The sequence below is a fragment of the Micromonospora sp. C41 genome, from assembly GCF_018070485.1.
GTDB classification, from domain to species: domain Bacteria; phylum Actinomycetota; class Actinomycetes; order Mycobacteriales; family Micromonosporaceae; genus Micromonospora; species Micromonospora chalcea.
In genome coordinates this window covers 1-56916 of record NZ_JAGPXP010000012.1, presented here as the reverse complement: position 1 = coordinate 56916, position 56916 = coordinate 1, and the positions used below count along the sequence as shown (strand labels likewise).

53 protein-coding genes (1 of these 53 only partly in view) are annotated in these 56916 nt (G+C 74.0%); 34 read left to right on the top strand and 19 right to left on the bottom strand.

What is annotated here, in order from left to right; all coding sequences use genetic code 11:
* The 4 genes from nth to KBX43_RS15250 all read left to right on the top strand — a co-directional run.
* Window positions 1-167, top strand: the final stretch of a protein-coding gene (gene nth / locus KBX43_RS15265) for an endonuclease III (RefSeq protein ID WP_064446796.1). The gene continues 613 nt to the left of window position 1, outside the view; only the last 167 of its 780 coding nucleotides appear in the window; its start codon lies off the left edge, out of view; it ends in the stop codon at window positions 165-167.
* Entirely contained in the window at window positions 167-769 is a 603-nt protein-coding gene (locus tag KBX43_RS15260) for a TlpA disulfide reductase family protein (RefSeq protein WP_043327874.1), read from the top strand. The genes nth and KBX43_RS15260 overlap by 1 nt, the downstream gene beginning before the upstream one ends.
* Window positions 766-1458, top strand: coding sequence for a CoA pyrophosphatase (locus KBX43_RS15255; RefSeq protein WP_166457505.1), 693 nt, complete (start codon window positions 766-768; stop codon window positions 1456-1458). Before KBX43_RS15260 ends, KBX43_RS15255 begins: the two co-directional genes overlap by 4 nt.
* Window positions 1459-1534: 76 nt before the next feature.
* Complete coding sequence (locus KBX43_RS15250) at window positions 1535-2713, top strand: MarP family serine protease (protein ID WP_043327876.1); 1179 nt, start codon at window positions 1535-1537, stop codon at window positions 2711-2713.
* Between the two features lie 15 nt (window positions 2714-2728).
* Here the strand turns inward: KBX43_RS15250 and KBX43_RS15245 are convergent, their stop codons facing one another.
* The 4 genes from KBX43_RS15245 to eccCa all read right to left on the bottom strand — a co-directional run bounded on the left by KBX43_RS15245 (window position 2729) and on the right by eccCa (window position 9673).
* Window positions 2729-3454, bottom strand: a complete 726-nt coding sequence (locus KBX43_RS15245) for a phosphatase PAP2 family protein (protein WP_210885033.1) — start codon at window positions 3452-3454, stop codon at window positions 2729-2731.
* A 30-nt stretch (window positions 3455-3484) separates the two neighbouring features.
* Window positions 3485-4279, bottom strand: a complete 795-nt coding sequence (locus KBX43_RS15240) for a phosphatase PAP2 family protein (protein WP_104114012.1) — start codon at window positions 4277-4279, stop codon at window positions 3485-3487.
* Window positions 4280-4326: 47 nt separating this feature from the next.
* Window positions 4327-5625 carry a type VII secretion-associated serine protease mycosin gene (gene mycP / locus KBX43_RS15235; RefSeq protein ID WP_247677443.1) on the bottom strand — a complete coding sequence of 433 codons (1299 nt, stop codon included), beginning with the start codon at window positions 5623-5625 and terminating at the stop codon, window positions 4327-4329.
* 109 nt (window positions 5626-5734) lie between these two features.
* Window positions 5735-9673: a type VII secretion protein EccCa gene (gene eccCa / locus KBX43_RS15230; RefSeq protein WP_113973593.1), complete on the bottom strand. Its 3939-nt coding sequence runs from the start codon at window positions 9671-9673 to the stop codon at window positions 5735-5737.
* 105 nt (window positions 9674-9778) lie between these two features.
* Between eccCa and eccD the strand changes: the two genes are divergently transcribed.
* Window positions 9779-11161 (top strand): type VII secretion integral membrane protein EccD, encoded by a 1383-nt coding sequence (gene eccD, locus KBX43_RS15225; RefSeq protein ID WP_166457508.1) that lies wholly within the window; start codon window positions 9779-9781, stop codon window positions 11159-11161.
* A gap of 57 nt (window positions 11162-11218) precedes the next feature.
* On the opposite strand, the gene KBX43_RS15220 is transcribed toward eccD, so the two are convergent.
* On the bottom strand, window positions 11219-11725 hold the full coding sequence (locus KBX43_RS15220) for an inorganic diphosphatase (RefSeq protein WP_013288994.1): 507 nt from the start codon (window positions 11723-11725) through the stop codon (window positions 11219-11221).
* 293 nt (window positions 11726-12018) lie between these two features.
* Between KBX43_RS15220 and dacB the strand changes: the two genes are divergently transcribed.
* From dacB to tilS, 3 genes are all read left to right on the top strand, one after another.
* Window positions 12019-13524, top strand: coding sequence for a D-alanyl-D-alanine carboxypeptidase/D-alanyl-D-alanine-endopeptidase (gene dacB / locus KBX43_RS15215; protein ID WP_374226006.1), 1506 nt, complete (start codon window positions 12019-12021; stop codon window positions 13522-13524).
* A 66-nt stretch (window positions 13525-13590) separates the two neighbouring features.
* The gene (locus KBX43_RS15210; protein ID WP_043330860.1) at window positions 13591-14658 is read left to right on the top strand and encodes a zinc-dependent metalloprotease; all 1068 of its coding nucleotides are present in this window, start codon (window positions 13591-13593) and stop codon (window positions 14656-14658) included.
* A 178-nt stretch (window positions 14659-14836) separates the two neighbouring features.
* The gene (gene tilS, locus KBX43_RS15205; protein WP_210885028.1) at window positions 14837-15787 is read left to right on the top strand and encodes a tRNA lysidine(34) synthetase TilS; all 951 of its coding nucleotides are present in this window, start codon (window positions 14837-14839) and stop codon (window positions 15785-15787) included.
* Between the two features lie 290 nt (window positions 15788-16077).
* Here tilS and KBX43_RS15200 read toward each other — a convergent pair whose 3' ends face one another.
* On the bottom strand, window positions 16078-17037 hold the full coding sequence (locus KBX43_RS15200) for a GlxA family transcriptional regulator (RefSeq protein WP_064446790.1): 960 nt from the start codon (window positions 17035-17037) through the stop codon (window positions 16078-16080).
* Window positions 17038-17187: 150 nt separating this feature from the next.
* On the opposite strand from KBX43_RS15200, the gene KBX43_RS15195 reads away from it, so the two are divergent.
* The 4 genes from KBX43_RS15195 (at window position 17188) to folE (ending at window position 21112) form a co-directional block, all read left to right on the top strand.
* Window positions 17188-17325, top strand: a complete 138-nt coding sequence (locus KBX43_RS15195) for a hypothetical protein (RefSeq protein ID WP_166457512.1) — start codon at window positions 17188-17190, stop codon at window positions 17323-17325.
* A gap of 99 nt (window positions 17326-17424) precedes the next feature.
* A complete protein-coding gene (gene hpt / locus KBX43_RS15190; RefSeq protein ID WP_013288988.1) occupies window positions 17425-18000 on the top strand; it encodes a hypoxanthine phosphoribosyltransferase in 576 nt (191 codons plus the stop codon).
* A 377-nt stretch (window positions 18001-18377) separates the two neighbouring features.
* Window positions 18378-20408 carry an ATP-dependent zinc metalloprotease FtsH gene (gene ftsH / locus KBX43_RS15185; protein ID WP_043327886.1) on the top strand — a complete coding sequence of 677 codons (2031 nt, stop codon included), beginning with the start codon at window positions 18378-18380 and terminating at the stop codon, window positions 20406-20408.
* An 86-nt stretch (window positions 20409-20494) separates the two neighbouring features.
* The gene (gene folE, locus KBX43_RS15180) at window positions 20495-21112 is read left to right on the top strand and encodes a GTP cyclohydrolase I FolE (protein ID WP_013288986.1); all 618 of its coding nucleotides are present in this window, start codon (window positions 20495-20497) and stop codon (window positions 21110-21112) included.
* Between the two features lie 53 nt (window positions 21113-21165).
* Here the strand turns inward: folE and KBX43_RS15175 are convergent, their stop codons facing one another.
* On the bottom strand, window positions 21166-21867 hold the full coding sequence (locus tag KBX43_RS15175) for a hypothetical protein (RefSeq protein WP_064446789.1): 702 nt from the start codon (window positions 21865-21867) through the stop codon (window positions 21166-21168).
* Window positions 21864-24392 carry an FtsK/SpoIIIE domain-containing protein gene (locus tag KBX43_RS15170; RefSeq protein ID WP_210885020.1) on the bottom strand — a complete coding sequence of 843 codons (2529 nt, stop codon included), beginning with the start codon at window positions 24390-24392 and terminating at the stop codon, window positions 21864-21866. The genes KBX43_RS15175 and KBX43_RS15170 overlap by 4 nt, the downstream gene beginning before the upstream one ends.
* A 213-nt stretch (window positions 24393-24605) precedes the next feature.
* Between KBX43_RS15170 and KBX43_RS15165 the strand changes: the two genes are divergently transcribed.
* Window positions 24606-25163 carry a hypothetical protein gene (locus tag KBX43_RS15165; protein WP_043327889.1) on the top strand — a complete coding sequence of 186 codons (558 nt, stop codon included), beginning with the start codon at window positions 24606-24608 and terminating at the stop codon, window positions 25161-25163.
* Window positions 25164-25168: 5 nt separating this feature from the next.
* Here the strand turns inward: KBX43_RS15165 and KBX43_RS15160 are convergent, their stop codons facing one another.
* Genes KBX43_RS15160 through KBX43_RS15130 form a run of 7 tightly spaced genes read right to left on the bottom strand, consistent with a single transcriptional unit; the run spans window position 25169 to window position 33565 of the window.
* Window positions 25169-25768 carry a hypothetical protein gene (locus KBX43_RS15160; RefSeq protein ID WP_064446787.1) on the bottom strand — a complete coding sequence of 200 codons (600 nt, stop codon included), beginning with the start codon at window positions 25766-25768 and terminating at the stop codon, window positions 25169-25171.
* Between the two features lie 10 nt (window positions 25769-25778).
* Window positions 25779-26954 (bottom strand): M23 family metallopeptidase, encoded by a 1176-nt coding sequence (locus KBX43_RS15155; protein WP_064446786.1) that lies wholly within the window; start codon window positions 26952-26954, stop codon window positions 25779-25781.
* Window positions 26951-27511: a hypothetical protein gene (locus KBX43_RS15150; protein ID WP_064446785.1), complete on the bottom strand. Its 561-nt coding sequence runs from the start codon at window positions 27509-27511 to the stop codon at window positions 26951-26953. The genes KBX43_RS15155 and KBX43_RS15150 overlap by 4 nt, the downstream gene beginning before the upstream one ends.
* Window positions 27508-29445 carry a hypothetical protein gene (locus tag KBX43_RS15145; RefSeq protein ID WP_064446784.1) on the bottom strand — a complete coding sequence of 646 codons (1938 nt, stop codon included), beginning with the start codon at window positions 29443-29445 and terminating at the stop codon, window positions 27508-27510. Before KBX43_RS15145 ends, KBX43_RS15150 begins: the two co-directional genes overlap by 4 nt.
* Before the next feature lies 1 nt (window position 29446).
* Window positions 29447-32824, bottom strand: a complete 3378-nt coding sequence (locus KBX43_RS15140) for an ATP-binding protein (RefSeq protein WP_113973583.1) — start codon at window positions 32822-32824, stop codon at window positions 29447-29449.
* A 49-nt stretch (window positions 32825-32873) separates the two neighbouring features.
* A complete protein-coding gene (locus KBX43_RS15135; protein ID WP_013288977.1) occupies window positions 32874-33236 on the bottom strand; it encodes a hypothetical protein in 363 nt (120 codons plus the stop codon).
* A 14-nt stretch (window positions 33237-33250) separates the two neighbouring features.
* Complete coding sequence (locus KBX43_RS15130) at window positions 33251-33565, bottom strand: hypothetical protein (protein WP_113973582.1); 315 nt, start codon at window positions 33563-33565, stop codon at window positions 33251-33253.
* A gap of 359 nt (window positions 33566-33924) precedes the next feature.
* Here KBX43_RS15130 and folP point away from each other — a divergent pair, with 359 nt between their 5' ends.
* From folP to KBX43_RS15095, 7 genes are all read left to right on the top strand, one after another.
* Window positions 33925-34842: a dihydropteroate synthase gene (gene folP / locus KBX43_RS15125; RefSeq protein WP_166457517.1), complete on the top strand. Its 918-nt coding sequence runs from the start codon at window positions 33925-33927 to the stop codon at window positions 34840-34842.
* The gene (gene folB, locus KBX43_RS15120; RefSeq protein ID WP_043327897.1) at window positions 34839-35198 is read left to right on the top strand and encodes a dihydroneopterin aldolase; all 360 of its coding nucleotides are present in this window, start codon (window positions 34839-34841) and stop codon (window positions 35196-35198) included. Before folP ends, folB begins: the two co-directional genes overlap by 4 nt.
* The gene (gene folK, locus KBX43_RS15115) at window positions 35195-35722 is read left to right on the top strand and encodes a 2-amino-4-hydroxy-6-hydroxymethyldihydropteridine diphosphokinase (protein WP_043327898.1); all 528 of its coding nucleotides are present in this window, start codon (window positions 35195-35197) and stop codon (window positions 35720-35722) included. The genes folB and folK overlap by 4 nt, the downstream gene beginning before the upstream one ends.
* Before the next feature lie 85 nt (window positions 35723-35807).
* Window positions 35808-36296 carry a DUF3180 domain-containing protein gene (locus tag KBX43_RS15110; RefSeq protein WP_104114026.1) on the top strand — a complete coding sequence of 163 codons (489 nt, stop codon included), beginning with the start codon at window positions 35808-35810 and terminating at the stop codon, window positions 36294-36296.
* A 115-nt stretch (window positions 36297-36411) separates the two neighbouring features.
* A complete protein-coding gene (locus KBX43_RS15105) occupies window positions 36412-37644 on the top strand; it encodes an ABC transporter permease (RefSeq protein WP_043327900.1) in 1233 nt (410 codons plus the stop codon).
* Between the two features lie 60 nt (window positions 37645-37704).
* Window positions 37705-38007, top strand: coding sequence for a hypothetical protein (locus KBX43_RS15100; RefSeq protein ID WP_030502043.1), 303 nt, complete (start codon window positions 37705-37707; stop codon window positions 38005-38007).
* A gap of 83 nt (window positions 38008-38090) precedes the next feature.
* Entirely contained in the window at window positions 38091-38582 is a 492-nt protein-coding gene (locus KBX43_RS15095; protein WP_064446780.1) for a hypothetical protein, read from the top strand.
* Between the two features lie 2 nt (window positions 38583-38584).
* Here KBX43_RS15095 and KBX43_RS15090 read toward each other — a convergent pair whose 3' ends face one another.
* On the bottom strand, window positions 38585-39577 hold the full coding sequence (locus KBX43_RS15090; RefSeq protein WP_069088243.1) for an ABC transporter ATP-binding protein: 993 nt from the start codon (window positions 39575-39577) through the stop codon (window positions 38585-38587).
* Window positions 39578-39579: 2 nt separating this feature from the next.
* Between KBX43_RS15090 and KBX43_RS15085 the strand changes: the two genes are divergently transcribed.
* The 4 genes from KBX43_RS15085 (at window position 39580) to KBX43_RS15070 (ending at window position 44165) form a co-directional block, all read left to right on the top strand.
* Complete coding sequence (locus KBX43_RS15085; RefSeq protein WP_064446778.1) at window positions 39580-40269, top strand: ABC transporter permease; 690 nt, start codon at window positions 39580-39582, stop codon at window positions 40267-40269.
* The gene (locus tag KBX43_RS15080) at window positions 40266-40988 is read left to right on the top strand and encodes an ABC transporter permease (protein WP_051611574.1); all 723 of its coding nucleotides are present in this window, start codon (window positions 40266-40268) and stop codon (window positions 40986-40988) included. Before KBX43_RS15085 ends, KBX43_RS15080 begins: the two co-directional genes overlap by 4 nt.
* 152 nt (window positions 40989-41140) lie before the next feature.
* A complete protein-coding gene (locus tag KBX43_RS15075; RefSeq protein ID WP_043327905.1) occupies window positions 41141-42145 on the top strand; it encodes a glycine betaine ABC transporter substrate-binding protein in 1005 nt (334 codons plus the stop codon).
* 133 nt (window positions 42146-42278) lie between these two features.
* Window positions 42279-44165, top strand: a complete 1887-nt coding sequence (locus KBX43_RS15070; RefSeq protein WP_210885018.1) for a hypothetical protein — start codon at window positions 42279-42281, stop codon at window positions 44163-44165.
* 10 nt (window positions 44166-44175) lie between these two features.
* Here the strand turns inward: KBX43_RS15070 and KBX43_RS15065 are convergent, their stop codons facing one another.
* Together KBX43_RS15065 and KBX43_RS15060 are read right to left on the bottom strand one after the other, a co-directional pair.
* Window positions 44176-45345 carry an NADH-quinone oxidoreductase subunit D gene (locus KBX43_RS15065; RefSeq protein ID WP_176722867.1) on the bottom strand — a complete coding sequence of 390 codons (1170 nt, stop codon included), beginning with the start codon at window positions 45343-45345 and terminating at the stop codon, window positions 44176-44178.
* Entirely contained in the window at window positions 45342-46409 is a 1068-nt protein-coding gene (locus KBX43_RS15060; protein ID WP_210885122.1) for an SAM-dependent methyltransferase, read from the bottom strand. The genes KBX43_RS15065 and KBX43_RS15060 overlap by 4 nt, the downstream gene beginning before the upstream one ends.
* Window positions 46410-46601: 192 nt before the next feature.
* On the opposite strand from KBX43_RS15060, the gene KBX43_RS15055 reads away from it, so the two are divergent.
* The 7 genes from KBX43_RS15055 (at window position 46602) to KBX43_RS15025 (ending at window position 53309) form a co-directional block, all read left to right on the top strand.
* The gene (locus KBX43_RS15055; protein WP_210885016.1) at window positions 46602-47531 is read left to right on the top strand and encodes a Rossmann-like and DUF2520 domain-containing protein; all 930 of its coding nucleotides are present in this window, start codon (window positions 46602-46604) and stop codon (window positions 47529-47531) included.
* The gene (gene panC / locus KBX43_RS15050) at window positions 47531-48373 is read left to right on the top strand and encodes a pantoate--beta-alanine ligase (protein ID WP_210885014.1); all 843 of its coding nucleotides are present in this window, start codon (window positions 47531-47533) and stop codon (window positions 48371-48373) included. Before KBX43_RS15055 ends, panC begins: the two co-directional genes overlap by 1 nt.
* Before the next feature lie 29 nt (window positions 48374-48402).
* A complete protein-coding gene (gene panD, locus KBX43_RS15045) occupies window positions 48403-48831 on the top strand; it encodes an aspartate 1-decarboxylase (protein WP_064446774.1) in 429 nt (142 codons plus the stop codon).
* 170 nt (window positions 48832-49001) lie between these two features.
* Entirely contained in the window at window positions 49002-49895 is an 894-nt protein-coding gene (locus KBX43_RS15040; protein WP_210885012.1) for a septum formation family protein, read from the top strand.
* 61 nt (window positions 49896-49956) lie between these two features.
* The gene (locus tag KBX43_RS15035) at window positions 49957-51648 is read left to right on the top strand and encodes an L-aspartate oxidase (protein ID WP_043327912.1); all 1692 of its coding nucleotides are present in this window, start codon (window positions 49957-49959) and stop codon (window positions 51646-51648) included.
* A complete protein-coding gene (gene nadC / locus KBX43_RS15030; protein WP_210885010.1) occupies window positions 51645-52541 on the top strand; it encodes a carboxylating nicotinate-nucleotide diphosphorylase in 897 nt (298 codons plus the stop codon). Before KBX43_RS15035 ends, nadC begins: the two co-directional genes overlap by 4 nt.
* Before the next feature lie 9 nt (window positions 52542-52550).
* A complete protein-coding gene (locus KBX43_RS15025) occupies window positions 52551-53309 on the top strand; it encodes a type III pantothenate kinase (RefSeq protein ID WP_030504826.1) in 759 nt (252 codons plus the stop codon).
* 52 nt (window positions 53310-53361) lie between these two features.
* On the opposite strand, the gene KBX43_RS15020 is transcribed toward KBX43_RS15025, so the two are convergent.
* Complete coding sequence (locus KBX43_RS15020; RefSeq protein ID WP_210885008.1) at window positions 53362-54114, bottom strand: class I SAM-dependent methyltransferase; 753 nt, start codon at window positions 54112-54114, stop codon at window positions 53362-53364.
* Window positions 54115-54207: 93 nt separating this feature from the next.
* Between KBX43_RS15020 and lysS the strand changes: the two genes are divergently transcribed.
* The 3 genes from lysS to KBX43_RS15005 all read left to right on the top strand — a co-directional run.
* Window positions 54208-55716, top strand: coding sequence for a lysine--tRNA ligase (lysS, locus tag KBX43_RS15015; RefSeq protein ID WP_043327915.1), 1509 nt, complete (start codon window positions 54208-54210; stop codon window positions 55714-55716).
* A 122-nt stretch (window positions 55717-55838) separates the two neighbouring features.
* The gene (locus KBX43_RS15010; RefSeq protein ID WP_166457523.1) at window positions 55839-56189 is read left to right on the top strand and encodes an Lsr2 family protein; all 351 of its coding nucleotides are present in this window, start codon (window positions 55839-55841) and stop codon (window positions 56187-56189) included.
* 497 nt (window positions 56190-56686) lie between these two features.
* Window positions 56687-56916: Clp protease N-terminal domain-containing protein (locus KBX43_RS15005; protein ID WP_210885001.1), on the top strand; the 230-nt coding region annotated here is incomplete at its 3' end.

The window sequence follows — 56916 nt, the reverse complement described above, 5'->3', positions numbered from 1 at the left end:
GCGCGTGCACGCTGGCGAAGCTGTGTCCCGCGTACGGCACCGGGCCGACCGAGCCGGCCGCCGCGGCCAAGCTGCTCAAGGGCCCCCGGGCCCGTGACCTGGCGGTGGCCGTCGGCCTCGACCCCGACCTGGTGCCGCAGCAGGCCGCCGCGGCGGACGTGCCGTGATGCGCCGTCTCGCGTACCTGCTCGTCCCGCTGCTGCTCGCGGTGGCGGGCTGCACCGCCACGGCCGACGAGCCGGAACGTCCGGCGCCGGCGACCCGGGCCGAGCGCCCCTCGCCGTTCGCCGACTGTGCTCCGCTGACCGTCGTGCCCGCCGCTGCGGCTCCGACGCCCGCCGGTAAGGCCGGGGACCAGCTCCCCGACCTGACGCTCAACTGCTTCACCGGCGGCGCGCCGGTGAACCTGCGCGACGTCAAGGGCCCGGCGGTGATCAACGTGTGGGCGTCCTGGTGCCCGCCGTGCCGCAAGGAGCTGCCCGCGTTCCAGCGGCTCAGCGAGCGGGCCGACGGCCGGTTCCAGGTCATCGGCGTGAACAGCCGGGACAGCCGCGGCGGCGCACAGTCCATCGGCGAGGACTACGGCGTCGGCTTCCCGATGCTGCTCGACCAGGGCGACGCGTTCCAGCGCGCGCTGGAACGCAACGCGTTCCCGCTCACGGTGCTCGTCGACGCCGACGGGCGGATCCGGCACACCGACGCCACCGGCGCGCTCGACGACGCCCGCCTCGCCGCGCTGCTCCAGCGCCACCTCGGGGTGAAGGTATGACCCGACGGCCGCCGGGGTGGTTCGACCCGCTGCTGGGCCGGCTCGGCACCGCGCGCGCGGAAGACTTCACCCGCATCGTCACGCCGGAGCGCGGCGGCCGGGAGAGCGCCGTGCTGGTGCTGCTCGGTGAGGAGCCCGGCGCCGGGCCGGACGTGCTGGTCCTCCAGCGCGCCGCGACGCTGCGCAACCACGCCGGTCAGCCGGCGTTTCCCGGCGGCGCCGCCGACCCGGAGGACGCCGACGCCCGCGCCACCGCGCTGCGCGAGGCGAACGAGGAGGTCGGGCTCGACCCCGGCAGCGTCACCGTGCTGGCCGAGCTTCCCCGGCTCTGGATCCCGGTCAGCGACTTCGTGGTCACGCCGGTGCTCGCCTGGTGGCACGACCCGCACCCGGTGCACCCGCGCGAGCCGGCCGAGGTCGCGCACGTGGCCCGGCTGCCGGTCACCGAGCTGGTCGACCCGGAGAACCGGATGCGGGTCCGTCATCCGAGCGGCTGGACCGGCCCGGCGTTCTCGGTGCGCGGCATGCTGGTCTGGGGCTTCACCGCCGGCGTGATCGACCGGTTGCTGGAGATGGGCGGCTGGTCCCGGCCCTGGCCGCGCTCACGGATGGTGGAGCTGCCGCCGGTCGACGCCACACCCGCGCCGTCGGCGGGCACCGAACCGGCCGACGAGACACCCGTGCGTTGATCACCGGTACGCATCCTCGGGTCACGTTCCGCGAGCGCTGAGCCGAGCACGGGCCCGGTGCCCGTACCCTTGGGGCGTGTCCGCCGTGGATCTCGTCCTTCTCCTGCTCATGCTCGTGTTCGCGATCAGCGGATACCGTCAGGGTTTCGTCATCGGGGCCCTGTCGTTCTCCGGCTTCTTCCTGGGCGCGCTGCTCGGCCTCCAGGTCGGGCCGCTGATCGCCCAGCAGTTCACGGCGAGCGGCACCCGCGTGCTGGTCTCCCTGGTGGCGATCTTCGGGCTCGCGGTGCTCGGGCAGGCGCTGGCCGGCTGGCTCGGCTCCAACCTGCGGGCGGCCATCACCGGGCCGGCCGGGCGGAAGGTCGACGACGTCGGCGGCGCGTTCATCTCGGTCATCGCGGTCATGCTGGTGGCCTGGCTGGTCGCCGTGCCGCTCGGCTCCTCCTCGGTGCCGTGGCTGGCCTCCTCGGTCCGTAACAGCGCGCTGCTCACAGTCGTCGACCAAGTGCTGCCGGACAAGGCGCAGGACCTGTCCACCGCGCTGCGCGACACCGTCGACACCAACGGCTTCCCGGACGTGTTCGGCGATCTCGCGCCGACCCGGGCTCGGCAGGTCGCCCCGCCCGACCCGGCGCTGGCCAACTCGCAGGTGGTGCAGAACAGCAGGCGGTCGGTGGTGAAGGTGCTGGGCTCCGCGCCGAGTTGCTCGCGCCGCATCGAGGGCTCCGGCTTCGTGTACGCCGACGACCGGGTGATGACGAACGCGCACGTGGTCGCCGGCACCCGCTCGGTTGCGGTGGAGCTGCGCGGCGAGCGGTACGACGGCGAGGTCGTCGTCTACGACCCGGACCGGGACCTCGCCGTGCTCTACGTTCCCGGGCTGCCCGGCCCGTCGCTGCGCTTCGCCGCCGGTCAGGCCGCCACCGGCGCCGACGCGATCGTGCTCGGCTTCCCGCTCGACGGCCCGTACGACGCCCGCCCGGCCCGGATCCGGGACGTCGACCGGATCACCGGTCCGGACATCTACTCGGCCGGGGACGTCACCCGGGAGATCTACACGATCCGGGCGCTGGTCCGCAGCGGCAACTCCGGTGGCCCGCTGGTCTCCTCGAACGGGCTGGTGCTCGGCGTGATCTTCGCGGCGGCGGCGGACGACCCGAACACCGGTTTCGCGGTGACAGCGGCCGAGGCGCGGCCGGTGGCGCTGGCGGGCGCGGAGCGTACCCGGGGAGTGGCCACCGGCGAGTGCACCTGAGCCGGCCGGCGGCGCTCAGCCGCCCGCCGGCGCTCCCGCCGGTGTCGCCTCGTCGCCGGAGCGGGACAGCGGCAGCCGGGCGCGACCCCAGGTGAGCGTGCGGTCGAGCACCGCCCGCGCCATGATCGCCACGCAGGCGCCGCCGTTGAGGAACGAGGCGACCACGTCGCTGGGGTGGTGCATGCCCCGGTACATCCGGGTGAGCGCCACGCCGACCGGCACCAGCACCAGCAGCGTCCACCAGCCCACCTTCACGGGGGTGCTGCGCGCCCGCAGCGCCAGCAGCACCGCGAGACCCACGTAGAGCGCGGTGGCCGCCGACGTGTGCCCGGACGGGAAGCTCGAAGTCGGCGGGGAGGCGTCCATGTGCTCGACGGCCGGACGGTTCCGGTCGATCACCATCGTGGTGAACAGGAAGATCAGTGCCTGCGCGGTCACCGCCGCGCAGAGGAACAGCGGCTCCCGCCAGCGGTGCAGCACCAGCCGCAGCACCAGCGCCGCCAGCACCGTGACCACGACGATCATCTGGGTGCTGGCGAGCGTGCTGAACACCAGCGAGACGTCGTTCCAGCCCGGCGTGCGATCGCCGGCCAGCTCCCGGTTGACCGTGTCCTCCACGGTGAACGGCCAGGTACGCGCCAGCACCCGGGTCACCAGCAGGCCCAGACCCACCATCAGCGCGAAGAGCAGGGCCAGCGGCAGCAGGACACGCCGGGTGGCTCGGATCACGACATCGGACATGGGCTCGCCTGTACCCCGTGGCGGCTCCGGCTACGCCCGGCCGTCCTCCGGCCGCTGATCTGCCAGCTCCGGCTCGACGCCCTCGCGGAGCGGACGGGCGGACGGTCGCCCGGATCCGCTGCGCCAGGTGGCGAACGCGGCCGAGGTCGCGGCCACCACCGCAGCCCCGAGCACCCAGCCACCCACCACGTCGCTGGTCCAGTGCACGCCCAGCGCGATCCGGCTGAGCCCGGTCACCACAGTCACCAGCAGCGCGGCGGCCCACAGCATGATCCGGCCGGCGCGGCTGTCCCGGGCGAACGGCAGGAACACCAGCAACAGCACCCCGGCCGCCAGCGCCGCGTTGAGCGCGTGACCGGACGGGAACGAGTAACCGGCCGCCCGGGCCACCGGTTCGAGCAGGTCCGGCCGGTCCCGCCCGACCAGGAGCTTGAGCAGCGCGCCGAGCAGCCCACCGGCGATCATGGTGACGACCACCCAGGCCGCGAGCCGGGACGCGCCGCGCCGGAACAGCCACACCGCCACCGCTGCCGCGGCCACCCGCAGCGGGCCGGGCCCGAAGACATGCGTCCAGACCGTCATCACCGCGACCCAGGCGGGATGGTCCTGCGCGTACCCGTGGAACGCGTCGGTGATCGAGGCGTCCAGCCGGAGCAGCGGCGACCAGGCGCCGAGCACCAGCAGCGCGAGCAGGGAGAACGGGATCAGCACCAGGAACGCGGCGGCGGTGGCCAGGGAGAGCCGCAGACCCAGTGAGTGGTCCCGGTCGAGGCGGCGGCTCCGCCACGACCGGCGGCGCGTGACAGTCGCCCCGGTGGTGTCCATGGGGGCTTCCCTACCCAGGAACGGGCGCGGTCAGACCACCGCGTCGGTCAGCGACGGATCTGCCGGAACCGGCGCACCATCAGCGCGCTGCCGGTGATCAACGCCACGAACAGCGCCAGGCCGCTCCAGAGCCGCTCCGGGGCGCCCACGACGGTCTGCCCCGCCGGCAGCGCCGACCAGCCCTCCGGCCTACCACCCAGCGGGTCGCCGCCGCGGCCCGCCGCCGCGGCCCGGGTGTCGCGTCCGTCCTCCGGAGCCGGCCCGAAGCCCACCACGCCGGGAGAGTCGTTGTCGTCCAGCGGGTTGTGACCCACCGACGGCACGTCGGCGGTGAGCGCCGCCACCGGGTCCACCAGGCCGTAGCCGAACCGGTCGTCGCGTCCGGTCGGGCCGAGGTCCCGGGCGGTGCTGATCAGCCGGTTGACCACGTCCCCGGCGGACATCTTCGGGTACCGCGAGCGGACCAGCGCGGCGGTCGCGGCCACCAGCGGCGCGGCGAAGCTCGTCCCCTGCACCCGCCAGTAGCCCCCCTCCGGCCGCGCGCCGTAGAGCGCGGTGGCGGGTGCGCTGAGGACCGTCTCGTGGCCGGTGATCGAGCCGGACCAGAGGTTCTCGCCGGAGCGTTCCAGCCCGGCGACGGCCAGCACGCCGGGCTCCCGGGCCGGGTACCAGACCTTGGTGGTCGTCGAGGTGGCCAGGTTGCCGGTGCAGGCGACCACCACCACGTCCCGGGCGAAGGCGTAGTCGAGCGCCGCGGCCAGGGCCGCGCTGTCGCTGCTGCCGCCCAGCGACAGGTTGACCACTCCGGCGCCGTTGTCCACCGCCCAGCGCACCGCCTTGGCGATGATGAGCGCGTCGTCGTAGCGGTTCTCGGCGTCGAGCACCCGGACCGGGAGGATCTTGGCGTCCGGCGCCAGCCCCACCACGCCCCGGTCGTCGTCGGCCCGCCCGGCGATCAGCCCGGCCACGGTGGTGCCGTGCCCCACCGGATCAGGCCCGTCCGAGCCGTCCGGAGTCACCAGGTCGAGGCCGGGCAGGACCTGGCCGGCCAGGTCGGGATGCGATCCGTCCACACCGGAATCGATCACCGCGACCACCACGCCGCGCCCGGTCGAGGTGCGCCAGGCGGTCTTCGCCCGCAGCTTCTCCAACTGCCACTGCTCGTCGCGGACGTGGTCGCCGCGGAGCACCCGGTCGGGAGCCGTCAACTGCCGCTGAGAGGCGGCGACCGGGACGGACGGCGCGGCCTGTGCCGGCGGCGTCAGCGGACCGGCGACGACGACCAGCGCCGACGCGACGGCCAGCAACGCGCGCCGGGCGACGCGCTGGGGCGGCCCACCGGGCAGGCCCTGCCGATCCCTGGTCACATTCCCCAGCCGTTCCGTCGCGTCAGACACATGCCGCTCGGAGATTACCGGTTGTCCCGGCCGTCACGGGCCAACTCGGCACTTCGGATCACCCGGGCGGAAGATGCGCCAACTGCACCAGGCGCACCCCCTCACGACGGGTGACCAGACGGGCCCGGCCCGGCGGCAGCGGCCCGGCCTTCACCTGACCGACGAGCGCGCCCTCCTCCGGGCCGCCCGACATCACCAGCCCGGCCGTGGACAACTCCCGCAGTCGCTGCACGATCGGCTCGTACGCGGTCCGTCCCGCCCCGCCGGTCCGCCGCGCCAGCACCAGATGCAGCCCGACGTCCCGGGCGTGCGGCAGGTGCTCCTCCAGCGCGCGCAGCGGGTTCGTCGGGCCGCCGGCCACCAGGTCGTAGTCGTCCACCAGCACGAACAGCTCCGGCCCCTGCCACCAGGACCGGCTGCGCAGTTGAGCCGGGGTCACCTCCGGTCCGGGCTGCCGCCCCGCGAGGTAGCCGGCGGCCGACTCGATCAGCTCGGCGGTGTGCGGCGCCGCCGTGCCGTACCCGATCAGGTGTGGAGTGTCGATCACGCCCATCAGGCTGCGCCGGTAGTCCACGAGCATCACCCGGGCCTGCTCCGGGGTGAACCGGTTGACGATCGACGTGGCGAGCGCGCGCAGGAACGACGACTTGCCGCACTCGGCGTCGCCGAAGACCATGAAGTTCGGCTCGGTGGCGAAGTCCAGCACCACCGGGGCGAGGTCCGCCTCCGCCACGCCGATCGGGAACGCCAGCCCGGTTGTCGCGCTCTGGTCCAGCTCGGCGTAGGGCAGCACCGGCGGCAGCAGCCGCACCCGGGGCGCGGGCGGACCGGTCCACGCCCCGGCGACCGCCTTCACCAGGTCGGCGGTCTCGCCGCCGAGCGCGTCGACCCGGGGCACGGCGGTGAGGAAGTGCAACCCGCCGGCGGTGATGCCCCGCCCCGGCCGCTCCTCCGGCACCGTCGCCGCCAGCGCCCGCTTGACCACCACCGAGTCGGCCGGGTCGCCCAGGCGCAGCTCCAGCCGGGAGCCGAACAGGTCGCGGATCGCCGGGCGGAAGTCCGACCAGCGCAGCGCGGTCGCCACCACGTGCACCCCGTACGCCAGGCCGCGGGTGGCCAGTTCGGTGACCAGCGGTTCCAGGTCCTCGTACTCGCCGCGCAGGGTGTTCCAGCCGTCCACCACCAGGAACACGTCGCCGAAGGCGTCGGTCGCGCCCGCCGCCCGGCGCTGTCGCCACGCGGCCATCGACTCCACGCCCGCCTCGGCGAAGCGCCGCTCCCGCTCCGCGAGCAGGCCGGCGACCTCGCCGACGGTACGGCGCACCGCGGTGCCGTCGGAGCGCCCGGTGACACCGCCCACGTGTGGCAGGTCGCGCAACGTGCCCAGCGTGCCGCTGCCGAAGTCGAGGCAGTAAACCTGCACCTCGGCCGGGGTGTGGGTGAGCGCCAGCGCGCAGACCAGGGTGCGCAGCAGGCTGGACCGGCCGCTGCGGGTGGTGCCGACCACCGCGACGTGCCCGGCCGCGCCGTCCAGCGCCAGCCAGAGCAGGTCACGCCGCTGCTCGAACGGCTTGTCCACCACCGCCACCGGCACCTGCAGCGCCCCGTGCAGCTCCGGGTTGGCGACGGTGAGCCCGCGTACCGGGTCGGCGCCGACCGGGCCGAGCAGCTCGTCCAGGGCGGGCGAGGCGTCCAGCGGCGGCAGCCACACCTGGTGCGCCGGCGGGCCCTGCCCGGACAGCCGGTCCACCAGCAGGTCCAGCAGCGTCTCGCCGCTGTCGTCCTCGGCGGGGAGAGCGGCGGGCGTGGCCGGCTCGGGCACCGGCACCAGATGGGTGGAGAAGGCGAGCACCCGCGACTCACCGGCGTCGGGCGCGCCCGCCGGCCCGCCGCGCCGGTGGACCGCGCCGGAGACGTACGCGGCCTTGAACCGCACCAGCGGGTCGGTGCCGGAACGCAGGTAGCCGTGCCCCGGGCTGCGCGGCAGTTCGTGCGCGTCCGGCACGCCCAGCACCGTCCGCGACTCCAGCGCCGAGAACGTCCGCAACCCGATCCGGTACGACAGGTGCGTGTCCAGCCCGCGCAACCGCCCCTCCTCCAGCCGCTGGCTGGCCAGCAGCAGGTGCACCCCGAGCGACCGGCCCAGGCGGCCGATCTGCACGAACAGGTCGATGAAGTCGGGCTTGGCGGACAGCAGCTCGGAGAACTCGTCGCAGATCAGCAGCAGTGACGGCAGCGGCGCCAGCGGCGAGCCGGCCGCCCGGGCGCGCTCGTAGTCGCGCACGCTCGCGAAGTTGCCCGCCCGGCGCAGCAGTTCCTGCCGGCGCATCAGCTCACCGTTTATCGCGTCCACCATCCGGTCCACCAGTGGCAGCGCGTCAGCCAGGTTGGTGATCACGGCGGCGGTGTGCGGCAGCCGCTCGAACGGCGCGAACGTGGCGCCGCCCTTGAAGTCGACGAGGACGAAGTTGAGCTGCTCCGAGCTGTGCGTGGCGGCCAGCCCGAGCACGAGCGTGCGCAGCAGCTCCGACTTGCCGGAGCCGGTCGCGCCGATCAGCAGGCCGTGCGGGCCCATGCCGTCCTGCGCCGACTCCTTCAGGTCGAGGTCGATCGCGCCGCCGTCCGCGCCAACCCCGATCGGCACCCGCAGCCGGTCCCGCGCGGCCCGGGGCGCCCAGCCCTGCTCTGCGGTGAAGCCGTCCGGGTCACCGAGCCCGAGCAGCTCGGGCAGGCCGGGTTCGGCGCCGGGCGGCGCGTCCGGCCCGCGTACCGTGCCGGCGAGCCGCAGCGGCGCGAGCCGCCGGGCCACCGCCTCGGCGTCGGCGGTCGCCAGCGCGTCGGCGGCGCCCACCTCGGCGTGCCCCTCGGCGGAGTGCGAGTGCAGCCGGCCGTCGACCAGGTCGAGCAGGAGCGCGTACCGGTCGAGCAGCCGGGGCGGCGGGGTGTCCAGGTCGAGCACGGTGACCGCGTCGATGCCGCCGTCGCCGGCCAGGTCGGTGGCCCCGGTCAGGTCGCCGCCGTCGAGCACCACCACGACGTGCGGCCCGTCCGTGGCCACGCCGTGCGGACTGAACCGCGACCGGGCGCCGAGCACGTCGTGCAGCAGCCGTTCCAGGTCGGCGGCGGAACTGGTGACCAGCCGCACCGGGCCGAGCGCGTCGGTACGGCTCGGGTGGTGGGCGTGCGGCAGCCACTTGACCCACTCCCAGGCGGCCCGGCGTTCCGGCCCGGAGCAGACCGCGATCAGCAGCTCGTCGGGCGCGTGGAAGACGGCGAGCTGGGTGAGCACCGCCCGGGCCAGCGCCTGCGCGGCGGGCGATCCGGCGCCGCGTACCGGGCCGGCCGGCCCGCGCACGAAGACCCGGGCGAAACTGCGCAGCGACAGCGCCACTGGCAGGTCCGGCACCACCGAGTACGCGTCCAGGAAGCGCCGCAGCGCCCCGGCCGTCATCGGCTCCAGCTCCTCCAGCGGGCGGGTGACCGGCGGGACCAGCGGGGTGGCCAGCGTCTGCGGCCCGACACCGACCCGGACCACGGCGAAGTCCCCGTCGCCGGGCCGCCGTTCCCAGACCCGGTGGCTGTCGACGGTGGACCAGAGTCGCCCCGGATCGGGATGGCGGTAGGACAGGCCGGCCCGCTGCGCGCCGGCGGTCTCCCGCACCCGGCGGCGCAGCGTGGCCAGGTGCCGCAGGTACTCCCGGCGGGCGGCCATCAGCTCGGACTTCTTCGGCCCGGCGCTGCCCCAGGTGGTCACGAGCATCGCCAGCGAGGAGAGGCCGAACATGCCGCCCACCACGTACGAGTAGGCACCGCCGCCCCGGCCGAACATCATCGCCATGGCCACCGTCCCGCCGAGCATCGGCAGCACCATCAGCGCCTGCTGCCAGCGCCCGCCGGTCGCCACCGGGATCTCCGGCGGGGCCTCGACCGGCAGCTCGCCGACCGGGATCTCCGGCGCCGGGCGGCGTGGCGGCCGCTTGATGACGACAGTGGACACTCACCCTCCCCGGAAGTGGCTCTGGGTAACCCGAGCCTGGCTCATCGTAGGTAAAGTCCTCTCGTCCGTCAGCCCACTGTTCCCGCTCGATATGGAGGTGCCTCGATGACAAGCGGGCTCGCCCGGGTCACCATCAGCGCGCCCCGGCGGCGGGTCGACGTGGCCCTACCGGAGCAGGTCCCCCTGGCCGAGCTGCTGCCCGAGGTGCTCCGGCACGCAGGTGTCGGGCTGGCCGACGACGGCGAACGGCACGGTGGGTGGGTGCTGCGCCGCACCGACGGCGGGGTGCTCGCCACCGCGCAGGCGCTCCTGCCGCAGGGCGTCCGCGACGGCGAGGTGCTGCACCTGGTGCCGGCCCGTGCCGAGTGGCCCGAGCTGGAGTACGACGACGTGGTCGAGGCGATAGTCGACGGGGCCCGGCGCCGGGGCGCCGCCTGGTCGGTCCGCGCCACAAGGGCCGCCGCGCTCGGCGGCGCCGCCGTACCCCTGGCCGTCGGGCTGGTCGCCGTGGTCGCGGCCGGTCCCGGTGAGCGCGGCTGGCCGGTGGCCGCCGCGATCGCCCTGATCCTGGTGCTCACCGCCACCGCGGCCTCCCGGGCGTACGGCGACGGCGCCGTCGGTGCCACGCTCGGCGGGTACGCGCTGCCCTGGGCGGCGACGGCCGGTGCGCTCGCCGTCGCCTCCGGCGATCCGGTCGGCCCGATTCCCGGCCTGCGCTGGGTGGGCGCTCCGGAACTGCTCGTCGGCTCGGTGGCGCTGCTGCTGGTGGCGGTGCTCGGGCTGCTCGGCGTGGCCAGCCGGTCCCGGGTCTTCGTGGCCGGGGTGACGGCGGGCGTGACCGGCGTGGCGTCCGCGTTCGGCGGGCTGCTGCTCGACCCGGCCGGCGCCGCGGCCGTCCTGCTCGCCGTGCTGGTGTTCGCGCTCGGCGGGCTGCCGTTGCTGGCCATCCGGGTCGGCAAGCTGCCGCTGCCGCCGCTCACCCTGCCCAGCCCGGCCGGCACCCGGGACCTGCCGGACCGGGGCCGGGTGCACGCGGCGGTGGCCCGCGCCGAGGAGGTGCTGACCGGGATGCTGCTCGGCCACGCGCTGCTCGCGGTCGGCGCGGTCGCGGTGCTCGTCGCCACCGGCCGGACCGCCGGGCTGCTGCTCGCCGCCGTCGCCTGCGGGGTGCTGCTGCTGCGCTCCCGGCTGTTCGTGGCGGTCCGCCACCGGGTGCCCGCCGTCGTCGCCGGGCTGGCCGGGTACGCCCTGCTTGGCGCGGTGCTGGCCGAACACGCCGGTCCGGCCGGCCGGTTCGCGCTGGCCGTGGGCGGGCTGGCGCTGGCCCTGGTCGCGGTCACCGCGGGCGCCACGTACGCCCGGCGACCTGTCTCCCCGTACCTCGGCCGGCTGGCCGACCTGACCGACACCGCGCTGGTGGTCGCGGTCGTGCCGGTGGCCTGCGCGGTGCTGGGCCTCTACGACCGGGCCCGCGACCTGCTCGCCTGAACACGCGGAGGCCCGGGTCGCGAAGCGCGACCCGGGCCTCCGGCGAAAGCGTGAGCGTCAGTGCAGCGTCTCGCCGCGCTCCTCGGCCTCCTTGGCCCGCCGGTACGAGGCGGCGATCTCCGCCTCGGCCTCGACCCGGCCGACCCAGGTCGCGCCCTCGACCGACTTGCCCGGCTCCAGGTCCTTGTAGACCTCGAAGAAGTGCTGGATCTCCAGCCGGTCGAACTCGCCCAGGTGGTGGATGTCGCGCAGGTGCTCCTGGCGCGGGTCCTCGTAGGGCACGCAGAGGACCTTGTCGTCGCCGCCCTTCTCGTCCGTCATCCGGAACATGCCGATGGTGCGGCAGCGGATCAGGCAGCCGGGGAAGGTCGGCTCGGGCACCAGCACCAGCGCGTCCAGCGGGTCGCCGTCCTCGCCGAGGGTGCCCTCGATGAAGCCGTAGTCGGCCGGGTACTGCGTGGAGGTGAAGAGGGTACGGTCCAGCCGGATGCGGCCGGTCGCGTGGTCTACCTCGTACTTGTTGCGGTGACCCTTGGGGATCTCAACCGTGACGTCGAAATCCATCTTCCACGCTCCCTCGTTTGCCCACGCTGGCTAACGGAACCAGCGGTTCGCCCCCGGCGCGGGGGAACGCCCCCCGTCGGCCTCGGCCGCCGCATAGTGTTCGGACCGAAGTAGTGTCGCCCAAGGCGATTTCGAGCGGGGAGGAGGGGGCCGTGGGGAGGGAAGATTCACACTACCGCCCCGAGAGGGTTGACGGGTCCGCTTCCGGGGGTTCCGGTTCCGGTGGCGCCACCGGCCGGGTGTCCGTACCGGGTGCGAACGTCCCCCACCGTCCGGCTCCGGGGCCGATCCCGGTGAGCCCGCCGGTCCCGCCGGCCGGCGCCGCGCCGCCCCCGCCCTCCCCGCCTCCGGCCGCGCCGCGTCGCCGCTCCCGGCTGGTCGCGGCGCTCGCGTGCGTACTCGTGCTGGCCCTGGCGGTCGCCGGGCTGGCCGTGTTCCGGCCCGGTCCGGTCGCGGGCTGGCTGGGCGACGACAGTTCTTCGGGTACGGCGGTCGCCGCGCCGCCCGAGCCCACCCCGCCGGCCGTGCTGGCCGGGCCGGACGGCAACGCCCCGCTGCCCACCGAGGCCGGAATCCGCGCCGCCCTGGACCCGCTGGTGCGCGCCGCCGCGCTCGGCGACCGGGTGCACCTGTCGGTGGCCGACGTGAGCACCGGCCAGGCGCTCTACGGCAGCGGCCAGGACACCCCGACGGTGCCCGCCTCGGTGACCAAGCTGGCGACCGGCGTGGCGGTGCTCGCGGCGCGCGGCCCGGCCTACCGGATCCCGACGAGGGCGGTGGCCGGCCCGAACCCGGGCGAGGTGGTCCTGGTCGGCGGCGGTGACCCCACGCTCGCCGTGGACAAGGACGGCTTCTACCCGGGCGCGGCCCGGCTGGACGACCTCGCCGCCCAGGTGCGCAACGCGCTCGGCGGCACCGCGCCGACCAAGGTGATCGTCGACTCGTCGCTGTTCACCGGCCCGGTCTTCGAACCCGGCTGGGACTCCGACATCCCCACCGGCGGGTTCGGCGCGGCGATCACCGCGCTGATGACCGACGGCGCCCGGAAGAACCCGGCGGAGGCGCGCCGCACCGCCGAGCAGACCAACCACGCCGCCGAACGGGTGCCCCAGCCGGACCTGACCGCCGGCCGGCAGTTCGCCAAGCTGCTCGGGCTCACCGGCGGCGCGGCCCAGGTGACCCGGGGCACCGCGCCGACCGCGTCCGGCGCCACCGGTACGGCGCCCGGCGCCGAACTGGGCACCGTCGAGTCCCTGCCGATGATCCGGCTGGTCGACATCATGATCAGCGACAGCGACAACGTGATCGCCGAGGCGATGGCCCGCCAGGTGGCGCTCGCCAAGGGCAAGCCCGGCTCGTTCGCCGGCGGCGCCGCGGCCACCGGCCAGGTGCTCGGCGAACTGGGCCTGCCGGCGGGCGAGATCAGCCTGGCCGACGGCAGCGGGCTGTCCCGCACCAACCGGATCAGCCCCTCGCTGCTCACCGACCTGATCACGCTCGCCGGCAACGGCAGCCACCCCGAACTCGCCGCCATCTTCGGCGGCCTGCCGGTCGGCGGCTGGTCCGGCACGCTCGACGAGCGCTACCGGGCGGCGGCGACGAGCGCCGGCGCGGGCGTGGTGCGTGCCAAGACCGGCACGCTCAGCGGGGTCAACGCCATCGCCGGCACGGTCACCACCGCCGACGGCCGGCTGCTCACGTTCGCCGTGCTCACCGACCGGACGCAGGGCTCGCTGGACGAGACCCGGGCGGCCCTGGACCGGATCACCTCCGCGCTGGCCGGGTGCGGCTGCCGCTGACCGTCGGGCGTCGATCGGCGGGCGCGAGCCCGGGTGGGGGTGTTCCGGCGCGGGTACGGTGGGTTCATGGCGCAGTTCGTGGACTGGGATCTGGCCGCCGCGACAGCGGGGGCGCTGAGCAAGTCGGGCCCCCGGGTGTCGTACGCCGAGGCCACCGACGTGGTCGGCGACCTGCGCCGGCTGACCGAGGAGGCGGCCGGGCACGTCGCCGACTACACCGGCCTGCGTCCGCAGGTCGCCCACCCGCCGGTACGCGTGGTCGACCGCCGGGACTGGGCCGCGGCGAACATCGCCGGGCTGCGTGAGGTGGTGTCCCCGCTCGTGGAGCGCCTCTCCGGCGACAAGCGGCCGGGCGCGCTCACCGAGGCGATCGGCTCCCGCGTGACGGGCGTGCAGGCCGGCACCGTGCTGGCGTACCTCAGCGGCCGTGTGCTCGGCCAGTACGAGGTGTTCGCCGGTGACCCCGGCCAGCTGCTGCTGGTGGCCCCGAACATCCTCGAGGTGGAGCGGAAGCTCGGCGCGAACTCGCGCGACTTCCGGCTCTGGGTGTGCCTGCACGAGGTCACCCACCGCACCCAGTTCACCGCCGTGCCGTGGATGCGCGCGTACTTCCTCGGCGAGGTGCAGGCGTTCGTGGACGCCTCCCAGGGCGGCGAGCACCTGCTGGAACGGCTCCGCCGCGGCGTGGCCACGCTCTCCGACGCGGTCAAGGACCCGGAGAGCCGGGCCAGCGTGCTGGACATCGTGCAGACCCCGGCCCAGCGCGCCGTGCTGGACCGGCTGACCGCGCTGATGACGCTGCTGGAGGGGCACGCCGAGTTCGTGATGGACGGCGTCGGTCCGCAGGTCATCCCCAGCGTCGAGTCGATCCGGGCGGCGTTCAACCGCCGCCGCGAGTCCGGCAACCCGCTGGAGAAGGCGATCCGGCGGCTGCTCGGCATCGAGGTCAAGATGCGCCAGTACGCCGAGGGTCGCAAGTTCGTGCACGGCGTGGTCGACCGGGTGGGGATGCCGGGCTTCAACAAGATCTTCTCGTCGCCGCTGACGCTGCCGCGCCTGGACGAGCTGGGCGACCCGGACGCCTGGGTGAACCGCGTACACGGGCCCGCCGGTGCCACCCCGCCCCTCGGCTGACCCGCCCGGCCCGGGTGGTTCGCCCAGTTCGGTCGGTGCGCTGAGTTCGGCTGGCTCGGTCGTGCCGGGCGGTCCCGCCGGCTCGGCGGATCCGGCTGGCTCGGTGGATCGCCCCGGCCGGGCTGATTCCGGCGCGCGATCGCGCCGCTCTCCGTCGCCCGCTCCCGCCGTCGCCGCCGTGCGGCTCGCCGTACGCCGGACGCTGACCGGCCTGCCCGGCGCCGGACCGGTGCTGGTGGCCTGCTCCGGCGGCGCCGACTCGCTCGCGCTCGCCGCCGCCACCGCGTTCGTGGCTCCCCGCCTCGGCCGCCCGGCGGGCCTGGTGACAGTCGACCACGGCCTGCAGCCCGGCTCCGCCGAGCGGGCCGAGGCGGTCGCCGCCTGGGCACGCTCGGCCGGGCTCGACCCGGTCGAGGTGCTTCCGGTACGGGTGGACGGCCGGCCCGGCGGCCCCGAGGCGGCCGCCCGCGAGGCCCGCTACGAGGCGCTGGCCGCGGCGGCCCACCGGCACCACGCGGCCGGGGTGCTGCTCGGGCACACCCGGGACGACCAGGCCGAGACGGTCCTGCTCGCGCTGGCCCGGAGCGCCGGGCCACGAGGGCTGTCCGGGATGCCGGAAAGTCGTGATCTCGACGGGGTATCCCTGCTGCGCCCACTTCTCGACATCCCACGTGCCGACACCCGGGACGCCTGCGCCGCGCTCGGGCTCGACCCGTGGGCGGACCCGCACAACGCCGACCCCGCGTACGCCCGGGCCCGGGTCCGGTCCGACGCGCTACCGGCACTCGTCGACGCGCTCGGGCCGGGGGTGGTGGCGAACCTGGCCCGTACCGCCCGCCTGCTCGCCGCGGACAACGCCGCGCTCGACGCGCTCGCGGACGCCGCGCTGGCCGACGTCCGGGCCGACGGCCGTGCGCTCTCCGTCGACGGGCTGGCCGGGTTGCCGGCCGCAGTGCGTACCCGGGTGCTGCACACCTGGGCCCGCGAGCTGGGCGCCGCGCCGGCCGCGCTGTCCCACAGTCACGTGGCAGCGCTGGACGCCCTGGTCACCGATTGGCGCGGCCAGGGCCCGGTGCACCTGCCCGGCGGCCACCAGGTACGCCGCCAGGCCGGTCACCTCCTGCCCTGACCGGTGATCCAGCCGGGTTCGCGCCGCCACTCCGGCGGCCTGGCGCCCCGCGGCGTCTCGCCCCTCCCGCCTCGCCTCGCCTGGCGGTGATCAAGGACTTTGTGTCCACTTCACGCCTCCGGCAGCCCGCAAACTCCTTGATCACGGGTGCGGCGCGGGAAGCGGGCCCACCCGGGGGGTGATCATGAGGTTGACGGGGAGGAAACGGACGAAATCCACGGTCAATTCCATGATCGCCGGGGTGGGCCGGGCCGGGGTGGGCCGGGGTGGGCCGGGTGGAGCGGGGAACGTCAGGCGGTGGTGCGTTCGCGGAAGGTGGTGCGGTAGGCGAGCGGGGTGGTGCCGACGCGGCGGGTGAAGTGGTGCCGTAGCGCCGCCGCGTCGCCGAAGCCGGCCTGCTCGGCGACGCCTTCCACGCTCAGCGTGGTGTCCTCCAGCAGGTGCCGGGCCAGCAGCACCCGCTGGTTGGTCAGCCAGTCGTGCGGGGTGGTGCCGGTCTCGGCGCGGAACCGGCGGGCGAACGTGCGCGGGGCCATGCCGGCGCGCGCGGCCAGCTCGTCCACTGTCACCGGGTGGCGGAGGTGCCCCATCAGCCACTCCAGCACCGGTTCCAGGGTGGGCGCCTCGGGGGCCTTCGGGATGGGCGCCTCGACGTACTGGGACTGGCCGCCGTCGCGGTGCGGTGGGACGACCATCCGGCGGGCCAGCCGGGTGGCCACGGCGGAGCCGTGCTCCTGGCGTACCAGGTGCAGGCAGGCGTCGATGCCGGCGGCGGTGCCGGCGCTGGTGAGCAGCCGGTCGTCCTGCACGTAGAGCGAGTCGCACTGCACCTGGGCGGCCGGGAAGCGTCGCTGGAGCTCGTCGGTGTAGCGCCAGTGGGTGGTGCAGGCGCGCCCGTCGAGCACGCCGGCTTCGCCGAGGACGAACGCGCCGGCGCAGACGCTGAGCAGCCAGGCTCCGCGGTCGGCGGCGCGGCGCAGCGCGGCGAGCACCGGTTCGGGCACCGGGGCGCCGTCGGCGTGCGCGGGCACCGCCACCAGGTCGGCGTCCTCGACCACTGTGAGGTCGGCGGTGGGGGCGAGCAGGAATCCGGAGCGGCTGCGGACCGGGCCGCCGTCGGCGGTGCAGACATCGAATCGGTAGCTGGGGAAGCCGTCGGCGGTGCGGTCGGTGCCGAAGACCTCGGCGAGCACGCCGAGCTCGAACGCGGCGACCTGGTCCATGACGATGACGGCGACCGAGCGGAGCATGTGACGAGGGTAACCCGACCGGTGGCAGTAAATCGATGCCCAATGACATTCCTGCCACTGTCCGTATCGGTCGGTGGCTCGCAGAATCAATGGTGTCCGGTGCGCACCGGCGGCGAAAACCGTCTCAACCATGCGAAAGCGAGCGCCGCCATGACCGTTCTGTTGTTCCTGCTCTTCCTGCTTCTCCTCATCGGGGCCAGCGCCTTCGGGCTCACCGCCGACACCCGCGACTCGGCCGACTGGAAGCCGAGCGACGACGGGCAGCGCTGGCGCTCCCGTACCTGCTGAGGTGATTTGTTCAGATCGCGCCGAAAATCCCCGGCGGGACCGCGCCAAAAGGAGCGGCCCCGCCGACGGCCGCCGTGGGGCGTACGGCAGGCTAGGAGCATGGCTGACGGCTCCTGGTACGACGCCGACATCGACCACGTGATCATCTCGGAGGCCCAGATCCGCGACAAGACCGCGGAGCTGGCCAAGCAGGTCTCGGCGGACTACGCGCACGTCGAGGACGGCCTCCTGCTCGTCTGCGTGCTCAAGGGCGCGGTCATGTTCATGGCCGACTTCGCCCGCGCGCTGGGCCGCCAGGGCCCGCCCGCCGAGCTGGAGTTCATGGCCGTCTCCTCCTACGGCCAGGGCACCACCTCGTCCGGCGTGGTCCGCATCCTCAAGGACCTGGACCGGGACATCGCCGGCCGGCACGTGGTGGTGGTCGAGGACATCGTCGACTCCGGTTTGACCCTGTCCTGGCTGCTGCGCTACCTGGAGTCGCGCTCCGCGGCCAGCGTCGAGGTGGTCGCGCTGTTCCGCAAGCCGGACGCGGTCAAGGTGCAGGTTCCGGTCAAGTACGTCGGATTCGACATCCCCACCGAGTTCGTCGTGGGCTACGGCCTCGACTTCGGCGAGCGCTACCGCGAGGTGCCCTACGTCGGGGTGCTCAAGCCCGAGGTGTACGCCCGGGCGTGAGTTCCGCCGAGCCCTTCGTCAGCGGACATTCAGCGGGCTCTCAGCCTTCCGGTCTACGGTAGGGGCCGGTGACGTGGAGGCACCCTCCACGCCCGACCCCTCGAACCGCTGACCGTGCGGTATGGGTGGGCCGGGTGCGGAGCTCCCCGCCACGCCGGCCCAAACCCGGGTTCGCCCTGCGCGTAAGTGACGGGCTCGCAAGCTCGCTCGTCGCGCGTACGGTGTACCGTCGAATGACCGTGGTGCGGCAGTTTGCGTGCCCCGGGGGTCGGGCCGGCCCGCACGGCGGCCCCGGCCGCCGCTCAAGGCGGCGACACCATTCAGACGGTCAGGACGTCGATCAGGAGGATGCGGGCGCCTCGGCACCCGACAACAGCATGGAACGTACGCGTTTCTTCCGCCGACCGGTGGTCTGGATCATCCTGGTCATCCTCGGCGCCGTTGTGCTCAGTCAACTGTTCACCGCTGGTCCCAGCTACCACCGGGTGGACACGTCCGTCGCGCTCGACCAGCTCAACAAGGGCGGCATCGAGAAGGTCGTCTTCCAGGACAAGGAGCAGACGCTCCAGCTCGACCTGAAGGACAAGGCCAAGTTCGGCGACGACACCACCACCGACAAGATCGAGGCGCAGTTCCCGTACGAGGTCGGCGGCCAGGTCTGGAACCAGGTCCGCGAGGCCGAGGCGGCGGACCGGATCACCGGCCCGGTCGACACCAAGGTGTCGTCGGACAGCATCTGGGTCAGCCTGCTGGTCAACCTGCTTCCCATCGCGCTTCTCGTGCTCCTGCTGCTGTTCTTCATGTCGCAGATGCAGGGTGGCGGCTCGCGGGTGCTCAACTTCGGCAAGTCCAAGGCGAAGATGATCACCAAGGACACGCCGAAGACCACCTTCGCGGACGTGGCCGGGGCCGAGGAGGCCGTCGAGGAACTGCACGAGATCAAGGACTTCCTGCAGAACCCGGCGAAGTACCAGGCCCTCGGCGCCAAGATCCCGAAGGGCGTGCTGCTGTTCGGCCCGCCCGGAACCGGCAAGACGCTGCTGGCCCGCGCGGTCGCCGGCGAGGCCGGGGTGCCCTTCTACTCCATCTCCGGCTCCGACTTCGTCGAGATGTTCGTCGGCGTCGGCGCCAGCCGTGTCCGCGACCTGTTCGAGCAGGCCAAGTCGAACGCCCCGGCGATCGTCTTCGTCGACGAGATCGACGCGGTCGGCCGCCACCGTGGCGCCGGCATGGGCGGCGGCCACGACGAGCGGGAGCAGACGCTCAACCAGCTTCTGGTCGAGATGGACGGCTTCGACACCAAGGGCGGCGTGATCCTGATCGCCGCCACCAACCGGCCGGACATCCTCGACCCGGCGCTGCTGCGCCCGGGCCGGTTCGACAGGCAGATCCCGGTCGACGCCCCCGACATGGAGGGCCGCAAGGCCATCCTGCGGGTGCACGCCAAGGGCAAGCCGTTCACGCCCGACGTCGACCTCGACGCGGTCGCCCGGCGTACCCCGGGCTTCAGCGGCGCCGACCTGGCCAACGTGATCAACGAGGCCGCGCTGCTCACCGCCCGTAAGGAGCAGCGGGCGATCACCAACGACTCCCTGGAGGAGTCGATCGACCGGGTGATCGCCGGCCCGCAGCGCCGGACCCGGGTGATGAGCGACCAGGAGAAGAAGATCACCGCGTACCACGAGGGTGGGCACGCGCTGGTCGCCTGGGCGCTGCCGCACGCCGCGCCGGTGCACAAGGTGACCATCCTGTCCCGGGGTCGCTCGCTGGGTCACACGCTCGTCCTCCCGACGGAGGACAAGTACACCCAGACCCGGGCCGAGATGATCGACACCCTGGCGTACGCGCTCGGTGGCCGGGCGGCGGAGGAGCTGGTCTTCCACGAGCCGACCACCGGCGCCGGCAACGACATCGAGAAGGCCACCCAGCTGGCCCGCGCGATGATCACGCAGTACGGCATGAGCTCCAAGCTCGGTGCGATCAAGTACGGCACCAGCGGCGACGAGCCGTTCCTCGGCCGCAACATGGGCCACGAGCGGGACTACTCCGACGCGGTGGCCGCCGAGATCGACGGCGAGATGCGCGCGCTGATCGAGCTGGCCCACGACGAGGCCTGGGAGATCCTGGTGGAATACCGGGACGTCCTGGACAACATGGTCCTGGAGCTGATGGAGAAGGAGACCCTCTCCACCGCCGACATGGCCCGCATCTGCGCCCGGGTGGTCAAGCGCCCGCCGATGGCCCCGTACCACGGCTTCGGCAAGCGTCAGCCCTCCACCGAGCCGCCGGTGCTCACCCCGGCCGAGAAGGAGGCGCTGGCGACGCAGGCCCGCGCCGACGCGGCCGCCTCGATCGGTGGTTCCAGCTCGATCGGTGGTTCCAGCAACAACTCGGACGGTACGCACTGAACAGCGATCCGACGACGGCCGGCTCCCCGCACAGGGAGTCGGCCGTCTCCGCGACCGAGCCCGACGGCGACGACGCGCTCGACTACGTGGCTGCGCGCCTGATCAGCGGAAAGCTGACAGGCGGCCCGGTGGAGGACAGCGTCGACCTCGCCCGGATCGAGAAGGCGGTGCGCGAGATCCTCATCGCGGTCGGCGAGGACCCGGACCGCGACGGCCTGCAGCAGACCCCGGCCCGGGTCGCCCGCGCGTACGCCGAGCTCTTCGCCGGCCTGCGGGTCGACCCGGCGCAGGTGCTGCGCACCACGTTCGAGGCCAACCACGAGGAACTGGTGCTCGTCCGGGACATCGACGTGATGAGCCTCTGCGAGCACCACCTGCTGCCGTTCCGGGGCAGCGCGCACATCGGCTACATCCCCGGCCCGGACGGCCGCATCACCGGCCTGTCCAAGCTGGCCCGGCTGGTCGAGGTGTTCGCCCGGCGGCCGCAGGTGCAGGAGCGGCTCACCTCGCAGATCGCCGACCTGCTGATGTCCAGCCTCGCCCCGCGCGGCGTGATCGTGGTGCTGGAGTGCGAGCACATGTGCATGGCGATGCGCGGCATCCAGAAGTCCGGCGCGAAGACGATCACGTCCGCGGTGCGCGGCGGCCTGCAGAACGACGCGAAGTCGCGGGCCGAGGCGATGGCGCTGATCATGGCGCGCTGACCCTCGACCGACACCGACGGCCGCGTACTCCCGCCCGGGAGACGCGGCCGTCGTCAGCTCGGCAGCATGGCCAGCAGCAGGCCGGCGGCGGTGAGCACGGCCGGGATCAGGCAGACCAGGGCCCCGAACCGGGGCGTGCGGTCCACCCGGTCGGTCGGACGCGGGCGGAAGAGCCGCCCCACCGCGAGCCAGCCCAGCATGAACGCGACGGCCGGCAGCGGCAGCCCCACCAGCAGCGCCAGCACCGTCACCGCCCCCGGCCCGGCCACCGCGTACAGCACGAGCTGGAGCAGCGGCACCACGAGCGCCAGCGGCCCGTACACCAGCAGGTTGCGCGGCCGGGACGGCCACCGCGCCAGCCGGGGCAGGCCCCGCGCGGCTAGCGTGTCGTCCGCCGCGTCCGCCCAGCCCCCGGCGGCGCGCAACGCCGCCAGCACCGCCGACGGCCCACCCGCCATCGACCGGGCCGCCTCGGTCACCTCCGGCGGCGTCGGTACCAGCGACAACGCAGGTACGCCCAGCTCACGCAGCCGGGACTGCTGCGACGCTAGCCGTTCGCGTACCGCTGTCAACTCCTCGCGGGCCGCCGCCACCGACCGCGCCTGCTCCCCGGCGGCGGTGGCCGCCGCCCGGCGTACGCCGTCGAGCGCCCGTGCGGCCGCGACGTACTCCGTCCAGGCCGACTCGGCGGGTTCCGCCACTGTTGTCGGTCCGCCGTTGCGGGGCCCGGGCACGGTCGTGCCGGTCTCGCTCATGCCGACCCCTCCCCGGCGCCGAACGGCACAAAAACGGTGCCCTGCTCGTCCGGGCCGTCCCAGAGCATCGCGCGACCCGGCCGGGGCCGCCACCAGACCGGACGGTCGAAGAGCTGCTCCAGCCGCCCGCCCGGCACGTCGGTGACCGCCACGGCGGTGAGCTTGTCCAACTCACCCTCCGGGCCGAGCAGCCCGGCCAGCGGCGCCGGCGTCCGCCACCAGCCGAGCAGGTGCCGCCCGGCCGGCGGGCCCTCCAGCAGCAGCGACCGCAGCAACTCCGGCGGCAACTCGGTGGCGTCCGGCACGTCCACCCCGAACACCACCAGGTAGCCGGGCTCGTCCGACGCCATCGCGGTCCGCAGCCCGGCCGCGTCGACGGTCTCCACCCGATGCCGCCCGGCCAGTTCGGCGGCCAGCACCCCGGCCGGCTCGGCCGACCCGTTCGCCAGCGGCGCCAGCACGAACCGGGCCGCGCCCGGATGCGCCGCCGCCGCGCTGCGGACCGCCGTCACCAACAGCCGCTCGGCCTCCTCGTCCCGGCCCAGGACGGCCAGGTTGCGCCCGGCGCCCGGCCCGAGCGGCACCGTCACTGTGGAGCGCCGCACGTCCACCCCCCGGCCCAGCAGGGCGGCGGGAGCGTGGGCCCGGCCGGCCAGCGCGGCCCGGTGCCGCGGGTCGTTGGCGAGCAGCGGGCGGGCGTACCCGGCGAACACCACCGGCGGCGTCGCCGACTCGCCCCGCGCCTCCCAGAGGCGTCGCCGCAGGCCGGCCAGGACCTCCGGATCCTCGTACGGGTCCGGGAAGCGGATCATCCGCTCATGCCCGCGGGTCGCGCCGCGCGGACCGCCCAGACCGCCCGCCGTGTTCACCACCGCGCTGCCCACCGGCAGCCCGGCCGCCGAGTCGTTCGCCGGCTCCAGCACCGCCGAGCCGCCGGGCAGTGCCACCCGCACCGGGAACTGGCCGAGCAGCGGATCCCGCGGGCCGCCGATGCCCAGGTCACCCTCGCCCGCGAGGACCAGGTGGATGCCGTACGACCGGCCGGCGCGGGCCAGCGCGTCCAGCCGGGCCAGCAGGTCGGCGGCGAGCCGGTCCCGCTCGCGCAGCACCAGCGGGAAGTTGTCGATCACGCAGACGATCCGGGGCAACGGCTGGTGCTGCCGCAGCTCGGCGTAGCGCTGCCCGCCGGCCCGCCGGGACGCCTCTTCGCGGCGGCGCAACTCCGCCTCCAGCTCGCCGAACAGGTCGGCCACGTACTCCCGGTCGGCCGCCATCGCGGCGGCGCGCACCTGCGGCACCCAGGAACGGTCCCGCTCGGTCTGCAGGAACTCCACGAAGGACTCGCCGTCGGCCAGGTCGGCCAGGTAGAGCGCCAGCTCGTCCGGGCCGTACCGGGCGGCGAGCCCGAACAGCGCGTCGGTCAGGAACGCCGACCGGCCGGCCTGGCCCCGGCCACTGACCAGCCAGTGCGGGGTCAGCTCGGTGAAGCCGAGGCTGACCGGGCGCCCGGCGGCGTCACCCACGGTGGTGCTCAACCCGTCCGCCGAGCCGTCGGTCCAGAAACCGTCCGCCGGGAGCAGGTCACCCAGCGAGAGGCGGGAGCCGTCCTCGATCTGCCGGACCAGCCGCGCGCACACAGCGGCGACCAGTTCGGCGGGCGGGTCGTCGTCCAGGAACACCGGCGAGTTCAGCCCGCCCGGCGGCTCCGCGCCGGGACTGCTGAACCCGGCGCCGGGCGGGTCGCCGACGAGCGCGTACGCGGTGCGGACCGTGATCGCCGTGGCGCGCGGCAGCGGACCGCCGTCCGGCCAGCCGGCGACCACCAGATGCAGCCCGGCCCGCGGCCCGCCCTCGGCCAGGCCGGCGAGCCGGTCCAGGTCGGCAGTGGTAGTACCCTCCGGCAGCGCGGCCACCACGAGCAGCAGCGTCCGGTCGTGCGCCCGCTGCCGGGCCGTGCCGGCGGCCACCCACTGCTCCGCCTCGGCCAGCACCGCGCGCATTCCCGCGAGGTCGGTGGCGGGCGGGGGCAGCAGGCCGGCGTCGGCGAGCGGCGCGTACCCGGCGAAGGTCTCACCGGAACCGCCGTCCACCGCGCGAGCCAGCAGCGCTCCCGCCGGCGTCGCCGCGAACACGCGCAGCAGCAGCGCGCGGAGCAGCCCCGCCACCCGAGGGTCCGAGGCGTCGGCGTCGAGGCTCACGTGACCACTGCCGAACAGGGGCGCGAGCGCGGGGAACCGGGCGTCGTCGAGCGGCGCGGCGGTGCCCATCCGGACCAGTGGCGGCGGGCCGTCACCGGGTGGCGTCGCCGCGGTCAGCGTCTCCAGCGGACCGCCGGCCCAGCCCGGCGCGGCCAGTTCAGCAGCCGCGCGCAGACGCTCGGCCAGCTCGTACTGCCGGTGATGGTCGGCCGGCGCGGGCCGGATCTCGTCGAGGATGCCCGCCGCCGCCGTCGCGGCGGCCTCGGCCCGGCGGTGCAGCGCGGCGGCCCGGCCGGCGCGCGCCTTCGGAGTCGCCACCGCGTCCACCTCTCTTCCCGAGGCCGACATGTCCTCCCCGAGGTGTGACGGTAACCCAGCCGGGGGCCGTCCACCGGGATGTCGGTCGGCGCGGTGAGCTGGTCGGCGGTGAGCAGCCTCACCCCGCCGCCGGGCGGCCTCCGCCCGGCGGTTCGCCACGATCCGCCGGTTCCAGGCATTGGGTACGCGACGCGCAGCCGATAGCCTCAGGAGGTGGAATCAGTGCAGCCCCCCGCCGGTTCCCAGGTGTCCCGAGTACCGGCGCAGCGGACCCCGCCGGAGCAGTTGGCGCCTCCCGCGCCCGCTCCCGCGCCGGTACGCCCCAAGCGGTCGCTGCGGACGGTCGTCGGCGTCGTCGCGGGGGTGCTGGCGCTGCTGTGCACGGGTGGAGCGGTGGCCGGATTCGTGCTGTACGACCGCGCGACAGCGCCGGACCAAGGCTCTCCCGAGGTTGTCGTCGCGAGCTACATCCAGTACCTGGTCGACCAACGCAATGACGTGAAGGCCTCGGAGTTCGAGTGCCGAAACGACACCGACCTTGACGATCTGCGATCGCTCCGCGATGACCTCGTCGCACGGGAGCAGCGGTTCAACACGACGATCTCTGTCAGCTGGGAGAACCTCAGCGTTGAGCAGACGGGGGACAAGGCTCAGGTGCGGGTGGACCTGGTGATCTCAGCGGTTGTGGATGAGATCCGCCAAAGCGATCGCCAGACTTGGGTTTTCGAGACAAGGCGCCAAGGCGGCTGGGGCGTGTGCTCAGCGCAACGCGGCGCCTGATCCAGCTACTCCAGCCAGAGCACGTGCACCGGTATCTCCAGCGTGGTCGGTGCCTGGCCGCGCCAGGCCCACCGGTACCACTCCAGTTCCGGCGTGACCCGCACGCAGATGTCGCCGTCCGCCCCGGAGTAGGTCTCGGTGACGGCGCGCAGGTCACGCCGTTCCACGCCGTTGTCCACGTGCACCACGCGCCGGCCGGTCACCGCGTCGGCCTCGAACACCGGGGTGGGCGGCCGGCGGTTCGGGGCGTCCAGCGAGACCAGCCGGATTCCCGAGGGGGCTGGTGCGGTCGGCGGGGGTCGCTCGCCGATCGTCTCCACCCAGACCCGTTCCACGGGCACCAGCGGGGCGAACACCTCCACCTGCTCGGATTCGGCCCGGTACCACTCGTGCTCGGGGATGACCGGCACGTAGGTGCGGCTGCCCTGCACCACGCGCTCGTCAGCCCGCAGGTCCCCGCGCCAGCCGAGGCCGGGAAGGCCGACGAGTACCCGCCGGCCGCGCAGCTCGGTTCCGCTCGTGGCGGGCACCGTCTCGACCGGCCGGGGCGGCAGCGGTGCCCAGTCCGGCCGGTCGGCGAACGGGTCGGGCAGGGGGTTGCTCATCCGCCCGGCCTCACTCGGTCTCGCCGAGGGGCGCGCCCCGCTTGCGCATGAAGGGCACCGGGTTGTCCGCGCCGTTGCTGGACCGGTCGCCGTTCCTGTGCACCTCGAAGTGCAGGTGCGGGCCGGACGAGTTGCCGCTGCTGCCGGAGAGCCCGATGACCTCGCCCGCCGCGACCGACTGACCCGGCACCACCCGGGGACGCTCGACCATGTGGCAGTAGCGGGTGATGAACCCGCCGGCGTGCAGGATGTCCACGAACCATCCGCAGCCGCCCTTGTTCGGCCAACCGTCCCGGTCGCAGTCCTTCCGCCCGGCGCTGTCGGGATCGCAGCGGGCCACCAGCACCCGGCCCGCCGAGGCGGCGTGGATCGGCGTGCCCTTCGAGGCAGCCAGGTCCACGCCGTGGTGGCTGGGACGGGCGGTGGTCCGGAAGCCGGAGACCACGCCGCCGGGCAGCGGCGCGGTCCAGCCGGAGGCGGCGATCCGGTCTCCGGCCGCCGCGTCGCACACGGCCTTGCCGGCGATCTCCACGGTCCGGGCGGCGCCGCCGGCGAGCGCGTCGACGATGCGTCCGGCCAGTTCCTCGTGTTTGGCGTAGGCATCGGGGTAGGCGCTCACCTGGACCTGCTGGGCCACGACGGTGAGCGGGCGCTGCTGCCAGTTCGGCACCTTCACCATCTTCTGGTAGAACTTCCGGGCCGTGTACGAGGGCGTCATCCGCTGCTCGACGCTGCCCCACCCGGGCCGCTGCTGGAACAGGCCGAGCGAGTCGTGGTCGGCGCCGACCCCTTCGTGCGGCAGCGCCAGCGACGCCGGGACCGTGCTGTTCGCCAGGTTGCGCAGCGCTGATTCCTGCATCGCGGTGGCCAGCGCGATCACCCAGCCGCGCGCGGGGAGCTTCATGTCCTGGCCGACCTTGATGATGACCGCGGCGTTGCGCAGCTGCCGCTCGCCGTACTCGGCGAAGCGCGGCATGTCGCCGGTCAGGTTCACCTGGTAGGTGGGATCGCAGTTCAGGGCCGCGAGCTTCGGGTCGTCCTCGTCGCCGCCGAGTTCGGTGAGAAGGAAGGCGCCGGCGCCGCCGACGCAGCAGAGCAGGGCGAGCACGCTCGTGACGGCGGTGGCGACCACGCCCAGGCGCAGCTTCCGGCGGACCTGTCCGGCGACGGCCGAGCCGGCGGTCACGACCGCTCCCAGTCGACGGCGTCCACCAGCCAGGGGCCGTCCGGCGCGACGAGTTCGAGCCGGAGCGTGCCGTTGTCCAGCGGAACGAGCGCCTCCACGAACGACTCGGTGCGGGGCCGGAGAGTAGGCGCGCCTGTCGTCTTCCGTGCCGGCACTGTCTCCGGGTCGGCGTCTGTCATCTTCTCCGCCAGCGCGGGGGTGGAGAGCGGTCGAAGCCGGGCCTGCCAGGCGTCGCCGGTGCTGCCCGGGCCGCTCAGCCACGCGGTGGTGAACCGCCCGGCGACCTGCTCCGGCGTGGCCTCGCCCGGCCGGGTCTTCGGGGCGACAGCGGTCGGCGGGCTGGCCAGCACGCCGTCGTCACCGGCCTCCGGGTCCGCGGTGCTGATCGGCTGGCTGGGCCGGCCGGTCAGGCCGAGGCCCGAGTCGCCGGGCCCACCGACCAGGCGGGCCGCGCCGATCACACCGAAGACCAGCACGGCGATCACCAGGGCGATGCCGAGCCTCGACCGGAGGACCCGGGTGAAGAGGAACTCCAGCGCGCGCCGCACCGGACTCACCGGGCCTCGGAGCGGATGCGCGGCGCCGGCCGGGCCGGGGCGGTGCCGCGGCCCGCCGAGTCCGGCCGGTAGACGGCGTAGGACGGTGCCTCCTCCGGCACGTCCGGCTCGGTCCAGGTCGACGGCGCGCGCCGGGGTCGGGGCGCACCGGCCGGACTCCCGCCCGGCCGTCCGCTCGCGGGCGCCCCCTCCGGCCGTTCCCGCCCGTCCGGCCGCTCCCGTTCGGCCGGTGTGGCGCTGTGTGCCGGATCCTCGTGGCGGGCCTCCGGCCGGAGACTGCGCTGGTCGGCGGTGACGGTGCGGCGCTTGCCGATGGTCGGCTCGTTGGTGCCGCCGGGCTCGGCCACGTCCAGCCGCGCGGCGATCCGCATGTCCCGGAAGAACCGGCGGTGCCAGGAGCCGGCCGAGCTGACCGCCTCGCTGCTGTCCTTGCCACCGAGCTGGGTGATCCGGCGGTACGGCCGCAGCAGCAGCCAGCCGACCACGCCACAGAGCCAGACCAGCACCACCTGGAGCCAGCCGGGCAGCGTGGCGGTGTTCATGATCAGGTCGACGGCGAAGAGGTAGATGGCCGCGCCGGTGCCGAAGATGGCGATGTTGAAGACGGCGGCGACCACCGCGTTCGCCAGCCGCCGGAGGCCGGCGCTGGCCGGGCGCATCAGGCCGACCGTGCCGAGGATCGGCGCGGCGATCACCGCCCAGCGGAAGATCAGGAAGCCGAGCAGCACCAGCAGAGACGCGGTGAGGTCGAACATGGCGAACAGCACCGAGGCCAGCACCGCGATGAACCCGGCACCGATTCGATCCATGTCCCGCGTGCCCTGGAGGTACTCGTACGCCTCGGGGTCCTCGGTCTTGATCTGCTCGGCGACCTTGGCCCACTGCTGCTGCTTGGCCTTGATGACGACGTCGCGAGTGGCGGGCTTGGACCGGATAGCCTCCGCCTCGCCCCATGTCAGTGACTTGGCGTCGTACAGGGCCGGGCCGTACTTCTTCGCGGTCTCGCTGTCCGCCGAGCCGAGCACACCGCGCAGCCAGTTCCGGTAGAGCATTGTCTCGGTCGCCGTGTCGCTGGCGCGCACGGCGGGTGGTCGCTTGTCGACGCAGGCGCTCGGGTTCGGCAGCGCGCACTTGTCCGGCGGAACGGTCTTGGAGGAGGGGCCGACCGCGTCGTGCACCACGCCCAGTGTGGTGATCAGCGTGCTGTCGGCGATGTTCGCGGACTTGACCGGCCAGGCGGCCAGCGCGGTCACCGCCACCATCACCAGCAGCGCCCAGCCCGCAGTGGTCATCGCGTTGCTCATGTCCGACTGGCGGGACCGCCAGAGCAGGTAGAGGCCGACCACGCAGACCGTGATGATGCCGAAGACGCTGAACACCTTCTGGTAGACGGCCTTCGTGGCCTGCTCCACCAGCGGGTCGGCCCAGCTCCACATGGTGCGCGGATCCCAGGCGCGCTCCCGCAGCGCGTTGGACGCGCCGATCACCGCGTTGGCGAACATGAACTCGCCGTTGGCGACCATCGTGGTGAAGCGGTAGTCCGGATGCAGCACCGAGGAGGCGCAGCCCCCGTCGACGTCGTACGTGTTGTAGCTGTAGCCGGCGTACCCGTAGTCGCTGTAGAGGCCCTTCGGGCCGGGCTCCTTCGCCGAGTCGGGCCGGGACGCGAACCAGCCGGCCAGGCCCGAGTCCGGCGCGGCGGGCACCGGCGCGTTGCGGCACTCGACCTGGTCCTCGCTGACCGCCTTGAGGCGGCCGACGCAGGCGCGGAAGTCGGCCTGCCATTCCTTGGTGCTGCACAACTCGGCCCGCGCCTGGGTGACCGGCGCGGCGGCGTACGCGGGTGTGGCCGCACCGATCACCGGCCAGGAGATCGTGGCCCCGGCGAGTACGCCGAGCGCGAGGAGGAGCGCCGCGATCCGTGCCCTCGCCATGTCACGCCTCCAGGTCAGCCAGGACGGTCGGCAGTATCCCGGCGGCCTGGGCGACCGCGGCGGGGGTGGTGTCCAGGTGCTCCAGCAGCCCGTCGACGTACGACACGTCGACCCGGACCTTCTGCACGCGACCGTCGACGTCGCGCATGACGAACTCGCGGAAGCCGAGCCGGTTGGCCGACCCGCTGTCCGCCTGGGAGAGCGAGGCGAGTGTGGCCTCGTAACCGTCGTCGACGGGCACCCGCAGCAGGCGCAGCGCCTCGGAGGCGATCTCGCTGTCCTCGGCGATCCGGCCGACGAAGACGGTGGAGACGAGGTTCTGCACGTCGAGGCCGAGGATGTCCTTCGGGTTCTGCGAGGCGACGAGCGCGGCGAGGTTCCACTTGCGGGAGTCGCGGGCGAGCCGGACCAGGAACGACCGGCCGGAGCGCCAGCCCTCCATGAAGTGGGCCTCGTCGAGGCCGACCAGTTTCCGGGAGGACATCGACCCGCCGTAGCAGCGGCGTACGGCCAGCCGGTGCGCGGTGTGCAGCATCGGCAGCGCGAGCGCCTCCTCGGCCGACCAGTACTCCCGTTCGATCTTGAGGTCGGGGAGCCGCAGGCCGGCCATGGTGATGACGGTGAGCGCGGCGTCGGCGCCGAGCAGCCCTTCCGGTGGCCGGCCGAAGAAGAGCATGGCCAGCGGCATCTCGGCGGTGTCGAGCAGCAGGTGGGCCAGCTCGCGGCCGGCGTCGTCGTCGAGCCCTTGCAGGCAGGTCACCACGTCGTCGAGCGTGGAGGTCTCCTCGGCGGGCACCTGGCGTACGGCGTGCCGGAACAGCGTGGCGGTGGATGCCTCCCGGGCCACCTGCGGCGGCACCAGCATCATGCAGATGTCCTGCACGAGCATCCGGCGCTCGGCGCGGGCGTTCGACACGGCGATCTCGAACTCGCGGTCACCGGCCGCCCCGGCGCCGAACTCGGTGCGCAGCGGCGTCGGGATCAGCGCGTACGGCGCCAGCGTGCCCTGCTCCGAGCCGGTCAGGTTGAGAACCCGGGAGTACGGGGCGAGTTCGGGCATGGCGCAGAGCCGGGCCAGCGGGCCGGACGGGTCGAGCAGCGTCACCTGCGCGCCACGGCGCGCTGCCAGGTAGCCGAGCGCGCCGAGCAGCGTCGACTTGCCACCACCGGGTTCGGCGACGAAGACGGCGAGGCCGGAGCGTTCGCGTACCTCCATCGGGAAGTGCAGGTCGAGGAAGACCGGACGGCGGCAGGTGCCGGCGGTACGCCCGATCAGGTCGCCGCGCCGGTCGCCGACTGTGGACGCTGCCTGCGGCAGCGCGGCGGCGAGCAGGTTGACCGGCATCCGCCGGACGTAGCCGGTGTTGGCGATCGGCTCGCCGGGGATGAACTCGCGGGCCAGCCAGTCCTGGTTCTTCGGGTGCTGGAGCGAGATCCGCAGCTCACGGGAGTAGAGCTGGATGAGCCGCCGGGCCCGCTCCAGGCACTCCTCCCGGGTCCGGCCGCCGACGGCGATGCGGTGCCAGCCGTGTGCCCGGGCCGAGTCGACGGGCAGGCCGGTGGTCATCTCGTCGCCGATCACCAGCGCGCGCTTGGCCAGGCGTTCCAGCTCGGGCGGCGCGTCGATGCCGTGCTCGGCGTAGTCGAGCTGCTGGGAGCGGATCATCCGCAGCCGGTGTTCGAGGTTCCGGAACGAGTCGTTGGGGCCGAGGATGTCGACCCGGGTGGACAGCTCCATCGGCCAGGGCAGCCGCTCGTGGAAGTGCAGCCAGGGCTCGTGCCGCTCGGGGATCTCCAGCGGCTCCATCCGGCCGACCGCGAGCACCGCGACGTGGCGTTCCTCGCCGGTCATCCGGTTGACCAGCTTCACCGTCGAGCCGTACGGGGTGCGGTAGCGCTCCACCTGCTCGGTGAGGGCCAGCAGGTCGCCGCGTTCCCACCGGCCGTTGGTGATCGGGGACAGGACGCCGGGCGGCGCCATGCACAGCGCCACCGACCGGTAGAGCAGCCATTCCAGTTCGGGCGCGGTGACCCGCCGCCCGCGCATGCCGAACGCGCCGAGGACCTCGTCGAACTGCTCGACGGTACGGCTCAGCCGGCGCCGCTCGCCGTCGGCGGTGCCCCGGCCGAACGTGCGGAGCAGTCGTTCGGTGAGCGAGTCGCCGAGCGACCGGCGGGCGAACGTGACGCCGAGGTAGGTCTGGCCCTCGGCGTGGTTGACCGCCATCAGGTGCCGCTGGGCGGCGACCAGGTGGTCGGCCCAGCCGGTGGTGCCCGGTACGTCGGGCAGCGGGGCGGCGGTGTGCGCGTCGATGGTGCGGGCCCACTCGTCGGCCGGGAAGGGCCGGGTGGTGCGGCGCAGGTGCAGCCGGAACCCGGCGAGTCCGGCGTACTGCTCGGAGATCGCCGAGAGCAGTGCCTCGCGTTCGGCGTCGGGCCGGAACGCCCACCGCACCTCGGGCAGCCAGTACCAGGCGGTGACGGTGTTGGGGGTGAAGGTGAGGTGGCCGGCGATCTCGGTGATGGCCAGCTCGACCGACGGGTCCCGGTCACCGAACTTGATCTTCGGGGCGCGGACCCGGACCGGCTTGGTCGGCCGGTTGCGGCGTTCCGGCGTGCGCTGCCGGGGCGGCGCGACCTCGCGGTGCGCCGGACGGCCGACCTCCCGCGACGGCGCGGCGCCGGTCGCGAGCGGTTCCGCCGGAGCGAGATCCGGTTCCCGGTACTCGGCGGGCGCGGGTCCGGGCGCGGCGATCTGCGGGGGCGGTGGGAGTGCCGGCTCCGGCTCGGCCGGGGGCCGGAGCGCGGGCAGCCGGTCACCGGCCTGCTGCGGCACCCGGCTCCGGGACGGCGGGGGCGAGGCGAGCGCGGCCGGCGGGTCGGGCAGGGCCGGCTCGACCGGCAGCGGTGCGGCGCGTGCGGGCTCGGGCCGGGGGCGTCCGACCGCGCGTACCCCAGGGGTCTGCTCGCGGGCCGGGGGTTCCGGCTCGGCCCGCGGCGCGGGCTCGACCGGCGCGGCGTGCTGGTGCGGGATCGGCAGGGGCTCACGGCCGACGCCGCGGCGGGGCGGCGCCACCACCGGCTCGACCGGCGGGGGCGGGGTGGGGGCGGGTCGCCGGACCCGGGGCTGCGCGCCGCCGAAGAGGTCGAGGAAGGGCGAGTCGATGTCGCCGTCGGGGCGTACCGGCTCGCGGGGCGTGATCGGTCGCGGCGGTTGGAAGACACCGACCCGGCTGTGTCCCGGGCTGGTGACGAGCGCGCCGTCCAGGACGACCTCGTCCAGATCCTCGTCCGGTGGGTAGTCGAACGATCGCTGACGGTTACCATTCGGCCCGGCCGGACGCCCGGCCGGGGAACCCGGCGTGGAAGAGCGACTCATGCGACCGCCTCACCCGCGTCGTTCGTCTGCACGGTTGTCGTACGCCCGGTCATGCCAGTTCCTCCCGGATCCTGATCCGGCTCGCGACGAGCCGCGGATCCCGCTGCTCGGTGGCCGGTTCCCGGGTGCGTCGCCAGTCGGTCAGCGCGGTCCGGATCACCATGCGCGCGGGCCGGTCCGGGTCGACGTACCGGAAGATGAACGAGGTCGTCACGATCGCCAGCGAGATCTCCCAGGCGGGGAAGAGCTCGACCTGGAGCGTGAACAGCCAGTGGATGAACATGTAGAGGGGTACGAGCAGCATGAACAGGCCGTACTGGGCGTACGGCAGGTGAACGGGAAGGGTGTACCCGGGCGGCCCCAGGTAGACGAGGCGTGCCCGGTAGATGTCGTCGTCGGTGCGCAGCCGCATCGTCGCCCAGCGTCCTACTCGAAGATCAGGTTGATCAGGTAGTCGCCGACGAAGAAGAGTGTGGCGGCGCCGGCGATGAAGGCCAGGCCGATGATGGCGATGGCCGAGCTGGTCAGCACCTTGGAGATCTCACCCCGGCTGGCCCGGCCGATGAAGATCACCCCGAGGACGGCGAGCAGGATCGGTGCGATCTTGCTGGCGAAGAAGGTGACGACGTTGTCGGTGTCGATGCCCTTCGGAGCCGGCTCGGCGAGTGGAGTCGACGCCAGGGTGTGGAGCGCGTGGTCGACGGCGCTCAACGCCGCTGCCATGAGCTCGATGGCGATCACTGGAAACCTCCCCAAGGTCGCGGCCGGCGGTGCCGCGTTGGTGCAAGTAGGCAAGCCTGGCGGGATGGTGCTCGGCGGACACGGAAGTGGTCAACGCTGTGTCCGTGACCCACCACGCTGGGTGGTGAGTTTTGGGCGGATTCTTCCCGCTTCGGCCCTCCCTCCAGGCTTCGCCATCTCGATGCTGGGCAATTCCAAAGCGTACGGCCCGGCCACCTTTGCGACAAGCCGCGAAGAGTCGACCGTGAATCGCCCGGAAGACCGATCGTACACCTGTTCCAATCCGCATGTCAGGGCTGCTGCGTCGGCGGCTCGCCCGGTCGCCGGAAGCCCCGCCCACGAGCGGTACTGTCGGCTCCGTGACCGATCTGGTACGGGCGGAGACCCCGGTGGTGATGGGCGTCCTCAACGTCACGCCCGACTCCTTCTCCGACGGCGGCAGATACGCCGATCTGGACGCGGCAGTCGCACACGGGGTGCGACTTCGCGCCGACGGCGCCGACCTGATCGACGTGGGCGGCGAGTCCACCCGGCCCGGCGCCGAGCGGGTCGACGCGGAGACGGAGACCGCCCGGGTGCTGCCGGTGGTCCGTGAGCTGAGCGCCGCCGGCATCGTCGTCAGCATCGACACCAGCCGGGCCCGGGTCGCCGAGGCGGTCCTCGCCGCCGGCGCGTACCTGGTGAACGACGTCTCCGGCGGCCTCGCCGACCCGGACATGGCCCGGGTGGTCCGCGACGCCGGCTGTCCGTGGGTGCTCATGCACTGGCGGGGACACTCGCGGGAGATGCGCGAGCTGGCCACGTACACCGACGTGGTGACCGAGGTCCGGGACGAGCTGAGCCGGCGGGTCGACGCCGCGCTCGCCGCCGGGGTGGCCGCCGACCGGATCGTCGTCGACCCGGGTCTGGGCTTCGCGAAGACCGCCGCGCACAACTGGGCGCTCAGCGCCCGCCTGCCCGAGCTGGTCGACCTGGGCTTTCCGGTGCTCTTCGGGGCCAGCCGCAAGTCCTACCTGGGCCGGTTGCTCGCCGACGCGGCGGGCGAGCCGCGGCCCACCGCCGGGCGGGAGGCCGCGACCGTCGCGACGAGCGTGCTCGCCGTCGCGGCCGGCGCCTGGGGGGTACGCGTGCACGACGTCCGCGGCACCGCCGACGCGCTCGCCGTCTGGCAGGCCACCGGCAGCCCCCGTCTCGCCACCGCGACCGGCAGGCGGCCCGCGACCGCGTCGCCGAGGGCGGCGGAAGCGGCCACCGGCGCGAGTGGAGGCGACAGGTGACCGACCGGATCGAGCTGACCGGCCTGCGCGCGCACGGCCGGCACGGCGTCTACGACTTCGAGCGCGCCCAGGGGCAGGAGTTCGTGGTCGACGCGGTGCTCGAACTGGACCTGGGCCCGGCCGCCCGCTCCGACGAGGTGACCGACACCGTGCACTACGGGGAACTCGCCGAACGGCTGGTCGCGGTGATCACCGGCGAACCGGTGAACCTCATCGAGACACTCGCCGACCGGCTGCTCGCGGTCTGCCTGGCCGAGCCGCTGGTCGCCGCGGCGACGGTGACCGTGCACAAGCCGGAGGCACCGATCCCGCACGCCTTCCGGGACGTCGCCGTCACGATGAGGCGTACCCGGTGACCCGGGCCGTGCTGTCGATCGGCAGCAACCTGGGCGACCGCCTCGGCCACCTGCGCGGCGCGGTGGCCGCGCTCGGCGACCGGGTCCTGCTGGTCTCCGGTGTCTACGAGACTCCACCGTGGGGGGACGCGGACCAGCCCGCGTACCTGAACGCGGTGGTGATGGTCGCGGACCCGGCGGCGACGCCGGAGGACTGGCTGGCCCGCGCCCGGGCCGCGGAGGCGGCGGCCGGGCGGGCCCGCGACCCGGAGCGGCGGTACGGGCCGCGCACGCTCGACGTGGACGTGATCGCGGTCTGGGACGACGCCGGCCAGCCGGTGCTCCGCGACGACCCCGAGCTGACGGTGCCGCATCCCCGGGCCCACCTGCGCGCGTTCGTGCTGCGCCCGTGGATCGACGTCGAGCCGCACGGCCGGCTGCCCGGGCACGGCTGGCTGACCGATCTGCTCAACGCCGAGCCGCTGGCCGGTGACGCCCTGGAACTGAGCCCACGACCCGATCTGACGCTAGAGTCGGACACATGACCCGCAGGAGCGTGGCCCGGCAGTGGCGAGCTGAGGAGGCGCGGTGAGCACCGACCGCTCCCCGCAGGGGCCCGACCGCTTCCGGATGGGGCCGACCCGGGCCTCCACGCTCGTGGTGGCCGGCCTGGCCGCCGCCGCGGTGGCCTGGCTGCTGATCAGCGGCTTCTACTACGACTTCGCGCCCGACCTGCCCTGGCTGCCGGTGATCACGCTGGCCGGCCTGGCCGTGCTGGAGGGCTACGCGGCGGTGAACACCCGCAGCCGGATCGAGCGGCGGCCCGGCCGCGAGCCGGTGAACCCACTGCTGGTCGCCCGGTTCGTGGTGCTGGCCAAGGCGTCCGCGCTGGCCGGTGCCATCTTCGCCGGCTTCTACGCCGGCCTGACCGGCTGGCTCTTCGTGGAACGGACCAATGCCGCCCAGGGCGATCGGCCCGCCGCGCTCGGCGGTCTGATCGCGTCGCTCGCGCTCGTCGCCGCCGCGCTCTGGCTGGAACGCTCCTGCCGGGTGCCGGAGCAGGAGGACGACGAGGACCGCGAGCCGGGCGACCGCGAGACGCCGCGCGGGCGTCTCTGATCCGGGGTTCCCCACACCCCGGCCCGGCGGTACCGTCCCTGGCGACCGGAGAGCGACGGCCGCCACGGTCCGCCCGCCCGTGGGCCGGACGCGGCCACCTGGGAGGCGCGGGTCTATGGCGTACGACGACGCGGGTCGGACAGCGCCGCCGGAGACATCGTCCGGCGTGCCCGCCGCCGTACTGGAGCACGTCTTCGACGACCCGGCGCACGGCGAGCCCGGCCGGGACCGCATCGCGGTGCACGTGCTCTGGGAGTTCGTGCTGCTCGCCGCGCTGGTCGCGGTGACCTGGCTGCTCTGGCGGGAGAACGCGGACGCGCTGCGCGGCGGCTCCCTGAAGACGCTGCTCGTCGACGTGGCCGCGCTCGGCCTGCTCACCCTGGCCGCCGGCCTGAGCCTGCGGGCCGGCGCGGTGAACCTGGCGGTCGGCCCGGTCGCGCTGGCCGCCGCGCTGCACTTCGCCGAGCAGGGCGACCGCGGCATGCGGGAGGCGCTGCTGCCGGCGCTCGCGGTGGCGGCGGCGGCCGGGCTGGCGCTCGCGCTGGCCGTGGTGGTGCTGCACGTGCCCGGCTGGGCGGCGAGCCTGGCCGGGGCGGCCGGCGTGATCGTCTATCTGGAGCGCCGGAGCGTGCCGGTCGCGGTGCAGAGTGACTACGACCCGCGCCGCAACGCGCTGTACCTCTTCGTGGGCTTCGCCGCGGTGGCCGTCCTCGGTGGCCTGTTCGCCGCGATGATGCCGGTGCGCCGGCTGATCGGCCGGTTCCGGCCGGTCGCCGACCCGGCCCGGCGGCGCGGCGCGGTGGCCGCCACGGTGACCGCGCTGGCGCTGGTCGCGTCCACCGTGCTGGCGGCGCTCGGCGGCGTGCTGATCGCCGCGAACGGGGACGGCGCCGTCGCGCCCGGCACCGGCCTGGACTGGACCGTGCTGGCGGTCGGAACGGTGATGCTCGGCGGCACCAGCGCGTACGGCCGTCGCGGCGGCATCTTCGGCACCCTGCTCGCGGTATGCCTGGTGGTGGTGTTCCTGGCCTGGACCGTGCCGCAGGGCTGGTCGGTCGGCCGGTGGGCGCTGGGCGGCGCCACGCTCGGCGCGGGGCTGCTCGTCACCCGGCTGGTGGAGACGTTCGGCCGGCCCCGCCCGGCGCCGCCGGCGACTGTGGGACCGGTTCCGGTCCGCCCGCTGCGGGACGGCGCGACGAGCGGCGGTTGGGGGATGACCCCGGCGCCCGAGCCGGCCGACACCTGGCCGTCGGTGCTGCCGGTACGCCAGAACGACACCCCGGTGGAGGCGTGGGAGGCCCCGCGCTGGGAGAGCGAGCCCCGGCGCTGGGACGCCGACGAACGCTGACCCGACCGTGGCCGTGCGTCCGGCGCGCCGGAGCTGATCTCGCCGGTTAGGCTCGGCGGCATGAGCGAGACTCCTGCCCCCGGCGGCCGCACCTTCGACGAGCTCGACAAGCTCTCCACCGAGGAGTTGCGCGAGCAGGCGTTCAACCTGGCCCGCGAGCGTCGCGACGTGGGCTTCTTCTGGTCGGTCCTGCGGCACCTGCCCAACGCCGACGAGGCCGCCGCGCTGGACGGCGCGCCGAACTCGATCGGCCCGACCATCGACGAGGCGAACGCGCTCTGGCGCGAGCTGACCGGGCACGGCTACGAGGAGTCCGCGCCGTTGCTGCGCGCCGCCTTCATCGACTACCTGATGAAGCACTGACGTCGATGACGACCCGCCGGCCGGCGACGGCCGGACGGTTGCGCAGGTTTGCCCGGCGCGACCGGCCGGGAACTGACCGTCGCATGGCTCTGAGCAACCGCCCCCGCGCCGTCTCCCGGTACGGCACGGCCGCCGGCACCGGCACCCTCGCCGCGTTCCTGCTGGTCGCCGTCGGCGGCAGTCCGATGTACGTGGACTGGGCGCAGCGCGCCACCGACCCGACCGGGGCGGGCGGCTGGTTCCTGCGGCTGCTGGCCTGGCCGTCCTGGCGGTGGCACGCCGACGAGGGCGTGTTCGCCACCAACCTGCGCGCGATCCTGCTGATCGTGCTGGCCGCTGCGCTGCTCTACCTGCTGCCCGGCCCGCAGGTCGACCGGGTGGCGTCCTCAGGCAGCCAGTTCCTCTCCGGCTGGGGCGCGTACGTGCTCGCCGCCGGGCTCAGCGCCCTGCTCGCCACGCTCCTCGGCCCGCACGGCTCGCTGTTCGCCGCGTTCCAGTCCGCCAGCACCGGCGTCACGTACGGCTTCTTCGCCGGCTGGATCGTCGGGCTGGCCAGCCTGGGCGGCCGGGCCTGAGCTCAGTCCACAGCGCCCAGCGCCAGCACCCGGGTACGGGCGAGCAGGCCCACCGCCCGGCCCTCCTCGGTCACCACGGCGTGCTCCGCGCCGGAGGTGAGCAGCGCGCCGAGCGCGTCGTACGCCGAGTCGCCGAGCGCCACATTGGGCAGGCCGGCGCCCCCGTCGGCCGGGAGCGGGTCGAGGACGGCGCGGGTCACCGGGGTCACGGCGAGGCGCCGGATGCCCCGGTCGGCGCCGACGAACTCGCGGACGAAGTCCGAGGCGGGTGACCCGAGCAGCGCGGCGGGCGTGTCGTACTGCTCCAGCCGGCCGCCCTCGGAGAGCACCGCGATCCGGTCGCCGAGCCGGACCGCCTCGTCGAGATCGTGCGTGACCAGCACGATCGTCTTGCGTACCTCGGCCTGCAGGCGCAGGAACTCCTCCTGCAGGCGGGTCCGGACGATCGGGTCCACCGCGGAGAACGGCTCGTCCATCAGCAGCACCACCGGGTCGGCGGCGAGCGCCCGGGCCACCCCGACCCGCTGCCGCTGCCCGCCGGACAGCTCGTGCGGGTACCGCCGGCCGAACTGGGCCGGGTCGAGGCCGACCAGCTCCAGCAACTCGCCGACGCGGGCGCGGGTGCGCTGCTTCGGCCAGCCCAGCAGTCCCGGCACTGTCGCCACGTTCGCCGCGACGGTCTGGTGCGGGAAGAGGCCGACGTTCTGGATGACGTACCCGATGCGGCGGCGCAGCGCCACCGGGTCGACCCGGGTGACGTCGTCGTCGCCGAGCAGGATCCGCCCGCCGGTCGGCTCGATCAGCCGGTTGATCATCCGTAGCACCGTCGACTTGCCGCAGCCGGACGGGCCGATCAGGACCACCAGCTCACCGGCGCCGACCTGCAGGCTCAGCTCGCGTACCGCCTCGGTGCCGTCCGGGTAGCGCTTGCGGATGCGTTCCAGCGTGATCGACGCCGCGCCGTGTCCGGCAGCGTCCCCCGGGGTACCGTCCACCTGTGTCCCTCCACCTGAGCTACCGGGCCGACCCGGGTAATCCGTGGTTCTCCTGGCAGTACGTGCGGGACAACTCTGACACGATCCTGGCCGCGCTGCGTGAGCACACCTGGCTGACCGCCCGGGCCGTGGTGATCGCCGCGCTGGTGGCGCTGCCGCTCGCGGTGCTCGCGTACTGGTTCCGGTCGTTGTCGGCCTCCATCCTTGCGCTGACCGGGGTGCTCTACACCGTCCCGTCGCTGGCGCTGTTCGCCTTCCTCGCGCCCTACCTGGGCATCGGCGCGATCACCGTGCTCACCGTGGTGGCGCTGTACGCGCTGCTGGTCATCGTGCGCAACGCGCTGGCCGGGCTGAACCAGGTGCCGCCGGAGGTGCGGGAGGCCGCCGAGGGCATGGGGTACGGCCGGTGGGGGCGGCTGTTCCGGATCGAGCTGCCGCTGGCGCTGCCCGGCGTCCTCACCGGCGTACGGCTGGCGACGGTGTCGACTGTCGCGCTGGTCACGGTGGGTGTGGTGGTCGGCCGGGGCGGGCTCGGCCAGCTCATCTTCGCCGGCTTCCAGAACAACTTCTACAAGGCCCAGATCATGACCGGCACGGTGCTGTGCGTGCTGCTGGCGCTGGTGCTGGACCTGGTGCTGGCCGGCGTGGGCCGCCTGCTCACCCCGTGGCTGCGCGGGAGGTCCGCCCGGTGAACCCCGTCGAGCAGGCGGTCGTCTGGCTGAACGACCCGCTGAACTGGACCAATCCCGGCGGCGTGCTGGACCGCCTCGGCGAGCACCTGAGCATGTCCGCCCTGGCGGTGCTGCTCGGATGCCTGGTGGCCTGGCCGATCGGCCTCTGGCTCGGGCACAGCGGCCGGGGCGGCGGGCTGGTGCTGCTGGTCTCCAACGTCACGCTGGCGATCCCGACCCTGGCCCTGCTGACCATCCTCCCGCTGACCTTCCTCGGCTTCGGCCGGCCGGCGGTGGTGGTGGCGCTCGCGGTCTTCGCGGTGCCGCCGCTGCTGGCGAACGCGTACACCGGGGTGCGGCAGGCCGACCCGGAGGCGCGGGACGCGGCACATGGGATGGGGCTGTCCGGCGGGCAGGTGCTGCGCCGGGTGGAGCTGCCGCTTGCCGTGCCCTACCTGGCGGCCGGTTTCCGTACCGCGGCCGTGCAGGTGGTGGCCACCGCCGCGCTGGCCTCGTTCGTCAACGGCGGCGGGCTGGGCCAGATCATCCGGGCCGGCTTCGGGCTCGACATCGCCGCCGGCGGCGGCCAGATCATCGCCGGCGGGGTGCTGGTCGCCGGGCTGGCGCTGCTCGTCGAGGGGCTGCTCGCGATCGTGGAGCGGCTCGTCACGCCACGTCCGCTGCGCCCGGTCCGCCGCCGGGCGAACCGCCGCGCGACGGCTGCGACGGCCGGAAGTTGAGCCGCCGGTGACGATCGGGTGACGAAAACCGCTCCGAGTTTGTCGGTCGGGTCCGGAGGATATTGGCTGGAGTCGCGGGTGGCCGTCCGGTTCGCCCGTCGGACACGCGGCCGGCCCGACGGGTCGCGCCGGGACACGGAAGGCGGGCACTCATGCGTGCGCGTACACGACTGGTCGCGGGGGCGTTCGGCGCACTCACCGCGGCCGCTCTCCTCACCGGCTGCGGCGACGCCGGCTCGTCCGGCACCGACGCGCCCGAGCAGGGCGCCTCGGGGGCCGGCTGTGCCCCGGTGGCGGGCGACCAGCTCGTCGTCCTGACCGACGACAAGAAGCTCCAGAACACCGACAACGTCATTCCCGCGATCAACGCGAAGGCGGCCACGCCGCAGCTCGTCGCCGCGCTGGACAAGGTCTCCGCGAAGCTCGACACCCCGAAGCTGATCCAGCTCAACCGGGCAGTCGACGTCGACCGCAAGACGCCCCAGGCGGCGGCGAAGGAGTTCGCGTCCGCCAACGGCGTGACCGACGGGATCGAGAAGGGCCCGGGCGGCCAGATCACCGTCGGCGCCGGCAACTTCAGCGAGAGCCAGACCATCGCCGAGCTCTACAAGATCGCGCTGGAGGCGGCGGGCTACCAGGTCAAGGTGCAGACGATCGGCAACCGGGAGCTGTACGGCCCGGCTCTGGAGAAGGGGCAGATCCAGGTCGTCCCGGAGTACGCCGCCACCATGGCGGAGTTCCTCAACACCAAGGCCAACGGCAAGGACGCCCAGCCCGTCTCCTCACCGGAGCTGGACAAGACGGTCGCCGCGCTGAAGACCGAGGGCGACAAGGCCGGCCTGGTGTTCGGCCAGCCGTCCCAGGCGCAGGACCAGAACGCGTTCGCGGTGACCAAGGCGTTCGCCGACAAGTACGGCGTGTCCACGCTCTCCGAGCTGGCCGCGAAGTGCTCCGGGCAGGCCACCGTGCTCGCCGGCCCGCCGGAGTGCCCGCAGCGGCCGAAGTGCCAGGCCGGTCTGGTCGAGGTCTACGACTTCAAGGCGGGCTCGTTCAGTTCGCTGGACGCGGGCGGCCCGCAGACCAAGAACGCGCTGAAGACCGGCGCCGCGAGCGTCGGCCTGGTCTTCTCCTCCGACGCCGCGCTGGCCACGAGCTGACGCGCCGCGGCCGGCCGGCGCCACGCGCGCCGGCCGGCCGCGCACCCCGGGCGGTTGCCTGCTCAGCAGGCCCGCACATCGAGTCACGCCGACCCGTTCCCCTCAGGTGGAACTCTCGGTACTGTGCTCAGCCATGCCCGCCTCGGTCGCTCCTGCCGACAAGCGCAACCCCACCCCGCTGACAGTCCTGTTCTGGGCCGGTGTGGGGTTGGCGCCGCTGGCCGCGCTCATCCTGCTGATCGCCGACGGCAACGGCTCGCTCCGGTTCGGCGCGGTCCTGGCGATCCTCGCCGTCGTGCTGATCGGCCTGTCCATCGCGCTGCGGCCGGAGGGCGGTTCGGGCGGCGCGGCGTCCGAGGAGTTGCGCGAGGAGCTGGAGCAGCTCCGGCGGGAGCTGCGGGCCGAGATAGTGGCCGCCGCTCAACGCGGCAACCAGGCGCTGGACCAGGCACGCCGGGCGGAGGAGGCGGCCGGGGCGGTGCGGCATCGGCTCGATGCGGCCGCCGCGGGACTGGCCTCCGCGCCCGCCCAGGATCGCCCGAGCGGCGCGGCCCGGGTGCCGGCCGCCGGGGCGTACGAGGCGGATCGGGGTCACCCGGCCGGTCGCGACGAGGACGAACCGGCTCGTCCGGCGTACTCCGGTGGCCGCTACGGCGGCGAGCCCGACGGCGAACCGCCGCGGGCGGGCCGCCACGACGCCGAGCCGGCGCGGGCGGCGGTACGCCCGCCGGACCGGCCCGGGAGCGGCGTGTACGGGTCGGCGCGCGTGTCCGATCCGACCGCCCGGCCGGAGTCCCGCCCGGTGGGCGTGGTCCACCACACCGAGACCGTGCACGTCACCACCCGGCACACCATCGTCGGCGGTGGCACCGAGCCGACCGGCTCCCGGTACGGCGGATTCCCCGGCGGTTGGTCGGACGAGGACCGCTCCCGGGGCGGCGACCCGGCCGATCACCGGGGCGCGGGGCAGCGTGAGCGGGGCCGCGAGGACCGGGCCGACGCGGGATGGACCGGCACGGACGACAGCGGCTGGGGTGCTCCGGCGGGTGGCGAGCGCTCCGGGTACGGCCGCCGGGTCGGAAGTGCGCGGGACGACGGCTTCGGGCCGGGTGACGGGCACTCGCCTGCCGACGCCGGACGCGCGGGCGCCGAGCATCCGTGGGCGGGCGTCGGCGGGGAGCAGGGCTGGTCCGTGGGTGGCCGTTGGTCGGACGACCAGGGCCGGGCTGCGGCCCAGGAGCAGCGACAGTGGTCGGGCGACGACCGGGCCGGCTGGGCGCCGGGCGGCGCGGCCGACGTTCCGGCCTGGCCACCGGCCGCGCGGCACAGCGAACCCGCCGCGCGGCACAGCGAACCGGCCGTCCGGCACAGCGAACCGGGCGCGTCCGGGGCCCTGGACGCGCGGGAAGGCCGGGACCGGGCGGACGGCGATCACTGGTCCGAGCTGCGTGCGAGTAACCGCTGGGCGGCGGTTCGCGACGACGACGCGGGCCGGGAGATCCGCCTCGGGGAGCGACGGGCCGCGATGCACGCCGACAGCGCCGGCACGGAGTACCGGATCGAGGACCGATGGGCGTCGGTGCGCGGCGGCAGGGCGGACGCGGGTGGGCCGGGTGACGGCCACCCGGCGTTGCCGGCCGGCGGGGTGCCGGTGCCGGACGAGTGGCGGCCGCCGACCCAGCGCAGCGGCCAGCCGGAGTGGCGCCAGCCGCCCCCGGAGTGGCGTCAGCCCGAATCGGCGCGCCGCGAGCCCGAGCCCGAGCCGCAGTGGCGTCAGCCGGAACCGCAGTGGCGTCCGCCGGAGCCGGAGTGGCGTCCGGCCGATTCGCAGCGCCGCGAGCCCGAGCCGGACTGGCGTCAACCCGAACCGGAGTGGCGCCAGGGCGAGTCGCAGTGGCGTCCGGCCGAGCCGGAGTGGCGTCAGCCGGAACCGCAGTGGCGTCAGCCGGAACCGGAATGGCGAGGCTCGGAGCGCGGCGCCCACGGCCAGCAGCGGGACACCGCCGACCGCTGGCGCTGAGCGCCCACGATCACTTGTCGATGTCGCCGACCACGAAGAACATCGAGCCGAGAATGGCGATCAGGTCGGGCACCAGGCAGCCGGGCAGCAGCGACGACAGCGCCTGCACGTTCGCGTACGAGGCGGTGCGCAGCTTCATCCGCCACGGCGTCTTCTCGCCCCGGGACACCAGGTAGTAGCCGTTGATGCCGAGCGGGTTCTCGGTCCAGGCGTACGTGTGCCCCTCCGGCGCCTTCAGCACCTTCGGCAGCCGCGTGTTCACCGGCCCGCTGATCCGGTCCACCCGGTCCAGGCACTGCTCGGCGAGGTCGAGCGAGACGTACACCTGGTCGAGCAGCACCTCGAAGCGGGCGTGACAGTCCCCGGCGGTCTTCGTCACCACGGGCACGTCGAGCTGGTCGTAGGCCAGGTACGGCTCGTCGCGACGCAGGTCGAGGTCGAGCCCGGAGGCGCGGGCGACCGGCCCGGACGCGCCGAACGCGGCGGCGTCGGCGGCGGAGAGCACGCCGACCCCGACGGTACGGGCCAGGAAGATGTCGTTGCGCCGGATCAGGTTGTCCAGGTCGGGCATCCGGCGGCGTACCTCGGCGATGGCGGCGCGGGCGCGTCCGGTCCAGCCGGACGGCACCTCCTCCTTCAGGCCGCCGACCCGGTTGAACATGTAGTGGATCCGGCCGCCGGAGACCTCCTCCATCACGGCCTGGATGGTCTCCCGTTCCCGGAACGCGTAGAACATCGGCGTGATCGCGCCGATCTCCAGCGGGTACGAGCCGAGGAACATCAGGTGGTTGAGCACCCGGTTCAGCTCGGCCAGCGCCATCCGCAGCCAGGTGGCGCGTTCCGGCACCTCCATGCCCATCAGCCGCTCGACCGCGAGTACCACGCCCAGCTCGTTGGAGAACGCCGACAGCCAGTCGTGCCGGTTTGCCAGCACGATGATCTGCCGGTAGTCGCGTACCTCGAAGAGCTTCTCCGCTCCCCGGTGCATGTAGCCGACGATCGGTTCGGCGGCGACCACCCGCTCGCCGTCGAGCACCAGCTTCAGCCGCAGCACGCCGTGCGTCGAGGGGTGCTGCGGCCCGATGTTGAGCACCATGTCGGTGCCGAGCTGCTCACCGCCCGCGCCGGTGCCGACTGTGAGCTCGCGGAGGTCGGCGGCGTCCGTGGTCATGCCCGTCATCGTGCCACGACCGCGTCGAGCGCGACGCCGACCGGCTGCCGCAGCCACAGGTGCCCGCCGAGCCCGGCCGGGTCGGTCAGCTCGGCCGCCGCCGACGCCGCGGCGAGCGCCCGCAGGTAGCCGGCCGGGTCGCGGGAGGCCAGGCTCAGCGGCGGTCGCCCGCCGTCGGCCCCGAGCGCCCGCAGCGCCTCCCGCTGAGAGACCAGGGAGTACGCGCACCGCGCGACCCGCTCACCGGCGGAGGCGACCGAGTCCATGGCGACGTGCGCCGTCACGTCGCACGACCCGTCCGGAACCGGCGGCACCTGCCGCCCACCCCGATACCCGGTCAACGTCCCGTCCAGGGGACGCGAGTCCCGCAGGTGCCCGTAGTCCACCGCAAGCGCCAGCCCCCGCGCCACCTTCCCGACGGCCCCCGCCCAGGCGAGGTCCCGCCCCACCCCGATCTCCGCCCGCCCACCGCTGCTGCCGCCCCCACCAACGGCGTTGATCAAGGAGTTTGTGTCCTGATCCGAGCTCTCCACGTCCGCAAACTCCTTGGTCAACGGGGCGTTGCGCGGGAGGGCCGGGGGCCACCAGTGGATCAGCCAGGTGGTTTCGGTGGCGGACGGGGGCGGGCCCAGCGTCTCCTCGCCGGTTCTCGGGTTCACCAGGAGGAGGCGCCAGCCTGCCTGGGTGTGGACCGCCACGTCCACCGGGACGTTGTCCAGCCATTCGGTGGCCAGGAGCAGGCCGGTGATGCCGTCGGGGATGTCGGTTCGCCAGTCGATCTGCGGGGGCAGGTCCGGCGGGCGGGTGGCTCGTTCCACTGCCACCGGGTGGATCCGGGCGGACAACTCGGGTGCGGCCCGGGCCAGCAGGGCCCGGAGCAGTTCGCCCCGGCCCGCGCCCACGTCCACCACGTCCAGCCGGTCCGGGTGGCCCAGCGCCGCGTCCACCGCTTCGAGTTGCCGCAGCAGGCAGGCGGCGAAGACGGGTGAGGCGTGCACGCTCGTGCGGAAGTGCGCGGCTGGGCCGGCGCCGGAGACGAAGAACCCGTCCGGCCCGTACAACGCCTGCTCCATCGCGTCGCGCCAGCGCAGCGGGGTGGTCACCCGCCGACCCTACGGGACGTACCCGAAAGTGCGGTTTGCCCGCCACCGCAGCGGCCTCTTCGGGCGGCCGGTGAAGGTTTTCACACCTTCTTGTTTCCGGTCTGTCACCCGGGCGCATACTTGCCATCGACCGGTACCCCCTTCGAGGACTGGATCGCCGCCATGAGCGCACCGCTGCGCCACCGGGCCACCGCTGCCCCGCTCGTCTTCCCGCGTACCCTCGCCGTCGGCGTGCTCGGCGCCGGCCGGGTCGGCGCCACGCTGGGCGCGGCTCTCGCCGCCGCCGGCCACCGCGTGGTCGCCGCGTCCGGCGCCTCGGGCGCGACAGGGGCCCGGCTGGCGCTGCTGCTGCCCGAGACCCCGCACCGCTCCGCGTCCGAGGTGGCGCGTGCCGCCACCGACCTGCTGATCGTCGCCGTCCCCGACGACGCGCTCGCGGGCGTGATCGCCGACCTGGCCGCGAGCGGCGCGCTGCGCCCCGGCCAGGTGGTGGCGCACACGTCCGGCGCGCACGGGCTGGCCGTGCTGGCCCCGGCCGCCGAGGCCGGCGCCCGGCCGCTCGCGCTGCACCCGGCGATGACCTTCACCGGTACGCCGGACGACCTGTCCCGCCTGCCCGGCATCTCGTACGGCGTGACCGCCCCGGCCGAGCTGCGCGCGTTCGCGGCCCGGCTGGTGGCCGACCTGGGCGGTGTGCCGGAGTGGGTCGGCGAGACCGACCGGCCGCTCTACCACGCGGCGCTCGCGCACGGCGCGAACCACCTGGTGACGCTGGTCAACGAGGCGTCGGACCGGCTGCGTGACGCCGGCGTGGAGCGGCCGGAGAAGGTGCTCGCCCCGCTGCTGCGGGCCGCGCTGGAGAACGCGCTGCGGTTGGGCGACGACGCGCTGACCGGCCCGGTGTCGCGGGGCGACGCGGGCACCGTACGCCGGCATCTGGACCGGCTGGCGCGGACCGCGCCGGAATCCGTACCCGCGTATCTGGCGTTGGCACGACGGACGGCGGACCGCGCCGTCGCGGTCGGCCGCCTGCGCCCGGCGGACGCGGCCGCCCTCCGGGACGTGCTGGACGGAATCGAGGTGGCGGCCTGATGGCCGAGGTGCTGCACACGCGCAAGGAGCTGGCGGCCGCCCGCGAGGCGATGACCGGCACGGTCGGCGTGGTGATGACCATGGGCGCGCTGCACGCCGGGCACGAGATGCTGCTGCGGGCCGCCCGCGAGCGGGCCGACCACGTCATCGTGACGATCTTCGTGAACCCGCTGCAGTTCGGCCCGAACGAGGACTTCGACCGCTACCCGCGCACGCTCGACACGGACCTGGAGATCTGCCGCCGGGTGGGGGTGGACGCGGTGTTCGCGCCGCCGGTGGCCGAGATGTACCCGGAGGGGCAGCCGACGGTACGGCTGAACCCGGGGCCGCTCGGCGAGGACCTGGAGGGTCTGAGCCGTCCCGGCTTCTTCCACGGCGTGCTCACGGTGGTCATGAAGCTGCTCCAGCTCACGCAGCCCGACCTGGCCTTCTTCGGCGAGAAGGACTACCAGCAGCTCACCCTGGTGCGCCGGATGGTCCGCGACCTCGACGTGCCGACCGAGATCGCCGGCGTGCCGACCGTACGCGAGCCGGACGGCCTGGCCCTGTCCAGCCGCAACCGTTACCTGTCGGCGGCGGAGCGGGAGGCGGCGCTGAGCCTGTCCGTAGCGCTGCGGGCCGGGGCGGCGGCGGCCGAGCGGGGCGAGGACGCGGGCGCGGTGCTCGCGGCCGCCCACCGGGCCTTCGACAACCCGGCCGCCCGCCTCGACTACCTGGTGCTCACCGACACCGAGCTGGAACCCGGCCCGGTCGACGGGCCGGCCCGGCTGCTGATCGCGGCCTGGGTCGGCGCCACCCGCCTGATCGACAACACGGCGATCCACCTCGCGCCGCGTCCCTGACCCCACCACGAATGCGGAAAGGCACCCCGATGTTCCGGACCATGCTCAAGTCGAAGATCCATCGCGCCACCGTGACCCAGGCCGACCTGCACTACGTCGGCTCGGTGACTGTGGACGAGGATCTGCTCGACGCGGCGGACCTGCTCCCCGGCGAGCAGGTGGCGATCGTGGACATCACGAACGGCGCGCGGCTGGAGACGTACGTGATCCCGGGGCGGCGGGGCAGCGGCGTGATCGGCATCAACGGCGCCGCCGCGCACCTGGTGCACCCCGGTGACCTGGTCATCCTCATCTCGTACGGTCAGATGGACGACGCCGAGGCCCGCACGTACCGCCCGAAGGTGGTCCACGTCGACGCCGACAACAGGGTCGTGGACCTGACCGCCGACCCGGCCACGGCCGCCCCCGGCACCGCAGGCGCCCCCGTCCCCAACCCCCTCGCCGCCTCTCCCCGTTGATCTTGCAGTCGCGGCCCCTCCGCCACCCCTTTCGGGCGGTTTGTCGAGGCGGTTAGTGCAAGATCGGCGGGGCGCAAGGGCGGGGAACGCGGTCTGTCACCGGAAGGTCATTTTCGGCTACCCTGGGCGGACCGTCGGGGATCGACGGTCGTCGGCTGGGGGAGGCCGCGATGCGCCGTGCGATGAGCTTCCTGGTCGCCGCGATGGTCGCGAGCGCCGCTCTGACCGGCTGCGCCGGCACCGGCGGCCTGGACGGCGACCTCGCCGACGACTGGCCTGCGATGGCCGCACCCGGGCCGTTCACCCCGGCCGCAGAGGTCTGCCAGGTCGCCGACTTCACCGCGAGCGTCGGCCTGTCCGCGTACGCGCCGGTCGGCTGCGAACTGCCGCACCGGGTGGAGACCGTGCACGTCGGGGCGTTCACCGCCGACCGGCCCGCCCCGCCGGCGCTCGCCTCACCGGAGATGCGTACCGCGTTCGCCGACTGCGACAAACGGGCCAGCGGGTACGTGGGTGACGACTGGCGCGCCGGACGCCTCCGGCTGGCGGTGGCGGTGCCGACCGCCCTCGGCTGGACGGCCGGCTCCCGCTGGTACCGGTGCGACCTGACCGAGCTGACCACGGTCGAGGCGGCGGCCACCGTGGTCACCCGTACCGGCAGCCTGCGCGACGCGCTCAAGCCGCCCTCCCCGCTGCGGCTGGGCTGCCAGCGCACCACCCGGGAGGCGGGCCGGGTGCAGCGGCTCACCCCGGTCGACTGCGCTGTCGCGCACGACGCCGAGTTCGTCGGCGTGTGGGCCGCGCCGGACCGCCCGTACCCGAAGAAACCGGAGGACTGGGTTCCCCTCTACGACGGCTGCTTCGCCGTGATCGCCCGCTACACCGGGGTGCCCGCCGACGCGTTCCTGCGCTACCGCAGCGACGTGGTGGTCCGCCCGCCCGCCGCCGGTCGCTGGGCGGTCGGCGACCGGGGCGTGCGCTGCTACCTGTGGCTCAGCGACCGTACGGTGACCACCTCGCTCAAGGGCGCCGGACCGGCTGCCCTGCCGCGCCGGACGAGGTAGCCGAGGGCACTCGTCACGCCCCCCGCGCCCGAGCCGAGTTCGCTTCGGGTTGACTGTGCTCATGGACCTACCCACCGTCGACCTGCCGACGCTGCCCCGGCTGCTCGCCGCGCCCGCCCCCGGGTGGGTGGAGACGACAGACGTGATCGTGGTCGGCTCCGGCGTGGCCGGGCTGACCGCCGCGCTGCACCTGCGCGAGGCGGGTCTGCACGTCACGGTGGTCACCAAGGTCGACATGGACGAGGGTTCGACGCGCTGGGCGCAGGGCGGCATCGCCGCCGTACTGGACCCGGCGGACACGCCGGACGCGCACGCGTACGACACCGAGGTGGCCGGCGTCGGCCTCTGCGACCCGGCTGCGGTCCGCGCGCTCGTGGCCGAGGGCCCGACCCGGCTGCGTGAGCTGATGCGGATCGGGGCGGAGTTCGACCGCAACGCGGACGGTTCGCTGATGCTGACCCGGGAGGGCGGCCACCGCGCCGACCGGATCGTGCACGCCGGCGGTGACGCCACCGGCGCGGAGGTGCAGCGGGCGCTGCACGACGCGGTACGCCGCGACCCGTGGATCCGGCTGGTCGAGCACGCGCTGGTGCTGGACCTGCTGCGCGCCCCCGGCGACGGGCCGGGCGGGCTCGGCCCGGCCTGCGGCATCACGCTGCACGTGCTCGGCGAGGGCAGCGAGGACGGCGTCGGCGCGATCCTCGGCCGCGCGGTGGTGCTGGCCACCGGCGGGATGGGGCAGATCTTCGCCGCCACCACCAACCCGGCGGTCTCCACCGGCGACGGGGTGGCGCTGGCGCTGCGCGCCGGCGCGGCCGTCACCGACGTGGAGTTCGTGCAGTTCCACCCGACCGCGTTGATCGTGCCGCCCGGCGGGCCGGGCGCGGGGCTGGCCCAGCAGCCGCTGGTCTCCGAGGCGCTGCGCGGCGAGGGCGCGCACCTGGTCGACGGCGACGGCAAGCGGTTCATGGTGGGCCAGCACGAACTGGCCGAGCTGGCGCCCCGGGACGTGGTCGCCAAGGGCATCCACCGGGTGCTGCTCGCGTCCGGCGCGGACCACGTGTTCCTGGACGCCCGGCACCTCGGCGGTGACTTCCTGGCCCGGCGGTTCCCCACCATCGTCGCGTCGTGCCTGGCCATCGGCGTGGACCCGGCGACCGACCTGATCCCGGTCGCGCCGGCCGCCCACTACGCCTCCGGCGGCGTCCGGACCGACCTGCGCGGCCGTACCTCAATCCCCGGCCTGTACGCCTGCGGCGAGGTCGCCTGCACCGGCGTGCACGGCGCGAACCGGCTGGCCAGCAACTCGCTGCTGGAAGGGCTGGTCTTCTCCCGCCGGATCGCCGAGGACATCGCCGCCGGGCTGCCCGAGCAGGCCCGCCCGGCGGAGACCGGCGCCTGGATCGGCGGCCCGGGCGCGCTGGTGCCGGCGTCCGGCACGGCGGAACTGCAACGGGCGATGACGCGGGGCGCGGGCGTGCTCCGGTCGGCGCGGACGCTGGAGGCCACCGCCGCCGCGCTCACCGGGCTGGGCGCGGGGCGGGGCGTGCCGCGTACCGCCGACTGGGAGGCGACGAACCTGCTCACCGTGGCGTCGACGCTGGTCGCGGCCGCGTACGCCCGGCAGGAGACGCGGGGCTGTCACTGGCGGGAGGACTTCCCGACGGCCGACGAGCGGTGGCTGGGCCACCTGGTGGCCGAGGTGGGTACGGACGGCCGGGTGGCCGAGCGCTGGGAGGAGAAGCACTCATGAGGGAGTCGACGGAGCAGGCGCTGCGCGACGGTGGCCTGGACCCGGAGCGGGTCCGGCGGATCATCCTGGACACGCTGCACGAGGACCTCGGGCCCGACTTCCTCGACGTCACGAGCGTCGCCACCATCCCGGACGAGCAGCAGGACACGGCCGATCTGGTGGCGCGCGCCGACGGCGTGGTGGCCGGGCTGCCGGTGGCCGCCGCCGTGTTCGAGCTGGTCGCCGACGTGACCGGCGCCGGGCGTACGGTCGAGGTCGAGCTGGTGGCCCACGACGGGCAGCGGGTGGCGCGCGGCGACGTGCTGGCCACTGTGACCGGCCCGACCCGGCTGCTGCTGACCGCCGAGCGGACGGCGCTGAACCTGCTGTCCCGCATGTCCGGCGTGGCGACGCACACCCGGGCCTGGGCCGACGAGCTGGCCGGTACGAAGGCGACGGTGCTGGACACCCGCAAGACCACGCCGGGCCTGCGGGCGCTGGAGAAGTACGCGGTCCGGGCCGGCGGCGGCACCAACAAGCGGATGGGCCTGCACGACGTCGCCATGATCAAGGACAACCACAAGGTCGCCGCGGGCGGGATCAGCGCCGCGTTCCGCCGGGTCCGGGAGGCGTTCCCCGACGTCCCGGTGCAGGTCGAGGTGGACACGCCGGCCGAGGCGGTGGAGGCGGTCGAGGCGGGCGCGAAGTTCCTGCTGCTGGACAACATGACCCCGGCACAGCTGCGCGAGGTGGTGGCGTCGGTGGGCGACCGGGCGGAGCTGGAGGCCACCGGCGGGCTGACGCTGCCGATGGCCGCCGAGTACGGCGCGACCGGCGTCGACTTCCTCTCCGTCGGCGCGCTCACCCACTCCTCGCCGATCCTGGACATCGCCCTCGACCTGCGCGACGTCTAGGCTGCCGCTGTGCTGCTCTGCATCGACATCGGAAACACGAACACCGTGCTGGCGACCTTCGACGGCGACAAGCTGGTGCACTCGTGGCGCATCAAGACCGACGCCCGCTCCACCGCGGACGAACTGGGGCTGATGTTCCGCGGGCTGCTCGCCGGTGACGCTGTGGAGATCACCGGGGTGGCCGCCTGCTCGACAGTGCCGGCCGCGCTGCGCTCGTTGCGCACCATGCTCGACAGGTACTACGCCGACCTGCCCAGCGTGATCGTCGAGCCCGGCGTCCGCACCGGCGTCCAGCTCGCCATCGACAACCCGAAGGAGGTGGGCGCGGACCGCGTGGTGAACACGCTTGCCGCGTACACGCTCTACGGCGGGCCGTCGATCGTGGTGGACTTCGGCACCACCACCAACTTCGACGTGATCAGCAGCCGGGGTGAGTTCCTCGGCGGGGCGTTCGCGCCGGGCATCGAGATCTCCTTCGACGCGCTGGCCGCCCGCGCGGCGCAGTTGCGCAAGGTGGAGGCGACCCGCCCGCGCTCGGTGATCGGCAAGAACACGGTCGAGTGTCTCCAGGCCGGGCTCTACTTCGGCTTCGCCGGTCAGGTGGACCGCATCGTCGAGCGGATGTCCGAGGAGCTGGGCGGGGTCAAGGCGGTCATCGCCACCGGCGGCCTGGCGTCGCTGGTGCTCGGCGAGTGCCACACCATCACTCACCACGAGCCGATGATCACGCTGATCGGCCTGCGGATGGTCTACGACCGCAACACCTGAGGTGCAAGGAAGGGCCCCCTGTTAACGCCTCCGGTAGAGGAGGGGCCCCTTTTTAACGCCGCCGGGCCCGGAGCACCATCGTGCGGTAGGGCAGCTCGACCGTCTCCCGGCCGGCCAGGTCGGGGTGGGTGGCGAACAGCTCCGCCAGCTCCGCGTCCACCCGTCGCCGCTCGTCCGCGTCGGCGGTCAGCCAGAACGAGCGGGTGTGCAGCATGCTCACCACCTCGTCCGGCGTCAGCGTGGTCGCGTGGGCGAACTCGCCGATCTCGACAGCGGTGAAGGCGGCGCCGAAGTCCGCGTACCGCTGCGTCACGTCGCCCGCGTTGTCCCCGAGGTGCGCGATCCGGGTCAGCTCCGCCACCCACCCGACCCGCTCGTCCCGGATGTTCCAGACCGGCGCGAACGTGCCGCTCGGGCGCAGGACGCGCGCGGCCTCGGCGTGCGCCCGCTCCCTGTCGAACCAGTGGTAGGCCTGCCCGACCAGCACCGCGTCCGCCGACCCGTCCGGCAGCGGCACGGCCTCGGCGCTGCCCGCGAGCGCCGTCGTGCCCGGCGTGGCGGCGGCCAGTTGCGCCCGCATCCCCGGATCCGGCTCCACGGGTACGACTTGAGCCACCGTCCCGTCCGCGGTGAGCGCCAGCAGTCCCCGGATGAGGATGCCGGTGCCCGCGCCGAGGTCGACCACCCGGGCGTCGTGCAGCCCGTCCAGTGCCCAGCGCAACGCGGCCCGGGGATAACGGGGACGGAACCGGTCGTACTCGGCCGCGGCGGCGCCGAACGAGAGCGCCGCAGTGGGGTCGGTCATGACGGGCAGGTTATCCCGTAACGGCCGCCAGGCCGCTTGAGTACGCTCATGTGCTGACCCCGCCGATGTTCCCAAGGCCTGAGGAAGCGTGCCGTGACCGAGCAGAACGCCCTGCCAGCAGACCCCGCCGACGACCTTCCCGAGCAGATGAAGGTCCGCCGGGAGAAGCGGGACCGGATGCTCGCCGAGGGCACCGAGCCGTACCCGGTGGGCTTCCCGCGCACCACGACGCTCGCGCAGCTGCGCGAGCGCTACGCCGACCTGCCCACCGACACCGCCACCGGCGACCGCGCCTCGGTCACCGGCCGGGTGATCTTCATTCGCAACACCGGCAAGCTCTGCTTCGCGACCCTTCGCGACGGTGACGGCACCGAACTCCAGGCGATGCTCTCGCTGGACCGGGTCGGGCCGGAGCGGCTGGCGGACTGGAAGCGCCTGGTCGACCTCGGCGACCACGTCGGCGTGACCGGCGAGGTGATCACCAGCCGGCGCGGCGAGCTGTCCGTGCTGGCCGAGGAATGGGCGGTGACCGCCAAGGCGCTGCGCCCGCTGCCGGTGGCGCACAAGCCGCTGAGCGAGGAGTCCCGGGTCCGCCAGCGCTACGTGGACCTGGTGGTCCGCCCGCAGGCCCGGCAGATGGTCCGCACCCGGGCCACCGCCGTCCGCAGCCTGCGGGACACGCTGCACGGGCAGGACTTCATCGAGGTCGAGACCCCGATGCTGCAACTGCTGCACGGTGGCGCGGCGGCCCGCCCATTCGTGACCCACAGCAATGCGCTCGACACGGATCTGTATCTGCGAATCGCGCCGGAACTGTTTCTCAAGCGCGCGGTGGTCGGTGGCGTCGACCGCGTCTTCGAGATCAACCGTAACTTCCGTAATGAGGGCATCGACTCTTCGCACTCGCCGGAGTTCGCGATGCTGGAGGCGTACCAGGCGTACGGCGACTACGACACGATGGCCGAGCTGACCCGAAATCTCGTACAGCAGGCCGCGATCGCGGTCGCCGGATCGACCGTGGTGACCCACGCCGACGGGCGTGAGTTCGATCTGGGCGGCGAGTGGCGCTCGGTGACACTGTTCGGTGTCCTTTCCGAAGCGCTCGGTGAGGAGGTCACCGTCCGCACCGAAAGGGCACGGCTGGTCGAGTACGCGGACAAGGTCGGTCTCTCCGTAGACCCGAAGTGGGGACCGGGCAAGCTGGCCGAGGAGTTGTTCGAGGAACTCGTGGTGCCGTCGCTTCAGGCGCCCACGTTCGTCCGCGACTACCCGGAGGAGACCAGCCCGCTGACCCGGGCCCACCGCAGTGAGCCGGGCCTGGCCGAGAAGTGGGACCTGTACGTGCTGGGATTCGAGCTGGGTACCGCGTACTCGGAGCTGGTCGACCCGGTCGTGCAGCGGGATCGGCTGGTCGCCCAGGCGCAGCTCGCGGCGCGCGGCGACGACGAGGCGATGCGGCTGGACGAGGATTTTCTCCGAGCGATGGAGTATGGAATGCCGCCGTCCGGTGGCATGGGAATGGGAATCGACCGCCTGCTGATGGCGCTGACCGGGCTGGGAATTCGGGAAACGATCCTGTTCCCGTTGGTCCGGCCGGAGTAGGCGCTCCCGCAAAGCTTCTCCGGCTCGTTACCCCGTCCTATTGACGGAACAAGCGCCGGACGGGTTATTGTGCTCTTGCGAGTATTGCAGGAGCAGCACCCTGCTCGAAAGGAATGTGGGACGTGGCCAAGCAGATCATTCACAAGCTGGTCGATGACCTGGACGGCGGGGACGCTGACGAGACCGTCAAGTTCGCGCTCGACGGCGTGCAGTACGAGATCGACCTCTCCGCATCCAACGCGGAGAAATTGCGTGACGTATTCGCGCCGTACATCGCGAACGGAACGAAGGTCGGTCGCGGGGGTGTGGTCGTGGGTGGCCGGGCCGCTCGGGGCCGGGGCGGCGCGACCGCCGACCGCGAGCAGAACCGGGCCATCCGCGAGTGGGCCAAGAAGGCCGGCAAGGACATCTCCGACCGGGGCCGGATCCCGCAGGAGATCGTGGACGAGTACCACGCGAAGGCGGGGCACTGACCCCACCTTCGTCACGGGCGACGCGACGCCGGGCCGGAGTGCGACTCCGGCCCGGCGTCGCCGTTTCCGCCCCCGTTGTCACGCTCGCGGCCGGCGTCCCGCCGAGTGGCGGATGTCCGATCCGCCTGGCCGCGAGGCGGGGTGGGGTGGGAAGAAATCTCCCCCCGGGGAAGTTGTCCACAGGCGGTGGAGATTCCGTCCACAGGTTGTGGACAAGCGCGGCGGGTGTGTGACGCCGCCCAGGTCTGCTCGGCCGGCCCTCTGCCGCCGGTCGAATTTCGCTCTGCGCGTACAGGCAGGGGTCCCGGAACACCTCCTGAGCGTGGACGGTTGTCTGAAACGACGTCGGAACGAGCATTCGCGGGGCCACACGACCTCAGCGGAGACGGTCCGCGGCGATAGAGTAAGGAGGCACGGACGCCCGTCCCGGACGTCCGCGCACCGGCCCCGCCGAGATCTGACCATCAAGGCGCACGGCACGTGAGGAGCACGAGGGCATGTTCGAGCGGTTCACCGACCGAGCGCGACGGGTTGTCGTCCTGGCCCAGGAAGAGGCCCGGATGCTCAACCACAACTACATCGGTACGGAGCACATCCTGCTGGGCCTGATCCATGAGGGTGAGGGTGTCGCGGCGAAGGCTCTGGAGAGTCTGGGTATTTCGCTGGAGGGTGTGCGTCAGCAGGTCGAGGAGATCATCGGCCAGGGCCAGCAGGCGCCGAGCGGGCA

Coding starts and splice junctions, on each gene's coding strand:
- KBX43_RS15245 (WP_210885033.1), bottom strand. CDS start 3,454: ATGTCCGATGTCGTGATCCGAGCCACCCGGCGTGTCCTGCTGCCGCTG.
- panD (WP_064446774.1), top strand. CDS start 48,403: ATGTTCCGGACCATGCTCAAGTCGAAGATCCATCGCGCCACCGTGACC.
- KBX43_RS15060 (WP_210885122.1), bottom strand. CDS start 46,409: ATGGAGCAGGCGTTGTACGGGCCGGACGGGTTCTTCGTCTCCGGCGCC.
- KBX43_RS15195 (WP_166457512.1), top strand. CDS start 17,188: ATGACCGTTCTGTTGTTCCTGCTCTTCCTGCTTCTCCTCATCGGGGCC.
- KBX43_RS15035 (WP_043327912.1), top strand. CDS start 49,957: ATGGACCTACCCACCGTCGACCTGCCGACGCTGCCCCGGCTGCTCGCC.
- KBX43_RS15095 (WP_064446780.1), top strand. CDS start 38,091: ATGGCTCTGAGCAACCGCCCCCGCGCCGTCTCCCGGTACGGCACGGCC.
- KBX43_RS15070 (WP_210885018.1), top strand. CDS start 42,279: ATGCCCGCCTCGGTCGCTCCTGCCGACAAGCGCAACCCCACCCCGCTG.
- KBX43_RS15065 (WP_176722867.1), bottom strand. CDS start 45,345: ATGACGGGCATGACCACGGACGCCGCCGACCTCCGCGAGCTCACAGTC.
- KBX43_RS15100 (WP_030502043.1), top strand. CDS start 37,705: ATGAGCGAGACTCCTGCCCCCGGCGGCCGCACCTTCGACGAGCTCGAC.
- KBX43_RS15160 (WP_064446787.1), bottom strand. CDS start 25,768: ATGAGCAACCCCCTGCCCGACCCGTTCGCCGACCGGCCGGACTGGGCA.
- KBX43_RS15020 (WP_210885008.1), bottom strand. CDS start 54,114: ATGACCGACCCCACTGCGGCGCTCTCGTTCGGCGCCGCCGCGGCCGAG.
- KBX43_RS15075 (WP_043327905.1), top strand. CDS start 41,141: ATGCGTGCGCGTACACGACTGGTCGCGGGGGCGTTCGGCGCACTCACC.
- KBX43_RS15055 (WP_210885016.1), top strand. CDS start 46,602: ATGAGCGCACCGCTGCGCCACCGGGCCACCGCTGCCCCGCTCGTCTTC.
- KBX43_RS15105 (WP_043327900.1), top strand. CDS start 36,412: ATGGCGTACGACGACGCGGGTCGGACAGCGCCGCCGGAGACATCGTCC.
- panC (WP_210885014.1), top strand. CDS start 47,531: ATGGCCGAGGTGCTGCACACGCGCAAGGAGCTGGCGGCCGCCCGCGAG.
- nadC (WP_210885010.1), top strand. CDS start 51,645: ATGAGGGAGTCGACGGAGCAGGCGCTGCGCGACGGTGGCCTGGACCCG.
- KBX43_RS15040 (WP_210885012.1), top strand. CDS start 49,002: ATGCGCCGTGCGATGAGCTTCCTGGTCGCCGCGATGGTCGCGAGCGCC.
- KBX43_RS15210 (WP_043330860.1), top strand. CDS start 13,591: ATGGCGCAGTTCGTGGACTGGGATCTGGCCGCCGCGACAGCGGGGGCG.
- KBX43_RS15200 (WP_064446790.1), bottom strand. CDS start 17,037: ATGCTCCGCTCGGTCGCCGTCATCGTCATGGACCAGGTCGCCGCGTTC.
- KBX43_RS15260 (WP_043327874.1), top strand. CDS start 167: ATGCGCCGTCTCGCGTACCTGCTCGTCCCGCTGCTGCTCGCGGTGGCG.
- KBX43_RS15255 (WP_166457505.1), top strand. CDS start 766: ATGACCCGACGGCCGCCGGGGTGGTTCGACCCGCTGCTGGGCCGGCTC.
- KBX43_RS15240 (WP_104114012.1), bottom strand. CDS start 4,279: ATGGACACCACCGGGGCGACTGTCACGCGCCGCCGGTCGTGGCGGAGC.
- eccD (WP_166457508.1), top strand. CDS start 9,779: ATGACAAGCGGGCTCGCCCGGGTCACCATCAGCGCGCCCCGGCGGCGG.
- KBX43_RS15135 (WP_013288977.1), bottom strand. CDS start 33,236: ATGCGGCTGCGCACCGACGACGACATCTACCGGGCACGCCTCGTCTAC.
- KBX43_RS15175 (WP_064446789.1), bottom strand. CDS start 21,867: ATGAGCGAGACCGGCACGACCGTGCCCGGGCCCCGCAACGGCGGACCG.
- ftsH (WP_043327886.1), top strand. CDS start 18,378: ATGGAACGTACGCGTTTCTTCCGCCGACCGGTGGTCTGGATCATCCTG.
- KBX43_RS15220 (WP_013288994.1), bottom strand. CDS start 11,725: ATGGATTTCGACGTCACGGTTGAGATCCCCAAGGGTCACCGCAACAAG.
- hpt (WP_013288988.1), top strand. CDS start 17,425: ATGGCTGACGGCTCCTGGTACGACGCCGACATCGACCACGTGATCATC.
- KBX43_RS15145 (WP_064446784.1), bottom strand. CDS start 29,445: ATGGCGAGGGCACGGATCGCGGCGCTCCTCCTCGCGCTCGGCGTACTC.
- KBX43_RS15110 (WP_104114026.1), top strand. CDS start 35,808: ATGGGGCCGACCCGGGCCTCCACGCTCGTGGTGGCCGGCCTGGCCGCC.
- KBX43_RS15140 (WP_113973583.1), bottom strand. CDS start 32,824: ATGAGTCGCTCTTCCACGCCGGGTTCCCCGGCCGGGCGTCCGGCCGGG.